This is a genomic window from Rothia sp. HMSC062H08 (genome assembly GCF_001810775.1).
Classification (GTDB): domain Bacteria; phylum Actinomycetota; class Actinomycetes; order Actinomycetales; family Micrococcaceae; genus Rothia.
On record NZ_KV802651.1, the window covers coordinates 126,536 to 184,206 of the forward strand.

The following is a 57,671-nucleotide window of genomic DNA, read 5'->3' on the forward strand; positions in this document are numbered from 1 at the left end:
TAACCGTGACGGTGGCCGTGACTTCGGCGGTGACCGCGACTTCAAGCGTCGTGACTTCGGTGGTCGCGACTTCGGTGGCCGTGATAATCGTCGCGATGGCGGCTACCGCGGTAACCGTGACGGTGGCCGTGACTTCGGCGGCCGCGGCAAGCGCTACTAAGATTTCGGCTAAGCCTGAATCTGCGATATGAGGGGCTTGCTGAGGCTATCGGCTAGCAGCCTTGTCATCTGCATATGATTCAAAGACCGGCAGGGGAGTGATGAGCTCTCCTGCCGGTCTTTATGTATTTGTGTGTTGATGTGTTTGCATCAGCTGTTGTGGTGATACCTGGTCAATGCTGGGCTCTCATGCGGCAGTGTGGAGAGCGGATAAGCATAAATGTGGCGTATGCCATAGCTTCTCCGCTTGCGAGCATTCGTGAAGACCTGTATAGTTTTACCTGTTGCCCCGATAGCTCAGTGGTAGAGCGCCATCTTGGTAAGATGGAGGTCCCGGGATCGATTCCCGGTCGGGGCTCTCTCATTAATTCATGCGAGAGCACGTATTAATGATGTGGCGGTGTAGCTCAGCTGGTTAGAGCGCACGACTCATAATCGTGAGGTCGACGGATCGAGCCCGTCCACCGCTACGCCCCGATAGCTCAGTGGTAGAGCGCCATCTTGGTAAGATGGAGGTCCCGGGATCGATTCCCGGTCGGGGCTCAGATAAGCCTGTCTCTTCGGAGGCAGGCTTTTTTGTTTTACCTATTTTGTTTGCCTAAAGCCCGGTCTGCAGGCGCTTAGTGCACGGGCTCTATACCGGATATAGCAAAGCCCCCGAGAAAAATACTCGGGGGCTTCATCTTTATGCTCTGATCGAAGCGTTAGGAGGCGCGGCGCACCACCGGCAGCTGGGACAGCAGCTCGTAGGAGCGCAGACGGTCCTCGTGCTCCCACGCCTCGGTCATGACGATGAGCTCGTCAGCGCCCGTGCGCGCCACCAGGTCCTCAATACGAGCCTGTGCGGTGGCGGGGGAGCCTACGATTGCTTCGGCGGTCATGCGTTCAATGTGCATCTTCTCCGCGTCGGTCCAGACGGCGTCCATATCTTCCACGGGAGGTGCGAAAGACAGATTGCCGCGCACCACGCCCAGGAAATGCTGCTGCTGGGTCGTGTACAGGTAGCGTGCTCGCTCGTCGGTATCGGCGAGCATTGCGGTTGCACCCACCATGACGTAGGGCTGTTCCAGGTGCTCGGAGGGCTTGAAGTTTGCGCGGTAGGTGTCTACCGCCTCCTGCAGCATTGCGGGCGCAAAATGCGAAGCGAACGCGTAGGGCAGACCCAGCTGTGCGGCAAGCTGCGCACCGAACAGGGAAGAACCCAGAATGTACAGGGGCACCTTCGAGCCCTGGCCGGGAATGGCGTGCACGCGGTGCATGGGGGAGGGCTCGCCCAGGAAGCGCTGCAGCTGCTGCACCTCGGCGGGGAAGCTCATGGCGGCAGAATCGTCGCGGCGCAGAGCGGCGGCGGTCATCGGGTCGGTGCCGGGCGCACGGCCCACACCCAGGTCAATACGGCCGGGGTGGAATGCGTTGAGGGTACCGAACTGCTCCGCCACCACGTAGGGTGCGTGGTTGGGGAGCATAATGCCGCCCGAACCCACGCGAATACGCTCGGTTGCGGCAGCGATCTCCGCCATGACCACGACGGTCGCCGAGGACAGCAGGGAGCCGGCATTGTGGTGCTCGGCGACCCAGAAACGCTCGTAGCCGTAGGACTCAGCCGCGCGGGCGGCATCGATGGTGTTGAGCATGGTCTGGTGCTGGCTCTGGTCGGGGCGGTGCGGCATCAGGTCAAGCACCGAAATTTTTACGTTGGAAGACATAACTTTTCCTTCTGAAATAGATTGCGGGTACCCGTCCAGCCTACGCCTGCTTGGGCTGGATGGGTAGGGGCCTTCGCTAGCAGGTAAAAATGCGACGAAATACTGCACGCCTGCACGCCGGTTACCTGTACAGTGGTCTGTCCACTCTGTGCGTTTGAGCTGAACACTGTGCACAAGAACGGTAGACTGAAATCATGAGCATTAACCCTGAGATTGTGGGCAGGGTCTACCCGTCCGAGAACACCTACGTTGTCGGTCGCGAAAAGATCCGCGAATTTGCCCGAGCAGTTCACGCAGAAAACCCCCTCCACCACGACGTTGAGGCAGCCCGCGCGGCAGGGTACGCAGATGTGATTGCCCCGCCGACCTTCGCCATTATCCTGGCGCAGGCAGCTGACGCGGCACTCATCAACGACGATTCCGCCGGTATTGATTTCTCCCGCGTGGTGCACGCCGACCAGCGCTTCACCCATCACCGCCCCATTGTTGCCGGTGATGAGCTGCGCACCGAAGTTCACGTGGACTCCGTGCGCGTGATGGGTGCCGGCGCAATGCTGACCACCCGCGAAGAAATCGTTGACGCGCAGGGCGAGCCGGTCACCACCTGCATCTCTTCCCTGCTGGTTCGTGCTGAGGAGGAAAACTAATGGTGCGTTTTGAAGACCTTGAAAAGGGCCAGGACATCGGTTCGCGTACCGTGGAGCTCTCCCGCGCCTCGCTGGTGCGTTACGCTGGCGCATCCGGTGACTTCAACCCGATTCACTGGAACGAGCGCTTCGCTCAGTCGGTGGGCCTGTCCGGCGTAATCGCTCACGGCATGCTGACCATGGGTACCGCAGTGCAGCTTGTGAGCGACTGGGTAGGCGACCCCGGTGCGATTGTGGACTACCAGACTCGATTCACCAAGCCCGTTCCCGTGGCGGATGCACCCGGCGGCGAAAACCCCGACACCCCCACGAACGCCCTGACCATCAGCGGTAAGGTGGGCGCCCTGAATGAGGAAGAGCGCACCGCCCGCATTGACCTGACCGTCACCGCTCGTGATGAGGAAGGCAAGGAACAGAAGGTTCTGATGAAGAGCCAGGCTGTGGTTCGTCTCTCGGCATAGATTTTTCTGTGCGGGTAGATAACCGCGTGAAAGTAGCTATGTGAAAGCCCTGGTGCTACCGCGATGCGGTGGTGCCGGGGCTTTTGCATGCTCGGCTGTGTGTTCGGCTGCGCGCTCGCCGGCGGGTGGTGGCGCTTCTTTTGTGTGGGAGGCGCGCCGGAAAATGAAGGCAAAATCACCATAAGGTTTTTGTGACTTTAACGCGTGGCGGGTGTTGACCCCGCACAACGACCGGTATTCTTAACCTATGACTGAAAAGCTGTTGAGCGAACTGACCACCGCCCAGGTAGGCGGCCCCGCTAAGACCTACGTCCGCGCCACCTCCGAAGCAGAAATTATCGAAGCAGTCTCCGCTGCAGACGCCGCAGGCGAACCCGTCCTCATCGTGGGCGGCGGCTCCAACCTGCTGGTTTCCGACGAAGGCTTCAACGGAACCGTCGTACACATCGCCTCCGAAGGCGTAGAGGTCCTGCCCATCCCCGCATGCGGCGGCGCGAACGTGCGCGTGCAGGCGGGCACCATCTGGGACGACTTCGTGAAGCTCAGCATCGAGAACGAATGGGTTGGCCCCGCGGCTCTCTCCGGCATTCCCGGCACCGTGGGTGCAACCCCCGTGCAGAACGTCGGCGCATACGGCGTTGAGGTGGGCGAGTTCATCGCCTCCGTACGCACCTGGGACCGCGAAAAGAACACTCGGAAGACCTTCGCGAGCGCAGACCTGCGCTTCGGCTACCGCGACTCGGTGCTCAAGCGCGCAACCGTCAACGGCTCGCCCCGCTACGTGGTGCTGACCGTTGATTTCCAGTTCACCCTCGGTAGCCTGTCCTCCCCGATTCGTTACGCTGAGCTGGCGAGGAGCCTGGGCGTTGAGCCCGGTCAGCGCGCCGAATCCGCTCTGGTACGCCAGAAGGTGCTGGAGCTGCGTGGCTCCAAGGGCATGGTGCTCAACCCCGAGGACCGTGATACCTTCTCCACCGGTTCCTTCTTCACCAACCCGATCGTTCCGCGCTCGACCCTGGATTCCCTGCCGGAGGGCGCCCCGAACTTCCCAGTGGTCGTGAAGACTTCCCCGTTCACCGCGGGTGTCGAGGATTCCGATCATGTGAAGCTCTCGGCTGCCTGGCTGATTCAGCACGCAGGTTTCGAGAAGGGCTTCGGTCTGGAGGGTGAGTCCCGCGAGATTGCTCAGGGCCGTGCGAGCTTGTCGACCAAGCACACCCTGGCGATTACGAACCGCGGCGGCGCATCCGCTGAGGATATCTTCGCTATCGCCCGCGCTGTGCGTGACGGCGTGCGTGAACGTTTCGGCGTGACCCTGGTGCCTGAGCCTGTCGTGGTCAACGGCGAAATCTAAACGCTTAACTTCTCGCCTTTCGTAGCGCTAGGACGCATAGAATAAACGCTTCAGAATAAACGCTTCGGGCGGTCTCTGATAAAGAGGCCGCCCGAAGCGTTGTATTGACCCGCTGAGCTAGTGGCGAGGGGAGGAGATACGTGCCTGCCCCGGCAGGTAGGGCCTGCGCTTGGGCGCTGTGCGCGTTGCAGCCAGCGGAGCGGCAGGCAGGTGCTCCATCAGCACCTGAATCGCCAGGGGAAGCTTCTGAGGCGGGCAGGGGGCGTGGAAAATCGGCTTGTGGCGCGTGGGACGGTACGGGTAGTATTCCGCGTCCTCGCTGTGGGACCAGACGAGATTTCCAAACTCGCCGGGAACGGGGGAGAGCACGTTGGCGTAGTAGGCGCGCGTCTGCAGGTCGGCACGCTCGGAGGTGCCGGTAGATACGCCGCTGGGTACGCGGTCTTGCTCGATGATGAGGGCGCGGACCATGCCGCCTACGGTGCTGATCGCGTTTACGTGTAGGGCGAGCAAATCCCCGTCCTTGTGGTCGACCTGTACCTGCCCGTCCGCGAGGATTCGGGTGCCCATCGTGATGCTGCTGGCGACTCCTTCGCAGAGGGCGCGGATGAGCGCCATGCGTGCCGGGTAGGGGTCTGCGATATCCCAGCCGATGAGGGCGGGCGCGGCGGAAATGCCGGCGTATTCCTCGCAGGATTCGTAGGAGGCGACGTCCACGTAGCCGCGGGCGATGGGCTCACGGTCGTAGGGGCGGCCGTCGCGCTGCTCCCAGAAGCTGAGGGCGGTTGCGGTGAAGACAGCTTGGCCGTCGCGTACGGCGACGGTGAACATAAAGTCCTGCGGGTAGCCGTTCTTAGTGCGCGGGCGCAGGGTGATTGCGCGGGTATATTCGTTGAATTCCTCGGGCCAGTCCAAGTAGTAGCTCATTTTTGCCCCGTCGCCACGGTGCACGGTGAGTTCGCCCGGTAGCAGCATGGCTTCGGGCACGCCGCCGGCGCGTTCTGTGGCGTAGTGTTCGCTCACGGGCCAGGGGCTGAACTCTGTGCGGTAGGGGTTGGAGAGGAAGGAATCGAGCATAGAACGTATCCTCTCATAGTTTGAGGTTGTGGCGCACGGTTAGAGGGCTTAAATGACAAATGGGCTGTCCCTTCTGATTGCTCGGAAAGAGCGTTCAGGAGGGACAGCTCATATTGTATGGCGTGCCGCTCGTTTAGAGGGATTCGCCGCGGCGTTCAGGGAGGAAGAACACGGTGGTTGCCGCTACCAGGAACGCGGTGGAGAAGAGCGCAAAGAGTAGCGGGGTTCCACCGAATGCGACCAGCGGCGGCACAATGAGCGGTGCCGCGATGGAGGCGATACGACCGATACCGGCGGCGGCACCGGTGCCGGTTCCGCGCAGGTGGGTCGGGAAGATTTCCGGGCTCAGGGCGTAGAGGGCACCCCACGCACCCAGGTTGAAGAAGGAGAGCATGCATCCGGCGAGGATGATGAATACCTCGGCGTGCGCCATGCCGTAGCCAGCCGCCGCCAGCGCGGAGCCGAGAAGGAAGGTCGCCAGGGTTGCGCGTCGGCCCCACTTTTCGATGAGGTAGGCGGCGACCGCGTAGCCGGGCAGCTGGGCAAGGGTCATGATGAGCGTGAACGCGAAGGACTTCACGAGGCTGAATCCCTGGGCGTTCAATAGTGCCGGAATCCAGATGAACGCGCCGTAGTAGGAGAGGTTGATGCAGAACCAGATGACGCACAGGGCGATGGTCTTACGGCGCTGACCTGCAGCCCAGATAGAGTGAATCTTCGCGGATTCTGCGTTGTCGGCGCTTTCAGCCGCGCCGTGTACGGAAGTGTCTTCGGTCTGCTTCTTATTGGTTCGGGAGAAGAGCGCAGGGGACGCCTCGAAACGTTCAACAATCTGGCGTGCCTGATCGTGCTTGCCGACTGACTCCAGGAAGCGCACCGACTCGGGGGTGCCCATACGGATCACGAGCGAGTAGATGGCGGGAATCAGACCGATGGCAAGTGCCCAGCGCCAGCCGTTCGCCTGCGGAACGATGAAGGTGCCGATGAGAGCGGCGAGGATCCAGCCCAGAGCCCAGAAAGCCTCCAAAGCGACCACGACGCGGCCGCGAATAGCGCGCGGCGAGAACTCAGAAATCAGGGTGGATGCCACGGGAAGTTCCGCTCCCAGACCCAGACCGACCAAGAAACGGAAGACGAGTAGTACACCCAGGGAGGTTGCCAGGGCGGAGGCGCCGGTCGCCAGACCGTACACCAGCAGGGTGAGGGCGAAGATGTAGCGGCGGCCGAGCTTATCGGCGAGTAGACCGCCGAAGGTTGCGCCGAGCGCCATGCCGACGAATCCGATGGATCCGAGCCAGGAGGCTTCGGTGGGGCTGAGCTGCCATTCCTTGATGAGTGCCGCCATGACGAAGGAGATGAGGCCGACGTCCATGGCGTCCAGCGCCCAGCCGAGACCCGAGATACCCAGGAGCTTGCCGTGGGCGCGGGTGAAGGGCAGGTTTTCGAGGCGTTCGTTGAGAGTCGGGGCGGCGTTGCGTTCAGTAGCGGGCACAGAGGTACCAGCGGGTGCAGCAGGGTTGGTGCGGGGTGAGTCCGTTGATGCGGGACGTGAGGAGGACACGGTAGTGGGTCGCTTCCTTAGTGTTTAGGCGTAGTGCCGGGCGAATTGTTCCTTTACAGTGTATAAAGGTACTTTCGACTTGAACACTATTGAAACGAAAAAATTTTGAAGATGACGGAAAAATCTCAACATGAAGAAATCTTTCACAGCCGTCGCCCAGCGGTAGGTGCTATTCTCTAACCACCGCCGCCCGGTGAAACTCACCTACGGCACGTTTGGAAGGACCAACCCTGAAAACCCTCGAAGATGAAGTCAAGGAAAGCGAAACCAGTCGTTTCCACCGCTGGCTCGAAGCCCGCAAGGAGCGCATGCACGCGCATCCGGTCATGCGTCATCTCTACAAGCCCCTCGTCATCGGCGTGGGCGCCTTCTGCTTTATCGCCGGACTGATTATGCTCGTCACCCCCGGCCCCGGCTGGCTGTTCATCTTCATCGGCCTGGGAATTTGGGGTACTGAATTCACCTGGGCACGCCGCGCCAATATTTTCATGAAGCACGTGGTGCTCACCGCTTGGTACCGCTACCGCGCCTGGCGACAGCAACGTAAGGAACGCAAAGCCGCACGCAAGGCAGAACGTAAGGCGGCTACCGCAAACCAGCGCTAACCCAGCCCGCGCTAATCCGGTCCGCGCAAGCTATACGCAGACATAAAAAGCCCCCGCACCCATCCGATAAGAATGGGAGCGAGGGCTTTTGTCTAGCTCGTCAGTAAGCTTTAGAGCTTGCCAATAGCAATCTGCAGCATGCGGCGAATCGGCTCAGCAGCACCCCACAGCAGCTGGTCACCCACGGTGAACGCGCTAATGTACTCGGGGCCCATCGCGAGCTTACGCACGCGACCAACCGGAATTTCCAGAGAACCGGAAGCAGCCACGGGGGTCAGCTGCTCCATGGAAGCCTCACGCTCGTTCGGCACGAAGCGAACCCAGGGGTTGTCCTCAGCGATGATGCGCTCAATCTCTTCGAGCGGCAGATCCTTCTTGAGCTTGATGGTCAGCGCCTGAGAGTGCGAGCGCATCGCAGCGATACGGACGCACAGACCGTCCATAGTGATCTTGTTATCGTCGGAACGGCCCAGAATCTTGTTGGTCTCAACCTCAGCCTTCCACTCTTCACGAGACTGGCCGTTACCCAGATCCGAGTCGATCCAAGGAATCAGGGAGCCTGCGAGCGGCACACCGAACTGGGAGGAATCCAGCTCACCGGAGCGCTGCTTAGCAAGGATCTTGCGGTCGATGTCCAGAATTGCGGATGCGGGGTCGTTCAGCTCCTCAGAGACCTCGTTGCCCAGGTCGCGGAACTGTGCGAGCACCTCGCGCATGTGGCGGGCGCCGCCGCCGGACGCTGCCTGGTAGGTCATGGAGGTTGCCCACTCGACCAGGTCGTTCTTGAAGAGGCCACCCAGACCCATCAGCAGGCAGGAGACGGTGCAGTTACCGCCGACAAAGTCCTTCACGCCGGATGCCAGGCCGCGGTCGATGACGTCGCGGTTGATGGGGTCCAGCACGATGATGGAGTCATCGTTCATGCGCAGGGTGGAAGCGGCGTCAATCCACAGGCCGTCCCAGCCGGCTGCACGCAGCTTCGGGTGCACAGCCTCGGTGTAGCTACCGCCCTGAGCGGTCACAATAATCGAGTGCTTACGCAGCTCATCAATGTCGTATGCGTCCTTCAGCTCGGACGGCTCAATTACGCCGTCGAAGGTGGGCGCAGCGCCACCAACATTAGAGGTAGTGAAGAAGATGGGGGTAATGCCCTCGAAGTCGCCTTCCTCAACCATGCGCTTCATGAGGACGGAGCCCACCATGCCGCGCCAGCCAACAAAACCTACAGAGTCACCGGGATTAAAGTTCATGGTTCCCAGTGTACTCTCAGGCTGGCGGGTGCGGACTAACACCGTACAAAAAATTTGATATTCGGAACGGAATACCGTGTGAAGAGGCGGGGTTTATTACCGGGGCACCGGGAGGCGCATTAAACACTCAAGCCCGCGATACTCCGGGTGGAGCAGCCGCAGGCTTGAAATGCATGTCTATATCAGCGAGTGAATGAGGGAAGCTTGAACTAGATACGTTCGAGCCGCTGGAACGAGAAGTACATGGGGTTCTTCGTGCCCGACTCATCGAGCAGGTAACCCTTCTCGCTATTCTCCCATGCACTCTCGGAGGTGACCCGCCAGCACCCGTTTGGTGAGCTGCCCTCGCAACTGCCCGCAGAATTTGCAAGCTGCAGTTCGGGCGCTCGCGTATCGCCGGTAATCTCGTTACCTTCCTGGCAGTAGAAGTGGGTCCGCTCCACCGTCTTCACCCGACCGAAGGCGGGCAGATCGGTGCGGGAGAGCGCCTCCGCGTAGACGGAGCCGCCACCAATAATCCAAGCATCAACCGCAGCGGTATCTGCGGGGCTAGCTTCGACCGGCGCGCCCGCAGCGTCACGAGCCGCGTACAGCGCCGCATCCAGCGAAGGAACCCACAGGGCACCATCGCGTTCTTCCGCCTCGGTAACCGAACGGCTAATCACAATATTCGTACGGCCCGGCAGGGGGCGAAAACGCGGCGGGAACGACTCCCAGGTGCGGCGACCCATAATCACCGGAGCGCCCAGCGTCACCTTCTTGAAGTGCACCAAATCCTCCGGCGCGTACCAGGGCATATCCCCGTCACGACCAATGATGCCGGCATCAGTTTGAGCCCAAATAGCGCCCAGACGAAACATCATGCCTCCTCGTTACCTGCAATTAGACCGCAATCGGGGCGGCAATACCGGGGTGGTGCTTGTAATCCACCAGCTCAAAGTCTTCATACTCGTAATCGAAAATAGAAGGCTTCTTCGTCTTAATGACCAGCTTCGGGTACGGGTACGGCTCACGCGGCGGGTAGGGGTTACCCTCCGGGTCGGTGCCGTAACCCAGCTGCTTCTTCACCTGCTCCAGGTGGTTCGAGTAGATGTGGCAGTCGCCGCCGGTCCACACGAACTCGCCCGGCTCCATGCCTACCTCCTGCGCAATCAGGTAGGTCAGCAGCGCGTACGAGGCGATGTTGAAGGGCACGCCCAGGAACATGTCCGCGCTACGCTGGTACAGCTGGCAGGACAGCTCCTTCACACCGTCCGCGCGTTCGTGCACGTAGAACTGGAAGAGTGCGTGGCAGGGCGGAAGCGCCATATTGTCCACCTCGGCAGGGTTCCACGCCGACACAATATGACGGCGCGAGCCCGGGTTATTCTTCAACGAATCAATAACCTTCGCAATCTGGTCAATCGTGCCACCATCGGGGGTCGGCCACGAACGCCACTGCACGCCGTACACCGGACCCAAATCGCCGTTCTCATCAGCCCACTCATCCCAAATGGTCACGCCGCGCTCCTGCAACCAACGCACATTCGAGGAACCGCGCAAGAACCACAGCAGCTCAATGGCAACAGACTTGAAGTGCACGCGCTTGGTGGTAATCAGCGGGAACGACTCACGCAGGTCAAAACGCATCTGACGGCCAAACACGCCGAAAGTGCCGGTGCCGGTACGGTCGGAACGCTGCGCATCCGCCGCGATGGCGTCCTTGTTCTCCTCGAGGATTTCGCGCAGAAGATCTTCGTAAGGGGTGGGGATTGCGTGAGTCATAAGAAAAACCTTGAATCCTGTTAGTAGACGTGAGAGACGGCCACAAATCAACCGCCCCTCTATTGTAAAACCCTCGAACGGGCGCAGGTAGAGCAAACGCGCTGAGCATAAAGCCCAGCGCGCTCACCGTTAGAAGATCAAAGTATATGGATGTTAGTCCAGAGCCGCGCGTACTCGCTCCACCGAGACAATACGCGGGTTATCGCCCTCGGTCACCTGCAGAACCAGGGCATCGCCAGGCTCCAGGTACGGGTCCTCAGCCGGAAGAACCTCCGCGGAGCCCTCCAACAGGTACTCGCGCAGAACATCCATCACCTGGGGCAGCACCGGGCGGTGAGTGCACAGCAGGGACGAAGAATCCTTATCGAACAGTGACGCCACGGTGCGGGCAGTACGTGCCGGGTGACGCTGAGCGCCCGCCTCCGATAGGGACTTCTTCTCCTTCACCGACACACCATAATCCACCGAGTACGGGGTCACGGTCTGAACGCAACGCAGCCACGGGGAAGAAATAATACGGCTCGGAGCCCACGCCGCAAAGAGACGGCTAGAGGCCAACGCCTGACGCTTGCCGGTCGCCGCGAGCGGACGGTCATCCTCAGCAGCAGCCCAGTTCGAACGAGGCTTAGCCTTCGCATGGCGGGCAATGAGAATCGGGCGGGTGCGCAGCGCATCCGCCTCAGCCAGAGCCTCCAGGGATTCCAGGGGTGCCAGGTCATCCTGGTTAGTCAGCAGCGCGCGAGCCACATCGGTGGTCACCCAGCGCAGCTCATCCACTTCACCCTCATCCGCCAGGGCGCGGGAGCCTTCCGGAAGCTCAGCAGACCAGTAAAAAACATCCTTGGGACGACCGCCCACCGGGTAGGAAGTCACCGCCAGGGGCACACCCAGAACAACCTGCAGACCGACCTCTTCGCGAATCTCACGAATAGCGGTCTCAGCCAGGGACTCGCCCGGATCCTGCTTGCCCTTAGGCCAGGACCAGTCATCATAGCGGGGGCGGTGAATAATCAGAACCTCAAGCGCACCATCGCGCATGCGCCAAATCAGTGCGCCAGAAGCAACAATATCCGCAGTGTTCGCGGGGGCGCGGTCAATGCTGTTGACCGCGTCAAAACGTCGTGCCGAGTAGTAGATGGAGGGGGAATCCAGCGGTGCCATATCTCTCTCTGATCCTCTTCGCTAGGCTGCGCACAATGCCAGAGGGCACCATGCTCCGCGTCTAATTGTAGGGGAGAGAAGCGTCAAGTTGTAATCTCAATGTAACCTGTTGTTCACTTTTGCGCTAAGTGCACTAGTCCACCCCAAGATTTTGCACGACACGCGGCAAACCCCGCCTGCCCCACGCCATAAAGCGCGAGAACAGACGGGGTTCACAACCAGAAATCACCGGTAGGTCAGCGGTACTTCCTTAGACCTTATCCACCACGTTCTTACGGGAACGCGAGCTCAGGTAGTACGACTGCACATCCTGCAGCGGGTTGCCCTGATCGTCGGTGTCGTGGCGGGTCCAGTTACCCTCAGAATCCAGGTGCCAAGTACGCGAAGAATCACTCATGTAGATGGTGAACATATCACGCAGATACTTCACGTGGCGCGGATCCTTCACCGGTACCAGAGCCTCAATACGGCGGTCAAGGTTACGGTGCATCATGTCGGCAGAGCCAATGTAGACAATCGGATCGCCACCATTCTCAAAAGCAAACACGCGCGAGTGCTCCAAGAAACGACCCAGCACAGAACGGACGCGAATATTCTCGCTCAGACCCTTAACGCCCGGGCGTAGAGCGCAAATACCGCGAACCACCACATCCACCGGCACACCAGCCTGCGATGCGCGGTACAGCGAATCGATGACGGCCTCATCGACCATGGAGTTGCACTTAATCTGAATCTTCGCCGGACGGCCAGCCTTGTGGTTCTCAATCTCCTGATCGATGCACTCAATCAGGCCGCTACGCAGAGTACGCGGCGCCACCAGTAGCGACTGGTAGTTAGTCTTCGGTGCGTAACCAGACAGCTGGTTGAACAGGCGGGAGACATCCTCACAAATCTGCTCGTCACAGGTAATCAGACCCAAATCCTCGTAGAAACGAGCCGTCGACGGGTGGTAGTTACCGGTACCAATGTGCGCGTAACGGCGCAGATGGTTACCCTCGCGGCGCACCACCAACGACAGCTTGCAGTGAGTCTTCAAACCCACGATGCCGTACACCACGTGCACGCCAGCGCGCTCCAGCTTACGAGCCCACGAGATGTTGGCTTCCTCATCAAAGCGAGCCTTAATCTCGACCAGCGCCACAACCTGCTTGCCCGCCTCAGCCGCCTCAATCAGCGCATCCACGATGGGGGAGTCGCCACTGGTGCGGTACAGGGTCTGCTTAATCGCCTGAACGCGCGGGTCGGCGGCAGCCTGAGCCAGGAACGCCTGCACACTGGTTGCGAAGGAGTCGTACGGGTGGTGCAGCAGCACGTCGTGGTCGCGGGCGGCAGCGAACACATCCGCAGCCTTCGCGGTCTCGGTGGCGTTGAGCCAACGGGAAGTGTGCGCAATGTGCTTGGGGTAGTGCAGCGCCGGACGGTTCGCACGAACAATCGCACTCATACCGCGCAGATCCAGCGGAGCCGGCAGGCGGTACACCTCAGACTCATCAATGTTCAGCTCAGAAATCAGCAGATCCAGGATGGTCGGGTTGATGGTGTCCTCAACCTCCAGACGGACCGGAGGACCGAAACGACGGCGCAGAAGCTCCTTCTCCAGAGCCTTTAGCAGGTTCTCTGCATCGTCCTCTTCCACCTCAAGATCCTCATTACGGGTCACGCGGAAGACGTGGTGCTCCACAACCTCCATGCCAGGGAAGAGAGTGTCCAGGTGCTCAGCAATGATGTCTTCCAGAGCAATGTAGCGGCTCTCGCGGCCCGCAGTGTTGGCGGCGCGGGAACCATCCACAGAGACCATACGGTCCAGCTGATCGGGCACCTTCACGCGCGCGAACAGCTCCTTGCCGGTCTGAGGGTTACGCACCAGCACCGCAAGGTTCAGCGATAGACCCGAAATGTAGGGGAAGGGGTGCGCCGGGTCAACCGCCAGCGGAGTCAGAATCGGGAAAATATCGCGCATGAAATCCTGACGCAGACGCTGCTTAGCGTCCGCATCCAGGTCGTTCCAACCCACGATACGGATGTTCTGCTCCTCCAGAGCCGGTAGCACCTGGTTGTGGAACACATCAGCGTGACGAGCCTGCAGCTGGTGGGCGCGTTCAGCAATCTCTTCCATCTGTTCCTCGGGGCTCAGGCCGGCAGCCGAAGGAACCGCCAGACCGGTCGCAATGCGACGCTTCAGACCCGCCACACGCACCATGAAGAACTCGTCCAGGTTAGACGCCACAATCGACAGGAAGTTCAGACGCTCCAGCAGGAACAGGTTCGGGTCCTCCGCCAGCTCCAGCACGCGGGTGTTGAAATCCAACCAGCTGCTCTCACGGTCGAAGAAACGCTCCGGGCCGAACTCCTCTTCCAGACTGAAGTAGGAGCGCTTCTCACCCTTCTCAATGCGGTCACCGCGAGAATCGGCGCGCTCAATCTTCGAAATATCGTGGCCAATGTGAATGACACCGGTCATGGGCGCAGGCTCAGACGGCTTGGGCTTAGGCGCCTTATTCAGGCCATTGGGGGCGGGTACCATACTGTACTTGCCTTTCTGATCGGGGATAAGTCGTGAAGAAGCACGCCAACTGTGGCGCACCAAAAACTAGGCGGCGGGCGCGTCCTGCTGGGCGGGGGCGTACATGCGGTCAACCGTCGCCACGCCGAAACCCAACGAAGTGTATAGGGAATATGCGGTGGTGTTATCGGCGTCCACGTACAGGTCGATGGCGCGCAGCGGCTCGCCGTTCTCGTCCTCAGCGCATGCGAGGTACGCCAGCGCACGCAGGGTGAGGGTTCGGCCCAGGCCGCCTCCCTGAGCCTGTGGGTTCACACCCACCACGTAAATCTCGCCGGAGGGTGACAGCTCGCTCTGCTCCTGACCGGTCGGGATCTTCGTCCAGGTGAACGCCGCAATGGCGGAGTCATCCTCAACCTCGGAGGCGATGAAGAAACCCTCGGGACGGAACCAGGGGGAGCCGGTGCGCTCGCGCAAATCGGCAAGGGTGAGCTTGCCCTGCTCCGGGTGGTGCGCAAAAGCGGCGGCGTTCACGCGAAGCCAGGGGAATTCGTCTGCGCCGGTGAAGGTGCGCATGCGCAGGTTCTCCGGCAGAGTGCGCGCATCGGAGCGTTCCACAAGCTCTTCGCGGGTCTGCGCGTCCAGGGGCAGAACCATCTTGTACAGCACACGCACCGGCTCGAAACCGTGCAGGGTTGCAAACGCGTGGGCGGGGCTTTCAATACCGGTGTCGGTGGCGCTACCGTGAACCCAGAGGCGGTAGCGGGTCGCGTCATCGCCCAGCTGGCGGACGGCGTGGTCGAAGAATGCGCTACCTACGCCTTGTCCGCGGTATTCGGGGGCGACGGCTGCCTCAATCACGCCGGTGTCTTCGTCGTTGGCGGGGGTGAGCGCCACAAAGACGGCAGCGAGGGTGCCGTTATCCTCGGCGACAAAGAAACGCGGAGGGGTCAGGGTGCTTTCGCGGAGTGCCTTACTCAGCTCAATGCGGGTCTGCTCAGAGAACGCCGAGACGCCGTCATGGCGGGCAACCTTCTGCGCGAAGGAATCGAAGCGTTCCAGCAGCTCTTCGGTGAGCTGCGGTTCTGCGTAGACCGGGGTGCTTGCAGTGGACAGGGTGGAGGAATCGGGTGTCTGGTTGTGTACCATCATCGCCTTCTTTCGTAGCCTTCTGATTCAACTCTACCGGGGATAGTTGCTCTTTGGAGAGTTTGTTCTCCGTCCTGGGCGAATATGACAAGAACCGGAACATTTACGCATTCTGGTACTCGGTGCAGTACCGGGGCAACTGGCAGAGTGGGTACACCAATTGAGTGGTTGGCGCCGCGAAATTTAGCGGGTGCTATTGAAGGAATACCCCACATTACGCACGGTCGAAATCATCTGCTCGTACTCGGTGCCGAGCTTGGAACGCAGACGACGCACGTGCACATCCACGGTACGGGTGCCGCCGTAGTAGGAGTCGTAACCCCACACTTCGGAGAGCAACTGGGCGCGGGAGAAGACCCGTCCGGGGTGCTGCGCCATGAATTTGAGCAGTTCAAACTCTTTGAAGGTCAGGTTCAGTGCGGTACCGGAAAGATGCGCGGAGTACGCCTGGGCGTCAATCACGAGGTTGCCTGCGCGTATCACTCGTTCCTGCTGGTTTTCTTCTTCGGTGGTTGCTTCCCTTTTGATGGCAAGACGCAGACGCGCATCCATTTCGGAAGGGGAGGCCTGGTCAGAGACAATATCGTCCACCTGCCAGGAGGCGGCAACAGCAGCCATGCCACCTTCGTTCAGGAGTGCGATGAGCGGCAGTTGCACACCTGCGGCGCGCAGTAGCTGGGCGCAGTGGCGTGCTTTGACGAGGGCGGTGCGGGCATCGACCATGAGCAGGTCGAATGTCTCGGTTTCGAGAGCCGTATGGGCGGTGTCGAGGGGGAAAACGTGTACCTTGTGGCTGAGTAGACTCAGCGAGGGGATCATATCCTGCGCGGCGGTATCGCTCAGAAGCGCAATACGGTACACACCCTCTCCTTTCCCATGTATTTCCCTTGTAAAACTTTTGGCTCTTTCTAGTGTACTCGCCAGGCTGTGACGCGGCTGTGGGCGCCGGTGTAGACCGGGCCGAATATCGTATTCCGGACTGTTCGTACAGGCTTCTCAGCTGGCTATGATGGGGCACCTACCCGGATTCTGCGGGGCTAATATCTTGCTGGCGCCGGGTGGGGCGTATGCCTGTTGAGAATCGTGCTGTTCACTATGTTTCTGCCGCTGATTCTCGCCCTTTCGGGGCGGGTCTATGGTAGGTTTAAGGCATGGAAAACAATCTTATGGCTCTTGAAGCTCTCTTCATGTCGCTGATGGCTATCATCTCCGTGTGCATCGGTATCGGTGCATTCGCAGTGTTGCGTGGCCTCTTCAGCGGACAGAAGTAGTCTTCCCGCACAGAGCAGAAGCATCGCCCACACAGGGCTTTAGGCGGTCGTACGGTTCGTACCGCCTCGCCAATGGCGGCGTGAACCCCCACCCGGTCCCCTCCGGTTGGGGGTTTTCTTTATGCTGCCCGCCGTACCGTTTACTCTGCAGACGGCGGTGCTACCCCGTGCCGTGAGCGAACGAACAGGCTACTGTTGTACGCAGGATACTAAAATGGAAGGTATGGCTATTGAAATCCCTACCAACCTAACCCCTGAACTTGTTCCCTTCGCATGGTTGCTCGGCACCTGGGAAGGCACCGGAACCATGTGGTACGAAGGCCAGGAAAACACCCCCTTCGGCCAGATTATTACTTTTGAGCAGGATGGTCTGCCCTTCATTGAATACCGCGCTGAGTCTTTCCTGCTCGATGACGAGGGTCAGAAGCTGCGCCCCATCACCGTTGAAACCGGTTTCTGGCAGATTGACCGCCCCCTCACCGACGCTGACGGCGGCTTCGGTATCGTCCCCAAGGACGTTGTTCCCGCCTTCGCTGACGCGGCAAGCGTAGAGACTCTCCGCAACGCCGACGACGGCTTCTCCCTGCTGGCAACCATTGCGCACCCCGGCGGTATTAGCGAAAACTACGTGGGCATGGTTAAGGGTCCGGTCATCCGCATGCAGACCGGCAACCTACTGCGCGACGACATTTCCCACGAATACGCAGGCTCCGTGCGACTGTGGGGCCTGGTCAACGGCAACCTCATGTGGGACTGGGAGGTCGCAGACGCCGAGGGCAAGCTGCACAAGCACGCCTCCGCTGAACTGCGTAAGACCTCTTCGATGACCGGCGACTCCCTGGGCACTTCGATGTTCGGTTCCCTGGACGGCGAAGAGCCCACCGGCGAGCCCGGCTCTGAGCCCACCGCCTAATAACTAAGCCTAATAACTAACTTGTGTCTGCCCCGCTGGTCGGCGGGGCAGACTCTTTGCGTGAAAGGTGCACCTTCCGTGACTGAATCTTCGATTGAAGCGCCTCAGGCTGAGGCACCCCAGCCCGATGCCTCCCGCCCGGTGAGCCCCCTGCTGAGCCTGCACGGCGCTTTTGCCGCCTCCGGGCTGGATGCCGGCGTCGCCGCACACTACGGCAACCCCATGCTGGAGCAGCGCGCCCTCAGCTTCGACCGCTCCGCCGAGGCAAGCGAACCGCTGGTGCTAGTGGATCGCTCCTGCCTGGGCGTAGTGCGCATTGAGGGTGCGGACCGCCAGACCTGGCTGACTTCTATCGCCTCGCAGATTCTGACCGGTATGACCGCCGGGGAGAGCCGCGAGTTCCTGCTGCTTTCCCCTCAGGGCCGCGTGGAGTACGCACCCGCCGCAATTGAAGACGGCGAGGCGCTCTGGCTGATCGTTGAGGGCTACCAGGCTCAGCCGCTGACCGATTACCTAAACCGCATGAAGTTCATGATGCGCGTTGAGGTGCAGAACCTCAGCGACGAGTATGCGGTGCTGGAGAGCGCCCGCAACCCGATCCTGCAGGACGGTTCGGTGCATCCGGCGCTCGCTGAGTGCAAGCCGCTGGTGTGGGAGGACCCTTGGCACACTCCGGCACCGGGTAGCTACCGCTACGATGAGGCGGGCGATGCTCACCCGGGTGCGGACTACGTGCGTTTCTTGAGCATCGTGCCGCGCTCTGTTCTGCCCGCCCTGGCTGAATCTTCGGACGCGCGTTTTGCGGGTCTGTGGGCTGCGGAGGCTCTGCGTATTGAGGCGTGGCGCCCCCGCTATGGCACCGAGGCTGACGATAAGACCATCCCGCAGGAGCTGGATTACACCCGTACGGCGGTGCATTTTGATAAGGGCTGCTACAAGGGGCAGGAGACGGTGGCTCGTGTGCATAACCTGGGCCGCCCGCCGCGCCGCCTGGTGTTCTTGGATATTGACGGTTCGGAGCACACCCTGCCGGCGGCAGGTAGTGAGCTGTTCGTGGAGGGCAAGTCCCGCCCGGTCGGTCGTATTACCTCAGTGGCGTTGCATCACGAGGCGGGCCCGATTGCTCTGGCTGTGATTAAACGCGGCGTTGACCCGCAGGCGCCTTTGCGTGCGGTTGATGGCGGCGATTTCCTGCCCGATGGTTCGCCGGCGCCGGCGACCGAGTACGCGGTGGCTCAGACGACGGTGGTTTCGCCGGAGTCCGGTGAGGTGGCGCGTCGTTCTTTGGCGGGTCAGGACTTCCTGAAGCGCTAGGCGCTCCCCGACCCAAAACCGCCTGAACTAGAACCCATCCCAACTAGAACCGCGGAGGCGGACACTCGTTGCGAGTGCCCGCCTCCGCGGTTTTAGTATGAGTGCTCAGCGAGCTTGCTGAGCTTGCTGAGCTTGCGGGGTTTAGCGGCCGAAGAGGACGGCTGCTTCTTCCCAACGTTCCTGAGGTACGGACTTCAGACCGTCCAGTGCCTCTTCAAGGGGTACGTACTTGATCTCGGTGCCCTGAACGGAGACCATCTTGCCCCACTGCTTCTGAGCGACCATGTCGACTGCGCCCATGCCCAGGCGGGTTGCGAGCACGCGGTCGTAGCCGGTGGGTGCGCCACCGCGCTGGATGTGGCCCAGGATGGTGTTACGGGTTTCGACGCCGGTCATCTTCTCGATTTCGTGGGTGATGTACTCACCGATACCACCGAGGCGGGGACGACCGTCCTTCTCGGTACCCTTGTTTGCCATGACGTCGTCGAAGCCTTCGGGGATGAAGCCTTCAGCCACAACAACCAGGGGAGAGCGGCCGCGGTCGTGTACTTCCTTGACCCACTCTGCAACCTGCTCCATGGAGACCTTGACCTCGGGGATCAGGATTGCGTGTGCACCTGCAGCCATACCGGAGTGCAGGGCGATCCAACCGACGTGGCGGCCCATGACCTCTGCGACCATGCAGCGGTGGTGCGATTCACCGGTGGTGCGGATGCGGTCCATTGCCTCGGTTGCGATGGACACTGCGGTGTCGAAGCCGAAGGTGTAGTCGGTTGCGCGCAAATCGTTGTCGATGGTCTTGGGAACACCGATGACGGGCAGGCCTGCGTCTGCCAGACGCTTTGCGCCTGCGAGGGTGCCTTCACCACCGATAGCGACGATTGCGTCGATGCCGTGGCGTTCCATCATGATTTCGATGTTCTCGGGGCCACCGTTGGGGCCGTCGAAGGGGTTGGTGCGGGAGGTACCGATGATGGTGCCGCCCTGGGATGCCAGGCCGCGGACCTTCTGGCGGGGCAGGTCCATGTAGTCGCCTTCAACGACGCCTCGCCAGCCATCGCGGAAGCCGACGAATTCGTAGCCGTACTTCTTGACACCGTTGAGCACGGCGCCGCGGATGACAGCGTTCAGGCCGGGGCAGTCGCCGCCGGAAGTAAGCAGACCGATCTTCATATTGGCTCCTTGTTGATGTCTGCGCATTGGGGTGTTGTGCGCGCGTATATAACTATGACCTCCGCGATTTTGGCACGGGAATGTGTGCCGGTCGGGAGGTCGTTCTCTTGGTCTCTATTTTAGCGGTGTTTGGGTTGTGTTGGTAGTGGTGGAAAGGCGTGGGAATGCCCAAATCGCGGCATAAAAGTTCAGGTTTTTGAAACCTGTATGTTTGGGTTTGAAACACAAATAGCCGCCGCTTCCCACCTATGGCACCGAAGAGGCAAACGAGGCCTCCGCGCATCCGAAAAGATGCGGGAGGCCTCGAACGTTTTAAAAATATTTTTAAATCTTTGTGGGATTCCCGGTTTTTAGAGCAAGAAACGGTCAATAACCCTGTGATTGATCGTTTTGTGCCGGTTCATCCCACGTCTGAACCGCCCTCCCTACCGAACTGCAGTCCCCACTGATCTGCCGTCCCCACAGAGGTGAGTTGCACGGTTCAGCGGGCGCGGTCAGGGGGGGGGACGGAACTAGTCGCGTGCCTGACCGAGGAACTTCTGCAAGCGGTCCAGGCCCTCCGCCAGGTCCTCGTCGCTCAGGGCGTAGGAGAGGCGCAGGTAGCCGCTGGGACCGAATGCCTCGCCGGGAACTACGGCGACCTCAGCCTTTTCGAGGATGAGCTCGGTCAGCTCTGCGGTGGTCTGCGGGCGTACGCCTTCAATTTCCTTGCCGAGCAGTTCGCGTACGTCCGGGTAGGCGTAGAACGCGCCGGTGGGTACGGGACAGTGCACGCCTTCAATAGCGTTCAGACCATCTACGATGGTGCGGCGGCGGCGGTCGAAAGCTGCGTGCATGATTTCCACGTCGTCCTGCGGACCGGTCAGTGCGGCAAGGGCTGCGCGCTGGGCGATGTTGTTGACGTTGGAGGTCATGTGGGACTGCAGGTTGGAGGCTGCGGCGATGACGTCGCGCGGGCCAATCATCCAACCCACACGCCAACCGGTCATGGCGTAGGTCTTTGCCACGCCGTTGAGAATGACGCACAGGTCAGCGAGCTCGGGTACAGCCTTCAGGATGGAGACTGCCTGAACACCGTCATAGGTGAGGTGCTCGTAGATTTCATCGGTCAGCACGAAAATGCCCTTGGACAGAGCCCATTCGCCGATGGCGCGGGTTTCCTCTTCGGTGTAGACGGCACCGGTCGGGTTGGAGGGGGAAACGAAGATGAGCGCCTTGGTTGCGGGGGTGTAGGCGGCTTCGAGCTGCTCGACGGTGACCTTGTAGTGCTGGTCGCTACCGGCGAATACCTCGATGGGGTTGCCGCCTGCCAGGCGGATGCACTCGGGGTAGGTGGTCCAGTAGGGTGCGGGCAACAGAACGTCGTCGCCTTCGTCGATGACGGTTGCGAATGCCTGGTAGACCGCCTGCTTGCCGCCGTTGGTGATGACAACCTGGGAGGGGTCAATCTCTACGCCGGAGTCGCGCAGGGTCTTTTCCGCGATTGCCTTCTTCAGTTCGGGAAGACCGGAGGCGGGGGAGTATCGGAAGTTCTTGGGGTCGTTGAGCGCTTCGCGTGCGGCGTCCACAATGTGCGCGGGGGTGGGGAAGTCCGGTTCGCCTGCGCCGAAACCGATGACGGGGCGTCCCTGAGCCTTGAGTGCTTTTGCCTTTGCGTCGACGGCAAGGGTTGCGGAGGGTGCGATGGCACCGATGCGGCTTGAAATACGCGCCATGGGGCTCTCTTCTCTTTCTTCTTGTGCGCTGCCGGCGTGAAGTCGACAAGGAAATAGGTGATGGGAATGCACGTGTGGGACCAATCTGCGCCTGATGGGCGCGGGTGTGTGCGGCATTCCTCTTATTAGGATACGGTCCACTAGTAGTGATGCGGAACCCTTCGTCAAGGTATCTCAAGAGGTTTTTCGAAAAATATTACATTCTGAAGTTGCATCGGCCCCGAAAGATGGTTTACAGTTAGTTCTGCACCCGCAAGGGTGTAATTGTTTGCCCCTCTAAAGCCCACGGCTTAGGAGGCAATGGAGGAGTAGACAAGTGAGAAGCAACTCTCACACCTGAAGTTAACGCTTCAAAGGGTGGTGGCTCAATTGGTAGAGCAGCGGTCTCCAAAACCGCAGGTTGCAGGTTCGAGTCCTGTCCGCCCTGCTTTTATTGCCTCAATAACATCTTCGTACGCCCGTTCCCCGGGCGTACTTTTTTAGACTCAGAAAGGGGCAGAAGAAATGGCATCGTCTGCTACCGCCGAGAAGGCTGTTAAGCCCGGCGCATCGTCGAAGAGCGATAAGAAGCTCGGTTTCTTCGGCCGTATTTTTGCATTCCTCCGTGAAGTTATTGCGGAGTTGAAGAAGGTTACTACTCCCACCGGACGCGAACTGGTTGGTTACTTCTTCGGAGTTCTGTTCTTTGTCGTGGTGATGCTCCTGCTTATTTCTGGTCTGGATTATCTTTTCGGCCAGGGAGCATTCTGGATTTTCGGTAACGGAACGATTCAGCGTAACTAGTACAGGCTGCATCCTTATCTGGGGTGCCCCATCAGTGATTTCCCTCAGCACATTGGTGAGTGGGAGTCCCCTCTAGATGATTAACGATAGAAAGTAGGAGCGACGTGTCCGAGCAGGAACTGGTATCCGAGATTGAAGAGGTCGAGGTAGCCGCTGCTGAGGCTACTGAGGAGTCTGCGGCTATTGAGCAGCAGGCTGAGGAAGCTACCGAGGCTGTCGAGGTGGCTGAAGCAGCTGCTGAGGCGGCTGAGGAAGTCGACGCTCTGGAAGAATTCAAGTCCAAGCTGCGCCGTCAGGCGGGCGACTGGTACGTGGTGCACACCTACTCCGGTTACGAGAACAAGGTGAAGACCGGTATCGAGACCCGTATCCAGAACCTGGAAGCTGAAGATGAGATCTTCGAGGTTCAGGTTCCCATGGAGACCGTGGTTGAGTTCAAGAACACCGTGAAGAAGACCATCCGCCGCGTGCGCGTTCCCGGTTACGTTCTGGTGCGTATGGAACTGACCGACCACTCGTGGGGCGTTGTCCGCCACACCCCCGGTGTGACTGGCTTCGTGGGTCAGGATGCGTACAACCCGGTCCCGCTGCGCATGGACGAGGTTTTCGACATGCTCCTGCCGGTCTTCGAAGAGCAGCAGCAGAGCCAGGGCCTGCCCGTTTCCAAGCCCGTTATCGAGTCCGACTACACCGTGGGCGAGAACGTCCGCGTGAAGTCCGGTGCTTTCGAGGGCATGGACGCTACCGTTTCGGAGATCAAGGGCGAGTCCCAGCAGATTGTCGTGATGATTTCCGTCTTCGGTCGCGACACCCCGGTGACCTTGAGCTTCACCGAGATCGAAAAGATTTAACGCTTCTAGCGTGTGAATATGAGCCTCGCACTGTTGGTGCGGGGCTCATATTTTGTGTCGGCTTTGTAAGCGGCATTAGTTGTGCAGACGAGGTTTAATCTTTCTGCTAGCTGGCGCTGGATTAAGTCGCTGATTAACGCTAGAATATTGGTTTGTGTATGCGCATGTCACGCTTTCATGTGGATGCACGGGTGACCGCGCCACGGTCACCGTCTTGCCGGCGTACGCTCCTGTGCGTCGGTTCCCAGCTAAGAAAAGGACCCTACATTGGCTCCCAAGAAGAAGGTCACTGGCCTCATCAAGCTGCAGATCCAGGCAGGCGCCGCTAACCCGGCTCCCCCCGTCGGCCCCGCACTGGGCTCGCACGGTGTGAACATCATGGAGTTCTGCAAGGCATACAACGCTGCAACTGAGTCGCAGCGCGGTAACATCATCCCCGTTGAGATTACCGTCTACGAGGATCGCTCCTTCACCTTCATCACCAAGACTCCTCCGGCTTCCCAGCTGATCAAGAAGGCTGCTGGCGTTGCTAAGGGCTCCGCTGTTCCTCACACCACCAAGGTTGGTTCGCTGACCGAGGCTCAGGTGCGCGAGATCGCTGAGACCAAGATGCCCGACCTGAACGCAAACGACCTGGATGCTGCATCCAAGATCATCGCAGGTACCGCTCGTTCCATGGGTATCACCGTCGAGTAATTTCGGTTCGCCGAATAGCCGAGTAATCGGCACCGTAGATTTTCTACACAGAACTTGTAAATGCCCGTCGTATGGACGGGATGTGGCAGAGCCGAGCGCGGCTCACGAGACCACAACTGCATAAGGAGAAAAGCAGATGGCAAAGCGCAGCAAGGCGTACAAGGCAGCTGTAGCCAAGATTGAAGAGGGTAAGCTCTACACCCCCGCTGAGGCAGTTGCCCTGGCGAAGGAAACCTCTTCCACCAAGACCGACGCAACCGTTGAGGTTGCAATGCGTCTGTCCGTTGACCCCCGTAAGGCAGACCAGATGGTTCGCGGTACCGTGAACCTGCCCCACGGCACCGGTAAGACCGCTCGCGTGGTCGTTATCGCAGCAGGCCCCAAGGCTGCTGAGGCTGAGGCAGCTGGCGCTGACTACGTTGGTTCCGACGAGCTGATCGCAAAGATCGCTGGCGGCTGGACTGACTTCGACGCAGCGGTTGCAACCCCCGACATGATGGGCAAGGTCGGCCGCCTGGGTAAGATCCTGGGTCCCCGTAACCTGATGCCGAACCCCAAGACCGGTACCGTGACCATGGATGTTGCAAAGGCTGTTGCAGACATCAAGGGCGGTAAGATCGACTTCCGCGTTGACCGTAACTCCAACCTGCACTTCATCATCGGTAAGGCTTCCTTCACCGCTGAGCAGCTTGAGGAGAACTTCCAGGCAGCTCTGGAAGAGGTTAACCGTCTGAAGCCCTCTTCGGCTAAGGGTCGTTACATCTCCAAGGCAACCGTTGCTACCACCTTCGGCCCCGGTATCCCCGTTGATCCGGCTGCCGTTGCTGCCTAAGGTATGCACCTGTAGCTTCTAGCATTCGCTAGTGATCGCCCCCGACGTTTAGGCGTCGGGGGCGATTTTTTATAGGATTGAAACGATAGAGCGATTTTTAGCCCCCGGGTTCTGGCTCTGAGTTCTGGCCCCGAGTTCTGACTCTAGCTGGCTTTGACGTTATCTCTGCCCGGAGCTCTCGAGACAATATTGGGGCTGCGTGTCCCCAACCTGCCCTACAACCATGAGAGGTAAAACCTAATGCCTTCTTCCCTTCAGAGCGAGCAGAGCGCCCGTCGCGGTCTCAGCGTGCCGGTCAATTATTTTGCGGTAGCGCTGGGCACCGGTGCTTTGGGCGCTGCCTGGCGTACCGGTGCGTCGAAGGGAATGGCACCTGATTGGGTAGGGGAGAGTATCCTGGCTTTTAACGCTGTGGTGTGGCTGCTCCTTGTGGGGTTTTTGATTCATTCGGTGGTGAAGTACCGTGCGTGGGTGCGTAGTTTTTGGGAGCATCCGGCGCGTACCTGCTTCTTTTCGCTGATTCCGGCGACGACGGCGCAGGTGGGTGCGGCTCTCTACCCGTATGCGGAGGTTCCGGCGCTGACTCTGGTGGTGCTGGGAGCTGTGGGGCAGCTGTACTTTGCCTCTCACCGCATTGCCGGTACGTGGCGTGGTGGGTATGTGCCTGAGGCTGCCTCGCCGGTGCTGTATCTGCCGACTGTGGCGACAAATTTTGCGACCGCTACGGCGATGGGTTTTGTGGGGTGGCACGATATGGCGATGCTCTTCTTCGGTGCGGGTCTGATTTCGTGGTTCAGTGTCGAGGCCGCGATTCTGAGCCGCCTGCGCACCCTGGCCCCGCTACCTCAGGGGGAGCGCGGCATTATTGGTATTCAGATGGCGCCGCCTTTTGTGGGTGGTAACGCGTACCTGGCGGCTAATGGCGGTATGGTGGACTGGTTCTTTTTGGTGCTGACCGGTTATGGCATTCTGCAGTTGTTCTTCTTGATGCGTTTGCTCCCGTGGACTCTTGAGGGTGGTTTCTCGATGAGCATGTGGGGTTTCTCGTTCGGTATGGCTTCCATGGCGGCGAGCGGTATTCGCTTGACGGCTGCTGGCTCGCTGGGGTTGGTGGGTCCTGCGCTAACGGTGGCGGGTACGGCTTTCCTCATTTTCCTGTGGGTGGGTACGCTGCATTTGGCGTTGAAGGGGCGTTTGCTGGTACGACCGAGCTAGGGCGCTCACATGAGACTCTGGTGCGAGGTTCGCGCGCTGTTTTATGACGGTGCTTATCTTCTGCACGCGTGCCGGGCACAAGTTTCGGCGATAATGGGGGAATGACTTCTGCATCCTACTCTTCTGCCGCGGCGGAGCCTTTTGAAGGCCTGCGTATTCGAGGTGTCGCTAAGACCTTTGGCACTGATACGACGGTTCTAAACGAGATTGACCTGGATGTTCACCCCGGCGAGCTGATTTCTCTGGTTGGTTCTTCGGGTACGGGCAAGTCCACTCTGCTGCGCATTATTGCCGGTTTGGAGGAACCGAGCGCGGGTCGGGTGACCTATGCCGGTCAGCCTCTAGAGCGCGGTTCGGTGGGTGTGGTTTTTCAGCGCCCTATTCTGTACCCGCACCTGAGCGTGAAGGACAATATTCTCTTCCCAATCCGGCTGGGCGCGTTCTCGGGTGGGGTTGATATGGACTACTACCGCGAGCTGCTGGAGGCGTTGAAGCTTGAGGGTTTGGAGTCCCGTAAGCCTTCGCAGCTGTCGGGTGGTCAGGCTCAGCGTGTGGGTATTGCGCGTGCTTTGATTCGTCGTGCCCCGGTGGTTCTTTTTGATGAGCCGCTGGCGAGTGTGGATGAGCAGATGAGCGCGAGTATCCGTGCGGACATTGTGCGTCTGCACGAGCGCTACGGTTTTACGGGCCTGTACGTGACCCATGATCAGAATGAGGCGCTCATGCTGGGTCAGCGGGTGGCGGTGATGGATGCCGGTTATCTGGTGCAGGTGGATACTCCGGAGCGTCTGCTGGCGCATCCGCATACTCTGCAGGTGGCGAAGCTTATGGCGGCGCCCGCGCTGAACCTATTGGCTCTTGAGGATTCTGAGGCTCTTCCTGCTGGGTGCGAGCTGGCGATTCGTGCGACCGCTTTGTGCCCCGTGGCGGCAGATGCTGCTCATGCTCTGCCGGTGCAGGTGCTCGGTAGCCGCCATCTGGTGGGTGGCATGCTGTACCGCGCGCGTCTGTTGGATGCGGTGTCTCTGCCTCTGGAATCTCGGCGGGCTTCGGCGGATTCTGAGCTGAGTACCCGAATGTGTGCCCAAGTGCGTGCTGGTCAGGAGCTTGAGTTCTTTATCTCGGATGCGCAGGGCGCCACCTTGAACGGCACCTCCCCGAACAGTACTTTCCTGAGTGTGGGGGAGCGGGTGCACCTGGGTGTGGCGGCGGAGCGTTGCTTCTTGTTCTCGGGCGGAAAGCGTTTTTACCTCTAGAACACGGTTTCTGGGCTTTTCAACCGGACCTTTTAGGTTGGAGAAAGAGCGGTTAATTGGCTTAAAAGGGGTCTTTAAGTGATTAATCCCGCTTAATCACGTTTTTAACTTGCGACTCGGGCTTTAACCTGAGATGATGAATGAACCAAAGACCGCCGGTCTAGAACTATGTCCTTTATCGCCACCTCGGTGGAGACGAAGAACAGAGTTCTGATAAGAGCAGATTTCACTAGAAATCGCCGCCCGCGTAGGTAATTCGAAGTGAATAGTCGTTGCCCTGATTTAGGGTGCCGTCTATCGTGCCTCGTACGCCTACGCGTCGGGGCATTTTTTATTGCTTGCAATAAATGCTTCGAGGCTCTACCGGCGACCTTACAAGAATCGGAAGAAGGAACTACCATGGCGACTCAGGAAAAGATCGCTGCAGTATCCGAGCTGAAGGAACTCTTCGAAGCTTCGAACGCAGTCATCCTGACCGAATACCGCGGTCTCACTGTTGCACAGCTCAAGGAGCTGCGCCGCGCACTCGGTGCAGAGACCGAATACGCCGTGGTGAAGAACACGCTGGCTGCTATCGCAGCTAAGGAAGCTGGCATCGACGCATTCGAAGGCCACCTCCAGGGTCCCTCCGCACTGGCATTCATCAAGGGCGACCTGATCGATGCTGCTAAGGGCCTGCGTGACTTTGCCAAGGCTAACCCCCAGCTGATCGTGAAGAACGGTTACTACGAAGGTGCCGCTCTGACCGAGGACGACGTCAAGCGCTACGCTGACCTGGAATCCCGCGAGGTTCTGCTGTCCAAGGTTGCAGGTGGTGCAAAGGCTACCATCGCACGCATCGCACAGGTTGTGGACGCACTGCGCGTCAAGCTGGAGGAGCAGGAAGGCGCAGCTCCCGCTGCTGCCGAGGAGGCTTCGGAAGAGGCATAAGCCCCTTTCGTGCTACTGCACCAGCGCTGAGATACTCAGCAGCGTGAACGCGAATAGCGTGTAACGCACCCTAAATTTGACCGACCCTCTCGGGTAGGTACTGAAGATTTACACCGCGGGCGTCAGCCCGCACCAGATAGTGAAGGAGCCAAACAATGGCTAAGCTGTCCATCGAAGAACTCATTGCAGCATTCAAGGAACTGTCCCTCGTTGAGGTTTCCGAGTTCGTCAAGGCATTCGAGGAAGAGTTCGACGTCACCGCAGCTGCTCCCGTTGCAGTTGTAGCAGGCGGCGCAGCAGGCGAGGCTGCTGAAGAGAAGTCCGAGTTCGACGTTATCCTGGAGTCCGCTGGCGACAAGAAGATCGCAGTGATCAAGGAAGTTCGTGCCCTGACCTCCCTCGGCCTGAAGGAAGCAAAGGACCTGGTTGACAGCGCTCCCAAGGCTCTGCTCGAGGGCGTTTCCAAGGAAGACGCTGAGAAGGCTAAGGAGCAGCTCGAGGCTGCTGGCGCAACCATCACCCTCAAGTAATCGACTTCTTCTCGATTCTTACGCGGGCGGTGCATCCATTGGATGTGCCGCCTCGCGGCATTTAACGGCCCCGCACCTACCCCGGCATGAAGACTGGGGGAGGTGCGGGGCTTTGCCGTAGCCGCTCTTTTCTCCTGTAGCAAACGGGGTATACGCTACATATTCGGCAGGTGGCGGTATAAGCCGCTGTGACCATCCTGTGCCCCGGATGAGAGAGGCTGAGAGCACTGTGGTGCCTCTCTCCTAGAGCCCGGTAACGGGGGAGCGGTGCCGTATGATGGGATGAGACAACCCAGACATTCCTTTGCACGAAAGCGGATAGACATGAGCGAGCAGAAGAAAAAGAAGAAGAGCGCAACCGAGCGACCCGCCCGCGACTTGGCGGCTGAAGCACAGCAGGTCCTGGACGCTTTCGGTGCCGGTGTTCGTGAAGACCGCGATTACCCGGCTCTACACCTGGCGCCTCCCGTGGGTCGTCTGAACGACCCGAACGGTCTGGTCTTCGATGGTAAGCGTTATCACGCCTTCTACCAGTACTCGCCCCTGCACCCGGAGCGTATGGTCTACTGGCGTCATGCGGTGAGCGAGGACCTGACCCACTGGACCGATGAGGGTACCGCGCTGGTTCCCGATAGCCGCTACGACTCGCACGGCTGCTACTCCGGCTCCGGTATTAAGGTTCCCGGCGGTTTTGAGTTCTTCTACACCGGTAACGTGAAGGACGAAAAGGGCAACCGCGAAACCTACCAGATTCTCGCAACCGCTGGTGAGGACGCGAAGCCGACCCGTCAGTTGCCCCCGCTGATTTCCGGCCCCGCAAAGGGCTACACCGCGCACTACCGTGACCCGCACGTCTTTGAACGTAACGGCGAATGGTGGATGGTTATTGGCGCTCAGCGTGAGGATCTGACCGGCGCTGTGGTCGTGTACACCTCCGCTGATCGCCGCGAGTGGACCTTCCGCGGTGAGCTGGGTATCAAGGATAAGACCCTCAAGGGCACCTACATGTACGAGTGTCCTTCGCTGCTGAGCATGCGCGATGAGCTGACCGGCGAGATCCGTGACGTGCTGATTTTCAGCCCGCAGGGCATGCAGCCCTTCGGCGAGAAGTATAACAACATTTTCCAGAGCGGCTACATTGTCGGTTCGCTGGATAACGAGACCCTCAAGTTCACCGTGGAGGCCCCTTTCACCGAGCTGGATGCCGGTTTCGAGTTCTACGCACCGCAGACTATCTCCGGTACCGGTCTGACCGCCGACCCGAAGGCACCGCACACCGTGAGCGGCGATGCCCCGGTGATGATTGCGTGGCTGGGTAACGCAGCCCAGGACGACCTGCCCTCGTGGAGTCACCGCTGGGTGCACATGTTCACCTACCCGCGTGAGCTGCACCTGCGTAACGGCAAGATTTTCCAGCGCCCGGTTCCGCAGCTGAACGACGCGATGAAGATGACCCCGCTGTACCGCGAGGAGGAGAAGGGTAAGCTCGTCGAGCTGAAGAATGCCCTGACCTTCCGTCTGCGCGGCCGCGTGAACGTCTCTGACGAGTGCGTGAAGCTGAAGATCAAGGACACTCACGGCGTGGCACTGAGCATCGTTCTGGATAAGGACTTTGTGCAGATGGACCGTGGCGGTACCCGCTACACCGAGGGTGGCAGCCTGCGCCGTCGAACCCTGAAGCGTTCGAAGATTCGCGAGTTTGACCTGCTTGTGGACGGTTCGGCTACCGAACTGTACGTGGGTGGCAAGCTGGTTGCCTCCATGGGCGCTGAGGTTATGACCGCTCGCACCTTCTTCAAGGGCGATAAGCGCCGCGTCCGCCTGACCGGTGGCGAGGTGCTGTCCCTGGAGTATGGCCGCCTCTAAGCCATTTTCTAGGCGTTGGGAGCCGCCTATGCGGGTAGTTTCCGGTAATTTCTGAATATGTTTGAGAGCTCACTCTCCGTGTGGAGAGTGGGCCCTCGCTTTTAAGAACTTTCCCGTGATACCATGTTTTACATCTGATATGTCAAACGTATGACATATACATGACATGCACACACAGACATGTCACCCCACCCCATTTACAAAGCATCATACGGTGGTGCTCCAAACAAAGGAGAGCGAGCGTGGACCACAAGTCAGTGGCACAGCGCGTGCTGAAGGACGTCGGTGGCGCCGGCAACATCGTTGCAGCCGCACACTGCGCAACCCGCCTTCGCCTCGTCCTGAAGAACCAGGACAAGGTCGACCAGGCAGCAATCGACAACGACGAGGATCTTAAGGGCAGCTTCCTCAATGCTGGCCAGTTCCAGATTATCGTCGGCCCCGGCGACGTTAACGAGGTACACAAGCACCTTATCGCCGCTGGCGCACCCGAAGCATCTAAGGATGATCTCAAGGAAATCGCCTCCAAGCAGGGCAACATCGTTTCCCGCTTCATTAAGACCATTGCTGATATCTTCGTCCCGCTGATTCCGGTTCTGGTCGGTGGCGGTATGCTGATGGCAATCAACAGCGTGCTGACCTCCAAGGGTATCTTTGGTCCCGAGAGCTTCATCGCAATGCACCCCGAGTGGGCTGACTTTGCAGACATCATCAACCTGCTCTCCGCAGCTCCCTTCGCCTTCCTGCCCGTGCTGGTTGGCTTCTCCGCAACCAAGGTCTTCGGCGGTAATCCTTACCTGGGCATGACCATGGGTGCCGCGATGGTTTCCCCGGCCCTAATGAACGGCTACAGTGTCGCAGCATCCCTGGCGGGTGCTGAAGGCACCGACCCGATGAAGTACTGGAACCTCTTCGGTCTGCAGGTTCAGCAAGCGGGTTACCAGGGTACCGTGCTGCCCATTATGCTGGTCGCCTTCATCCTGGCGAATATCGAGAAGTTCTTCCACAAGGTCCTCAAGGGCACCATCGACTTCATCTTCACCCCCACTCTGACCATCCTCATCACCGGCTTCCTGACCTTTATTCTGGTCGGTCCCCCGATGTTCCAGCTGGGTACCTGGTTGGGCGAGGGCGTGAACTGGCTCTACACCGTTGCCGGCCCGCTCGGCGGTCTGGTCTTCGGTACCTTCTACGCATTCATCGTGATGACCGGTATGCACCAGGCATTCCCGCCCATCGAGATGAGCCTGTGGGCTACCGGTGGTTCCTTCATCTTTGTTGTCGCGTCGATGTCTAACGTGGCGCAGGGTGCTGCTGCAGCCGGTGTTGCGCTGACCACCAAGAACAAGAAGATTAAGGGTATTGCTTCGGCATCTGCACCCTCGGCATTCCTGGGTATTACTGAGCCCGCAATGTTCGGTGTGAACCTGGCTCTGCGCTGGCCCTTCTACATTGCTATTGTTTCCGCAGGTATCGGTGCAATGGTCGCTTCCATCCTGAATGTGAAGGCAATTGCTCTGGGCGCCGCTGGTTACATCGGCTTCCCCTCCATTAGCCCCACTACCGGCGCGGGCTGGGCTGGCTTCTTCGGCTGCCTCATCCTGACCACCGTTATCGCTTTCGTTGCCTCCTTTATCTGGGGTAAGAAGGTTGAGGCTGGCAACACTGAGGCACCCGCTGCACCCGCTGCTGCCGCTCCCGTTGCCACCGTAGCTGCTGCCGCAGCTCCCGCCGCCGCTGTAGCATCTGAGGCTGGCGAGAGCGTCGAAATCGGTTCCCACATGGTCGGTTCCGTGGTTCTGCTGGCTGACGTCAAGGATCCCACCTTCTCCTCCGGCGCACTGGGTGCAGGCACCGCAGTGGAGCCCACCGAAGGTAAGCTCTACGCACCGGCTGACGGCAAGATCACCGTTGCATTCCCTACCGGCCACGCATACGGTCTGCGCACCGAGGACGGCCTGGATCTGCTGATGCACATCGGCATGGACACCGTTGAACTCGACGGCAAGCACTTCGAGCCCAAGGTTGCTAAGGGTGACACCGTCAAGCGCGGCGACGTCATCGCTGAGTTCGATATCCCCGCCATCAAGGCTGCTGGCTACCCGCTGGCAACCCCCATGGTGATTACCAACGCCAAGAAGGCGGCTGCTTCGGTTGAAGATGTTCAGGCTTCGGGCGCATCGGTGACCAGCGCAGATTCGCTGCTGAAGGTTGCACTGAAGGCAAAGGCTAACGCATAGTCTGCACTCTTAATGAGTAGATAACCTCAACGTGATGTACACCCCGTACCCCTCTTCCTAGAGTTGGTGCGGGGTGTACATTTTTTCCTGCAAAAGTGTGAAAAATGGTTATGAATAAATATGCGCAAAAATTATGCATAATGGTGCAATATTAGTCGATGCACATTTAGTGCATAACTGTGAAAAATGTATTGATAAGGCATGATTTATTGGCCAGGAGTGAATAATCCAGCTAATATTTATGTATACTTTCAAGCTTTTGTAAAGGGTGAATATGACCTTAGCTTCCTATACTGTCCGCACCGCCGAGCCTCATGAATATGCTGACGCGCTCGAAGTGCTGATTGCCGCATTCGACGGTGACCCTGCCATGATGGCAATCATCGCGGGCGGTAGCCGCCGACAGGAGCTCGCCAAACTCCGCGCCATTATGACCCTGCAGGTCTACGGCAACTTCCAGGATCGCGGACGTATCGACATCGCCATCGACGAATCCACTGGAAAGATTGTGGGTGTTTGCCTCTGGAGCACCCCCGAATCCCAGGAAGGATCCTTCCTCAACGAACTCAAGCAGATAGGCGCCTACTACAAGGCTCTCGGCTGTAAAACCCTGATGCGAGCCATCACGATGGAGCTGCATCTGCTCAAGTACCGCCCCGCCTACAAGCACTGGTACCTCTTCAATATCGGTGTTCTCGAAGAGTACCGCGGTCGCGGCATCGGCTCGAAGCTACTTGACTACGGCACCGAACGCATCGGCGACTACCCCGCCTACCTTGAAGCCTCGACCTACGACAGCGCTCGCCTCTACGAGCGCCGCGGATTCTTCTCCCTCGGCCCGCTCCACGGTATCTTCTCCAAGGCGCACGCCGTTGGCATGGTTTACCCCGGTACCGGCCCCACCGAAATTGTGCAGCGCAACTCCTAAAACTTCCGGGCGCTAATACAAACCGATAAATGTATATACAAAAGCCGCCCCACCGTGAGCACTCGCACGGTGGGGCGGTTTTTATGTTTCTATAATTCTTGAATAATCTTATTGCAGCTCGTCCGGGGCAGAGGTATCAGGCTGAATTTGGTCCAACGCTGGAATAGTGCGCACCGTAGTCCCCAAATGAAGCTCAACGGGGAGTACATCAGCTGCCTGCGTAATCGGAGGAACCTGATCGGCGGGGGAATCCTGCTGCTGTAGCTCAATGAGCTCCAGCAGACGCTGCGCGGTACGCTCTGCCATGCCCTCAATCGGCTGAACCACGGTCGCCAACTCCGGCATGAGCAGCTGAACGCTCTGCGTGCCATCGTAACCAATCACCTGGAAATCCTCCGGAACACGAATAGCGCGTGCGCGCGCCCAGCCCAGCGCCAACGCGGCGTAATTATCGTTGGAGGCAAAGACCGCGTCCACCGGCTCCGGACTATCGGCGCGTTCATCAAGGTAGCGGTAGAGCACCTCACGTTTAATACCCAGTGAAGGACGGAAGCCCAGCTCCAGGAACTCCGGCATGAGTCCGGCTTCGAGCATTGCCTCACGGTATCCGCGCTGACGCTCATTGTGCTCACCCAGGGTTGATGTCACGTGCACAATATTCTGCGCACCCGTGGCGATGAGGTGCTCCGTGGCGGCGCGAGCGCCTCCGTAGTTATCGGAGCGAATATTCGGGTAGAAACCGCTTTCGAGACGGTCTACGGTCACCAGGGGAGCCTGTGCATGCGGAATGTTAACCAGCGCGTCTGAGTGGGCGCCACTGATGATGCCGTCCACCTGATTGGAGAAGAGCATCTCCAGGTAGCGCTTCTCTTGCTCGGGATGATCGTCGCTATTGCAGAGAATGACCCGGTAGCCCTCTTCGGCAAGGTAGCTTTCGAGGCGGTACACCATCTCCCCGTAGAAGGGGTTCGCAACCGTGGGGAAGATGAGGCCCACCATCTGCGAGCGCTGACCCTGCAGGCTGCGGGCGATGGCATTGGGTCGATAGCCGAGTTCCCGCATCGCGTCGTGGACCTTGGTGCGGGTATTTTCGCTCAGGTAGCCGCGGTTATTGAGTACGCGGGAGACTGTGGTCGGGGAGACGCCCGCTAGGGCTGCAACGTCGCTGAGTTTGGGCTTTGCCATGGGGGCTCCCTTCGTTATGCTAAACGATTGACATATCTCTCTACTATACCTTCTTCACGGGGGCTAACGTGGCCTCAAAAACCAGAAAAAACGCTTTTCCCCTGTGCTGTCAAACGCACCGATTTATCGTACCGGTCTACAGCACCGGAATAATCGGAACGCGAGCCCCCACCTCATGCGCAGAACCCCGCACCGAAGAATCATCCAACACCGCGCAGTGAGTAGCCGCCGCCAACGAGGACAGCATATGCGACGCCGACTTCGGCAGAGGATACGCCACACCATCACGCACCGACACCGGAAGCAGACGAGCCCCTGCCGGCTTACGCAAAGTATCCACCGGATCACCCAGAACTGCCGAATCCAGCTCAGGAAGAGGCATATCCCTCATACCAGCCAAAAGCGGCGGCAAATACGAATACAAAGCCGTGTACGCAGCCAAAGGATTACCCGGAAGACCCAACACAAAACGCTCACGACCCGAATTCGGGCCCGTCTCCGGAACCGGCAAACGCGCAGCCAACGCAGGATGACCCGGACGCACATCCACCGACTCAAACAGATAGGTTGCGCCCATATCGTTGAGCACTTTACGCACCAAATCAACACCCGAGGTGCTTGACCCGCCCGTAAACACCAGCACACGAGCCGTCGACGTAGACAAGAATGTGCGGAACTCGGACTCAACATCCGCCAGACGAATTGAAGGGCGCGCCTCGCAGCCCGCAGAAATAATCGCATGCTCCATAAAGCCGCCAAACGCATCACGCACCTGACCCGGCGCAGGCACACCAAACGTAATGACCTCATTACCCGTAAACGCGCAACGCACCGGAATCGGAGCATACACCGGCAACTCATCAAAACCATTCGTGCCCAAAAACGCAGCCATACGAGCAGACACACGGTCACCGTGGCGCGCCAACAGCTCGCCACGCTCCAGCTCAGCACCAGCATGGCGAATATCAGCACCCGGTGCCGGAGGCTCAAAACCTTCCGCCATATCCAAGTAATGAATGCTCGCCTGAGTCTCCAAATGAGCGCTCACGCCCGGATGCGAAGAACCCTCCGCACCTTCATACAGACGCGAATGCTCCTCACGCACAATCGCCTCCGCGCCCTCCGGGATCAAGCCACCCGTCAGAATTGGGGTCGCCTCACCCGGAGCAATCGGCACCGTTAGACGGTGAATATTCGCGCGAGAATCCTCCGGGTACGCAGGAGTCACCAGACGCCACGGAGGCACACCCGCCACAGCGTAACCGTCCATCGCGGAAGAGCTGTAGTGGGGCACCGGCATCACCGAATAAATATCGGCCGCCAAATAATGGCCAATCGTCGCCAACAGCGGCAAAGATTCCGTCTTAACATGGGGCGCAACCTGCTGGCCCTCCTCATGCAGAATCTGACGGGCCTGCTGCCACGAAACAGAAGGAATATGGTGAGACATCGTACCTCGTAAAAGTGTGTGCGGGACGCGCAACAGCGCGCGAGCTCAAAAACATCGCCGGGTCGGGCGTTAAGAACTGAGACCTACCACTAGGGTACTCGTAGCTTGGCAACTAGCGCTCCCGCGCGCCTCAGATGCTAATAACTCGACCAGAGCGAAGTCGTATAGCCAAGAGCCTGCGCCTGCTCCCACGTATCAACATCGGCGGTATCAGCGGCAGACATCTCCACCGCCGCGGGGTTCAAACGGCGCAAAAAAGAACGAACAGAAGCGTCAGTCGTGCCGGTCGAAAAGACCGAACGGATCGCCTCAAAATGGTAAATACCCACCAGGGGCTGATAGATGCCCTCAGCGACACCCCAGAAACCTGCAGATGATTCAGAATCGGTGGGGGAGAAGCCCGCCGCGCGCTCAGCATTTCGCGCCGCAGCAATCAGCTGCTGAACCGCCGGGGCAACACGCGGAGTATCCACACCCAAAATCAGGCACCATTCGGGCAGAGGCACCTGAGAGCGCTCGCAATCGGCCGCAATACACTCCAACCCGGCATGAATCGCCGCAGCAGGACCCGAAAACGGCGGATCCTCACGAGTGCGCAACACCCCCGACGGCAAGGGTAGGCTCTCCGGACCCACCACCACGCGCGGGGATGCGGTGGCCACCGCCTCCAGGGCACAACCCAGCAGGGTATTCGTGCCATCAGACAGAGACGCCTTCGGCACGTGGTTCAGGCGGCGAGAAGCGCCTCCGGCAACTACGACCGCGGCGCACGAAAAATCGCCCTCGGCGGGGAGCCGGGAACCGGGCATCTTATCCGCCCGCATTATCCACCCGCAAAGGGAGGCAGAAAGTCCACACGATCGGCATCCTGCAGCGGAGCCTGCGCATCAGAACGGGCACCATTGACCAGGAACGAGCACTGCTCCATGACCTGCGCAAGAGTCAGACCCGAAGGGGTTGTGCCCTCCAAGCTCTGGCCCAGATGCTCAATCAGCGCGCCAAGAGTTGCAGACGGCAGCTCAGCCAGGGGCACCGACAGCTGCGCGGTACCCGCCGCAGAACGCGCGGCAGCGAAAAAATGAACCTGCATAATGCTCCTCAATCCTTGAATAAACTCTGAGTAGGGTAGCCGAAAGCCAGGGGGTAAGGTGGCAGTAAAAGACCTTGTCCCACGCATATTTGGGTGTATATCCGGCTAATAAATAGGGTAGTTTCCTTAGCCGCCAATAGCGCTCATCGAGCGGCTCGCCTTGGCGAACTCCTCAATATCGAAGTCAGCGTCTTCCTTGCCGTGAGCGCGCGGCTTGAACCACATGCCTTCACGCCAACGCAGAGCCAGCTGCTGATCGTCAGCACCGGAACGTAGAAGCTGCATCAGGTCAGTCTCAGTGTCAGAGAACAAACACGAGCGAATCTTGCCGTCCGCCGTCAGGCGGGTGCGGGTGCACGCATTGCAGAACGACTCCGTCACCGAGGCGATGATGCCCACACGACCCAGAGACTCGGTACCGTCGACGGGGAAGCCCGCATCATCCAGGGCAGTACCGAGCGGGTACACCTCCCACAGCTGAGCGGGGGAGTCACCACGCGCCTCAGCCACCGAACCCAGGACGTACTCAGCCGACAGCTTCTCACGAATCTCAGCGGCGGTAATCGTGCCCTCACGGGTCCAACGGTTATCTGCATCCAGCGGCATCTGCTCAATAAAACGCAGCTGATAGCCACCCGCCAACGCCCAGCGCAGAAGCTCCGGAGCCTGATCATCATTCAGACCCGGCATCAGCACAGCATTAATCTTGATGGGCCACAGACCAGCCTCGGCAGCACCGTCAATACCCTTGAGCACGGCATCGAGCTTATCGCGGCGGGTCAACTCGGCAAAGGTTTCACGGCAAATCGTATCCAGAGAAACATTGATGCGGGTCAGACCAGCCTCCGCCAGGGCGGCGGCACGCTTCTCCAAACCAATACCGTTCGTTGTAATAGCAAGCGGAACATCCGGATGCGCCTGATGGATACGGGAAATAATGTCCACCAAATCGGCGCGCACCAGCGGCTCGCCACCGGTAAAGCGGATCTCCTCAACGCCCAGCTCAGTAATCGCAATATCGGCAAGGCGCGCAATCTCCTCGGCGGAGAGCAGATTCTCCTTGGGAAGCCACTGCAAACCATCCGCCGGCATGCAATAAATGCAACGAAGATTACATTTATCGGTCAGAGAGATACGAAGATCAGTCGCCACGCGACCCCAACGGTCCAAGAGCGGACCGCTGTTCGTAATATTCGGGAGCTTACGCTCGACCTTTACGCCACTCTCAGATTTTTCGGGCGTAATAAAAGCAGCCCCGTTACCCTCCGCAGAAGATAAGGTGCTTAACGTTGGGCCCGCAATGAGCTCAGAAGAGGCCGAATTTGCCGTGTACGCCATGTAAAACCTATGTGGAAAATTTGCATATTTCAGGTGACAATATGATTATTCCATGTTCCGGCGCCCCGTACATAGTGTGTGCAGGGTAAGTTACAACTGCGCCACGGCAGACAACCACGACGAAGTAACGCCGCGTGTACAAGCTAGGGACGTACACGGAACGTCATACAGAGCCCGCACATGGACGCACCTCACCTTCAATAGCAGTACGAACTAACCAAGGAAATACCTCATGAAGACCCCCCTCGCGGCCCTCAGCGCGCTCGCCGCCGCAACCCTCGCCCTCACCGGATGCGGCGCCACCCAGAGCTCCTCTTCGTCCACTGCCTCCGCATCGAGTAGCCAGGCTGCCTCCGGCAAGGTCGAAGTCTTCGCCGCCGCCTCCCTGAACAACGCAGGTGCAGACCTCGAAAAGGCATACGAAGCCGCCAACCCCGGCGTAGACGTCACCTTCGTCTACGAAGGCTCCGCAAAGCTCGTCAACCAGATCGAACAGGGCGCAACCCCCGACCTGCTCATCACCGCAGACACCAAGAACATGGACAAAGCAAAGAAGCTCGACCAGTTCTCCGACTCCAAAACCAACGTTCTGGTCACCAACAAGCTCGTGCTCGTCACCGCCGAAGGCAACCCCGGCAAGATCAACAGCCTCGACGACCTCAAGACCACCGACGGCGTCGTCGCAGTCTGCAAAGAAGACGTTCCCTGCGGCACCATCGCCCACCAGGAACTGAAGAAGCACGACATCACCCTCAAGAACGCAACCACCGAAAGCAAGGTCACCGACGTAGCCACCAAGGTCACCACCGGTAACGCCGATGCGGGCTTCATCTACACCACCGACCTCGCCGCCGCTAAGAAGAAGGGTGTCAACCTCGGATCCGTCGAGCTGACCGATGTGGAACGCAACGAATACCCCGCAGCGCTCAGCAAGACCGGCTCCTCCTCCGAAACCGCGAAGAAGTTCAACGAATGGCTGAAGAACTCCGACGAGGCGAAGAAAATCCTCACCGAGTACGGCTTCAACACCGCACAGTAATTCAACACCGCCACAGTAGGGAACAACCCGCGTCTCACCACCCATGACAGACACTACCGCTACCCATCGCAACGCCGGAACCTCACGCACACCCGGAAGCAGACTCTTCGCCTCCGTGCCTGTGCTCTTCCTGGTTCCGGCGTCGCTGGGCATTTTCCTCATTGCCGGACCGCTCCTTGGGCTCTTCCTCAACATCCCCTGGGGACAGCTCGGCAGCATCTTCACCCCGCAGGTGCTCGGAGCGGCGAACCTCTCACTCAGCACCGCCGCCGCCTCCACCCTCATCTGCGGGCTTCTTGGCGCACCCCTGGCGCTCGTGCTCTCTAAAGTGCTCAACCGCTCGCGGCTACACCGATTCGGATCGGTCCTCTACGCCATCATCTACACCCCGGTGATTCTCTCCCCGGTCGTCTCCGGACTCGGTCTGCTCTTCTTCTGGGGACGCAAAGGCATGATCGGCACCTACCTCTACCAGGCAGGAATCTCTATCCCCTTCACCCCCAACGCGGTGATTATCGCCCAGGTCTTCGTCGCCCTACCCTTCTTCGTTGCCACCGCGGTCACCACCCTGCAGGCTATTCCCCGCGAATACGAAGAAATCGCCCTCGTCGAAGGCGCTAAACCCGCAGAAATCACCTTCAAAGTGCTCCTGCCCCTCGCCGCGCCCGGCCTCGCCACTGCCTTCCTGCTCTCCTTCGCCCGCGCCCTCGGCGAATACGGCGCAACCGTCACCTTCGCCGGCAACGTCCAAGGAAAAACCCAAACCATACCCCTCGCCATCGACCTAGCCATCAACAGCAGCGACATCCCCAGCGCCCTCGGAAGCGCCCTGATACTCATCAGCCTCTACCTAGGAATATTTGGGATCCTCGGCCTGATTCGCGCCCTCAAAAAACTACGCGAAAGCACCCGATAAGCCGCTTCGTCACTTGCCCCACATACCGGCCGGCACACACCGGTCCTTAGGCAAAACTGCATTTACCAGCCCACAAACACACATCTACACTAGTCATAACCGCCGCCGCACGATTGGAACCGCCATGATTGCCCCCGAATTCAACGGAACCCCCAGCACCGAGGAATACCGCGCCTACCTGGCGCTACTGCTGCGCGAAGTCTTCATCGGCACCGCAGAAACGGTTCCCCTCTACCACGCGGCAGGACGCATCCTCGCCCAAGACGTCACCGCACGCATGGACGTACCCAGCTTCGACAACTCCCAAATGGACGGCTACGCCCTCACCGCCGAAGCCGCAGAACGCGAAGACCGCATCTTCACCGTCGGACGCGAAATCCCCGCTGGCCGCCCCCTCCAACGTTCCCGCTCCTCTGACGACCTGACCTACCCCATCATGACCGGCGCGCCCATGCCTAAGGGCTACGACGCCGTCATCCCCGTCGAACAGTCTGAACGCATCGAATATCCCGACCTACCCGAGTCCTTCGGCCGCCCCAGCGAAAAGGTCAAACTCGCCCCCGGCAAGCCCGGACAATTCGTGCGCCGCCGCGGCGAAGACGTCGTCACCGGCCAGGTCCTCGCACGCGCCGGTGAACGCATCACCCCCGCCATGCTTGGTGCGCTCGCATCCCAGGGCTACGCACGCCTGACCGTTGCGGCTGGTCCTCGCGTGCTCGTGTGCACCGGCGGCGACGAGATCCTCTCCGGCGTTGAAGAAGATGGAAGCGCCACCACTCAGGAACTTGGCCAGGGCCAGATTTTTGACGCCAACGGACCCATGCTCACCGCCATGCTCCGCGAAGACGGAGCGGAGGTGCGCCGCATCGCTATCGGTGACGACCCGGTAGAGCTGGTGCACCGCCTCGTAGCAGAGTACGAGAGCTTCAAACCGGACATCATCATCACCTCGGGTGGTATTAGCCACGGCAAATACGAGGTGGTCCGTAACGCCATCGCCAAGGCACACGAAGCCGATATTCTGGTGCCCGTCTCCTGGTTTGGCCACGTCAGCCAGCAGCCCGGCGGCCCCCAGGGCGTGAACCTGCTCGACTTCAAGGGCCACCGCGTGCCCATGATCTCCTTCCCCGGAAACCCAGTGAGCACGCTCATCTCGTACGCGCTGATTCTGCGCCCCTACCTGCGTGCTGGCGGTCCCTACGGTGTGCCCTACGCGGTCGCCTCCGAACAAGCGACCTTGAATAACGCACCGCGAGGCGTGCTCGTCACCGAAACCCCGCTCACCGCACCGGCGGCCAAACGCCAGTTCCTGCGCGGCACCCTCGCCATGGTCGAGGTGGAACCCGGAACCTACCGGGTGGAGCTCTACCCGGACGTCCTCTCAGGCTCGCACCTGCTACACCGAGCCGCCCAGGCGGACGTGCTCATCGAGCTGGCGCCCGGAACCACCTACACCGGGGGAGAGGCAGTGCCCTACCACCGCATTCGCCTCACCGATAACTAAGCGAAACACACCCGCGTTGTTCCTTGCGTGAACGACAAGGAATAATTGAGACTCATACTAAGTAACGATTCGCGGCAGAAGAATACCGCGCTGAAGCCAGGAGAAACGATGACCTCTACCTCGCAGCCCAACCAGGAACTGACCCACGTGCGCGCCGACGGCTCAGCACACATGGTGGACGTTACGGAGAAGTCGGTCACCACCCGCACCGCCCTGGCGGAGGCAACCGTGCGCACCCGCGAAGACGTCATCGCCATGATTTTTGATGCAGACCTGCCCAAGGGCGACGCGCTTCCGGTTGCACGTGTTGCCGGCATTATGGGTGCTAAGCGCACCCCGGAAATCATTCCCCTCTGCCACCCGCTGCCCCTGGGCAAGATCACGGTGGACTTTGAGCGGGGCACCGACTTCGTGCGTATTGAGGCGTCCGTGAAGACCCGCGGCGTCACCGGCGTAGAGATGGAGGCGCTCACCGCCGTCTCCTCGGCAGCGCTGACCGTTTTCGACATGATTAAGGCAGTCGATAAGCACGCCGTCATCACCGATATCCGTGTTCTGGAGAAGAGCGGCGGCAAGTCCGGCGACTGGTCCGTCCGCGAGGGCTCCTAAGCTCCGGCGGCACACCGACCCCACCGACCCCACTGTCACCTGATAGATACAGAAAAGGAAAGCCAATGAGTAGCGAAGACTACACCATGCCGGAGAACCTGACCGGTCTGGTCATTGTCGCCTCCACCCGCGCAGCCCGCGGCGTGTACGAGGATAAGTCCGGCCCCATCGCCGTGGAATGGTTGCGCTCGCGCGGCTTCGACACCCCGGACGCTGTGGTCATTGAAGACCGCGATATCGTCGAGTACTTCAACACCCTGGTCACCGAGGGAAAGAAGAACGGCACCCTGCCGACCTTCATCCTGACCAGCGGTGGTACCGGTCTGAACTCTGACGACCAGACCGTGGAGGCTGTACGCCCCCACCTGGATAAGGAAGTTCCCGGCATCATGCATGCCTTCTGGAAGAACGGTCTGAAGAACGTTCCTGCGGCGGTGCTTTCACGCGGCGTGGCGGGCGTCATTGACCGTACCTTCGTGATGACCCTGCCCGGTTCGCGCGGTGGCGTGAAGGACGGCGTGGCGACCCTCGACCCGCTTGTTGAGCACATTTGCCGTCAGATGGAGGACTACCATGACCACTAAGCCGCAGAAGGAAGAATCCCTGGACCACTCGGGCGCGCACGGTGCTGAGCCGAGCGGCTCGACCGTGGTGTTCACTGATATTACGGAGGCTCCCCTGGAACCGCTGTACGCGGCGGCTAAGGCTGAGGTTATGACTGATGCCATGGGTGCCCTGGTAATTTTTGACGGCATTGTGCGCAACCATGATCATGGTAGCGCGGTGCGCGGGCTGTCTTACAGCGCGCATCCGCAGGCTCGTGAGTATATTGCCGAGGTTGCCGCTGAGGTTGCCGCCGAGCTGGATGGCGTGCGTCTGTGGGCTGTGCACCGCGTGGGTCCGATTGCTATTGGCGAGTCGGCTCTGACCGTGATGGCGGCGGCTGCTCACCGTGGCCGCGCGTTTGATGCCTGCGAGCTGGTGGCTGACCGGGTGAAGGCTCGCGTGCCGATTTGGAAGGAACAGGAACTGCTCGATGGAAGCATCGAGTGGGTTGGCGTGGATACTTCGCCCGCTTAGCCTTCTGAATATTCTGAATATAAGCCTGTCAGGGGGATTTCTCTCGGGCAGGCTTATTCTCCTTGAAGCTTGGATCCCTAAAGTTCAAGCCACCTCTACTATTTGATGCGAGGAACCCCTATGTCTTCTCACACCTCTCGTAGCACGAGCGAGCTCTCTGCCGCTGAGCGTGCGTTCTACTCTCGTCAGCTGATTCTGCCCGAAATGGGGTACGAAGCTCAGCTGGCACTCAAGCGTGCGCGAGTGGTGGTGCTTGGCGCTGGCGGTTTGGGTGCTCCCGCGCTGCTGTACCTGGCGGGTGCCGGGGTCGGTCAGATTGTGGTGGTTGATGATGACGTCGTGGATGCTTCGAATCTGCACCGCCAGGTGATTCATACGCACGCCAGGGTGGGTAATTCTAAGGCTGACTCTGCCGCTGAGTCTTTGCGCTCGCTGAATCCTTTTATTGAGGTTGTGCCGGTGCGTGAGCGTTTAACGGAGGCGAATGTTGATGATTTGCTGTCTGGCGCTGATTTGGTGCTGGATGGTAGCGATAATTTTGAGTCGCGTTATATGGTGTCGGCGGCGGCGGCGCGTGCTGGGATTGCGCATGTGTGGGCTGCGATTCTTGGCTTTGATGCGCAGTTGAGTGTGTTTTGGGCGGGACACGGTCCGGTGTATGAGGATTTGTACCCTCATGCTCCTGCTGCCGGTAGCGTGCCGTCGTGTAGTACTGCTGGCGTGGTGGGTGCTATGGCTGGCGTGGTGGGTGCTGCGATGGCTATGGAGGCAGTGAAGCTGCTGACCGGGGTGGGGGAGCCGCTCATGGGTGAGGTTGGCCTATATTCGGCGTTAAGCGGGAGGTGGGAATATATACCTCTTGTAGCTAGCGTGCAAGCTGTACCTAAGAAAAGCGCTGTTTTGCCCCAAGAAACGAGTCATAAGCCCAAAAATCATGTAACAATTCGTAATATTTCTCAGGATTTTACAAGCTCTTCTGCTGACTCGAAACCCCGCTCGATGAGCGCTCAGGACCTTAAAAAGATGTCATCGGGTGAAAATATTGCCCTTTTGGATGTCCGTGAGCAGGTGGAGTTCAATGCCTTTGCGATTGACGGTGCCATTAACCTGCCCCTCACTGAATTGCTTGAAGCGGCTCGAAATGACTCTCTCAAAGCCCTGATTGAGCGTAAAATCCCCGCAAATGCCCAGAAAATCGTTATTTACTGCACCGGATACACCCGAACGGTTGAGGCGGCTCGTGAAATAGCGCCCCTGGAGGAGCGTTCTGTGTACATGCTTGAGGGTGGAATTTCCGCCTGGCTTACGGTCTAAAGCACCCTTATTTCGTATGAATTAGGCAAGGTTTTTATCTCGTATTTTCCATGCCAAATTTCCGATATATTGGGCAGTATGGAACAAGCATCACAGATTAAGGGCCCGGACGGCCCCCTTACCGATCAGCTGATCAAGTTCGGTAAGTTCTTCTCCCGCTGGGATGAGACTGAAGACGGCCGCGCCGTCTTCCGTGAAGGCGGCCGCGAAGGTGACGCCTTCTACCGCGACCGTTGGAGCCACGATAAGGAAGTTCGCTCTACCCACGGCGTGAACTGCACCGGCTCCTGCTCCTGGAAGGTGTACGTCAAGGACGGCATTATCACCTGGGAAGCACAGGAAACCGATTACCCCTCGGTTGGTCCCGACCGCCCCGAGTACGAGCCCCGCGGTTGCCCCCGCGGTGCAGCATTCTCGTGGTACACCTACTCTCCCACTCGCGTTAAGTACCCCTACGTTCGCGGTCTCCTGCTGGAGATGTACCGCGAAGCGAAGGCAATCCACAACGATCCCGTGGACGCCTTCCACTCCATCGTGTCCGACCCCGCCAAGCGTGCACGCTACGTGAACGCACGCGGTAAGGGTGGTCTGGTGCGCTCGACCTGGGCTGAGGCTCTCGAGCTGATGGCTGCTGCTCACGTGCACACCATCAAGTACTACGGCCCCGACCGTAACACCGGCTTCACCCCGATTCCGGCAATGTCCATGGCGTCCTTCAGCGCGGGTGTTCGCTACATCCAGCTGGCCGGTGGCGTCATGACCAGCTTCTACGACTGGTACGCTGACCTCCCCGTGGCTTCCCCGCAGGTCTTCGGCGACCAGACCGACGTTCCCGAGTCCGGCGACTGGTGGGACGCTGCATACCTCATCATGTGGGGTGCAAACGTTCCGCTGACCCGTACCCCGGATGCTCACTGGGTCTCCGAGGTCCGCTACCGCGGTACCAAGGTTGTCACCGTGAGCCCCGACTACGCCGACAACACCAAGTTCGCTGACGAGTGGCTGCCCGCCCAGGCAGGTACCGACGCGGCACTGGCAATGGCGATGGGCCACGTCATCCTTAAGGAGAACTACGTCGACCAGCGTGTCGAGTTCTTCGAGGACTTCTCCCTGACCTACACCGACCTTCCCTTCCTGGTCACCCTGGAAACCCGTGAAGACGGCATTAAGGTTCCCTCCAAGTTCCTGACTGCAGCTAAGCTCGCTGGCGAGGCTGAGCAGCCGAACGCTGACTTCAAGCCCGTCCTGATGGACCGCGAGACTGGCGAGGTCTTCGTGCCCAACGGCACCATGGGTCACCGTTACGCTCAGGAAGACCAGGGCAAGTGGAACCTGGATTTGCAGGGTCGTAAGCCGATTCTGTCGATTCGCGACCTGCCTCAGGGCCAGTCCGCAGCGGTTGAGATTAAGATGCCGACCTTCGATAACCCGAAGGGTCACGGCGACGTCATTACCCGCGGCGTGCCCGTAACCTACGTTGATGGTCACGAAGTTACTACCGTCTTCGATATCATGCTGGCACAGTACGGTGTGGGCCGTGAGGGTCTGCCCGGTACCTGGGCTAAGGACTACGAGGACTGGAACGTTCAGAACACCCCGGCATGGCAGGAGCAGATTACTTCTGTCCCCGCCGAGGCTGTTATTCGCGTTGCCCGCGAGTTCGCCAAGAGCGCCCTGGATTCCGGCGGCCGCTCCATGGTCATCTTCGGTGCAGGTATCTGCCAGTGGTACCACGCTGACACCACCTACCGCGCTATCCTCGCTCTGCTGAACCTGACCGGTTGCCAGGGTCGCAACGGTGGCGGTTGGGCTCACTACGTGGGCCAGGAGAAGGCACGTCCTCTGACCGGTCTGACCAACATTGCGAACGCTCTGGACTGGAGCCGCCCGCCGCGTCACATGATCGGTACCGGCTTCTGGTACATGCACACTGACCAGTTCCGTCAGGACGCATACTCCACCGACTACCTGCAGTCCCCGCTGGCTAAGGGCGAGCTGCGCGACGTTCACACTGCTGACGTTGTGGCACGTTCTACCCGTATGGGCTGGATGCCGTTCTACCCGCAGTTCCCCGAGAACTCGCTGGATCTGGCAGACAAGGCAGAGCAGGCAGTGGCACGCGGCGAGGCTTCCTCGAACGCGGACTACATTGCACAGCGCCTGAACTCCGGTGACCTGGAGTTCTCCGTTGAGGACGTTGACAACCCCGTCAACTGGCCTCGTACCCTGACCCTGTGGCGTTCGAACCTGTTCGGTTCCTCCGCTAAGGGTGAGAGCTACTTCCTGAAGCACCTGGTCGGTAGCATGGACAACGTCCAGGGCTCCGACTCGGAGAAGCTGCCGAACGAAGTGAAGTGGGTTGAGGACGCGCCTCAGGGCAAGCTGGATCTGCTGGTCACCTCGGACTTCCGTATGACCTCCACGACCCTGCTGTCTGACATCGTTCTGCCGACTGCTACCTGGTACGAGAAGCACGATATCTCCTCGACCGATATGCACCCGTTCCTGCACGCGTTCTCCCCGGCAATTGACCCGCCGTGGGAGGCAAAGACCGACCACGAGACCTTCAAGGCACTGGCGTTTGAGTTCAGCCGCCTGGCTAAGAAGCACCTCGGCGTCCGTAAGGACATCGTTTCGGTCCCGCTGTTGCACGACACCCCCGGCCAGATTGCTCAGCCCGGCGGTCACGCACCCGACTGGAAGAACACCCCCGGTATGGTGGGCGTACCCGGCAAGAACATGCCGAACTTCGTCACCGTCGAGCGCGACTACGGCGCACTGTACGACATGTACACCACCGTTGGCCCGCTGTTCGATAAGCTCGGTGCAACCACCAAGTTCATCACTTACGACCTGAAGGACGAAGTCGCGAAGATGGCTAAGGAATTCGGCGTGATGGACTCCGGTAAGGGCGCAGGCCGTCCGGCACTGGATACCGACGTGAAGATTTCTGAAGCAATCCTCATGATTTCCGGTACCTCCAACGGTGAGGTCGCTGTCAAGGGCTTCAAGGAGCTTGAGAAGCAGACCGGTCTGCACCTGATGGACCTGGCAGAAGGTAACGAGGAACGTCGTATCACCTTCCCTATGACCCAGGCCGCACCGCAGCCCGTGATGACCTCCCCCGAGTGGTCCGGTTCGGAGACCGGTGGTCGCCGTTACGCTCCGTTCACCGTCAACATCGAGAAGAAGAAGCCGTTCCACACCCTGACCGGCCGTATGCACTTCTTCCTCGACCACGACTGGATGCACGAAATGGGCGAGGCTCTGCCGATTTACCGTCCGCCGCTGGATATGACCGGCCTGTACAACGAGCCTGAGCTCGGTACTACCGATGGTGTTTCGGTTGCTGTTCGCTACCTGACCCCGCACAACAAGTGGGCAATTCACTCGCAGTACTTCGATAACCACTACATGCTGAGCATGTTCCGTGGCGGTCCGACTGCATGGATGAGCCCGCAGGACGCTGAGAAGATTGGCGTCAAGGATGGCGAGTGGATTGAGTGTGTGAACACCAATGGTGTCTTCGTCGGCCGTGCGGTTGTTTCGCACCGTATGCCCGAGGGCGTTTGCTACGTCTACCACGCTCAGGAGCGTATGGTTAGCCCGAAGTCTGAAGTCACCGGTAAGCGCGGTGGTATTCACAACTCGGTGACCCGTATTCTTCTGAAGCCCACCCACATGATTGGTGGCTACGCTCACCAGGCGTTCGCCTTCAACTATCTTGGACCGACCGGTAACCAGCGAGACATCGTCTCGTACATCCGTCGCCGTAAGTCCCAGGAGGTAACTTTCTAATGCGCGTTATGGCACAAGTTGCTATGGTGATGGCGCTCGATAAGTGCATCGGCTGCCACACCTGCTCCGTGACCTGTAAGCAGGCATGGACGAACCGAGCCGGTACCGAGTACGTCTGGTTCAACAACGTTGAGACTCGTCCCGGCCAGGGTTACCCCCGCCGTTACGAGGATCAGGAGAAGTGGAAGGGCGGCTGGGTGCTGAACAAGCGCGGTCGTCTGGAGCTCAAGAGCGGTAACCGCTTCCAGAAGCTCTTCACGATCTTTGCTTCCCCGATTCAGCCCGAGCTGAACGACTACTACGAGCCCTGGACCTACGATTACCAGAACCTGACCAGTGCTCCTCTGGGTGATGACTTCCCGGCTGCTAAGCCGGTCTCCCTCATCACCGGTGAGGACACCAAGGTCGAGTGGGGTATGAACTGGGACGACAACCTGGCTGGTGCGACCGAGTACGGTCACCTGGACCCGCTGGTTGAGAAGGTTCGCAAGAAGGCTGAGGACAAGATTAAGTTCGAGTTCGAGCAGACCTTCATGTTCTACCTGCCTCGTATTTGTGAGCACTGCTTGAACCCCTCCTGCATGGCTTCTTGCCCCTCCGGCGCTATCTACAAGCGCGCTGAGGACGGTATCGTTCTGGTTGACCAGGACCGTTGCCGCGGTTGGCGTCAGTGCATCACCGGCTGCCCCTACAAGAAGGTGTACTTCAACCACAAGACGGGTAAGGCTGAGAAGTGTACCTTCTGCTACCCCCGTATTGAGGCTGGTATTCCGACCGTGTGTGCTGAGACCTGTGTTGGTCGTATGCGCTACATCGGTATCTTCCTCTACGATGCAGACCGCGTGACTGAGGCTGCTTCGGTTGAGGATGAGAAGGACCTCTACGAGGCTCAGCTGTCGCTGATGCTTGATCCTTCGGATCCGGCTGTGATTGAGCAGGCTCGTAAGAACGACATCCCCGATGCGTGGATTACTGCAGCTCAGAAGTCGCCCGTGTACAAGCTGGCGAAGGAGTGGAAGGTGGCCCTGCCCCTGCACCCCGAGTACCGCACCATGCCGATGGTTTGGTACGTGCCGCCGCTGTCTCCGATTGTTGACCTGCTCAAGGAGCAGGGCCACGATGCAGAGAACAGCAACAACCTGTTCGGCGCTATTGAGTCTCTCCGTATTCCGGTTGAGTACCTGGCTGAGCTGTTCACCGCTGGTGACACTGAGGTTGTTACTAACGTTCTGCGCCGCCTGGCTGCGATGCGTTCGTACATGCGTGACATCAACCTCGGTGGCGAAGGCAACGAGGAGATTGCTCAGGCAGTTGGCATGACTGGTCAGCAGGTGTACGAGATGTACCGCCTGATGGCTATCGCTAAGTACAACGAGCGTTACGTCATTCCGAAGGCTCACATGGAAGACGCCCACAACCTTGAGGAAATGGGCTGCTCCCTGAGCGTGGATGGCGGACCCGGCATGTACGGCGATGCGTTCAACGACATGGAGGGTCGCCCGACCCCCGTGTCCACCGGTGTCTACGAGGCTAACAACAAGGTCAGCTTGTTCAGCTGGGATGGTTCTTCCCGTCCTGACGGCCTCTTCCCGAATACCACCGGAAAGAAGTAATAAGTGGCTGGATTCTTTTCCAAGCTCATGGGCAAGGCCGGTTCCGAGGCTACTGTCTCGGAGCCGGCTCAGCCGGAGAACCCGTTTGATATCGATTACGGTCCCGGCGAGGATAAGGACTCGGTGATTTACCAGGTGAGCGGTATGCTCCTGGGCTACCCCGATGAGGAGACTCTGAAGGTTCTGCCTGAACTGGTGGAGATTACCGCTTCCACCCAGGATGAGGCTTTCATTGCTGCCGTTGATGCGGTTCAGCAGTGGCTGACTTCTAAGGACCTGGAGGATGTGCAGTCCGAGTACGTGCAGGAGTACGACCTTTCGCGTCGTCATTCTCTGCATCTGTCCTACTGGACCGATGGCGATACCCGCCGCCGTGGTGAGACTCTTCTGCGTTTTAAGCAGATGTACCGCGACTCCGGTATGTTGACCGTTTTGAATGGTGAGCTTCCGGACTACCTGCCGCTGGTGCTGGAGTTCTGTGCGTTGGTGGATCGCCGTAAGGGCCGTTCCGCTTTGCAGGCGTACCGTCCGTCCCTTGAGCTTCTTCGTCTGTCCATGAAGGACGGAAATCTGCCCCACTACGGGTTGTTGCAGAGCATCTGCGATACCCTTCCTGGCGTCTCTCCGCAGACTCAGGAGGAGGTCCAGAAGATGGCTGGCTACGGCCCTCCCGTCGAGACTGTTGGCCTGAATGGCTACGCTGATCATCAGCTGCTCCAGCAGGCTTCGGCTCGTTCTAACTAGTTTTATCCCTTGTGAGGAGACAACACGTGTACGTACTTGCTTCTGAGAACGCAGGACATGCTGCACAGGCTGTAGCCGATCCGGGTATTGTTGACATCCTGCTGTGGGGCGTTCTGCCCTATGTTGCACTGGTCATTCTGATTGGTGGCACCATTTGGCGTTACCGTACTGACCAGTTCGGATGGACTACCCGCTCGTCCCAGGTCTATGAATCGAAGCTGTTGCGCATCGCTTCGCCCCTGTTCCATTACGGTCTTGCGGCCGTTTTCCTTGGCCACGTTGGTGGTCTGGTGGTGCCTAAGGCATTCACCGACCTGGTCGTTTCGGATGACACTTACCACATTGTGGCGCTGGTCGGCGGTTCTGTTGCTGCGGTCGCAACCATTGTTGGTATGTTCGTTCTGATTGGTCGCCGTGTTTCGAACTCTCGTGTGCGTTCGGCTACCACTCGTAATGACGTTTTCATGTATGTCGTTTTGGTTCTGGTGATTCTCGCCGGTACTGCGGCTACTCTGATTTCGGCAGTGAACCCCTCGGGCGGTTTGCCTCCGGTGAATGGTCACGAGGTTCACTTCAACTACCGTGAGACCATTTCTGTGTGGTTCCGTTCGCTGTTCTACTTCCACCCTGAGGTAGCTTTGATGGTGAATATTCCCGTGGCTTTCAAGATTCACATCGTGGTGGCTATGGTTCTGTTCATAATTTGGCCCTTTACCCGCCTGGTGCACGCACTGACTGTGCCCCTGCACTACCTCTTCCGCCCCTACACCGTGTACCGCTCTCGTGGCGGCCAGCGTGTTGGTGCACGTCGAGGTTGGGATCCGGTAGGTACTCTCCCGCGTGAGCGCGCCGACCGCTAATACACATATCCATATTGCAAAAGAGGAAATATGAGCACCCCTGTTGCACCGAGCTACGACCTGAAGAATGGTCAGCTCCGTAACGTTCTGCTGGCAACGTTCATCTCGACCATTGGTTTCTGGGCATGGACCATCGTTGGCCCGCTGGCGAAGATGTACGCAAAGCAGATGCACCTGGACGCTGGTATGACCAGCCTTCTGGTTGCTATGCCGATTTTCATCGGCGCTATCGGCCGTATTCCCGTTGGTGGTCTGACTGACCGCTACGGTGGTCGTATTATGTTCACCGCTGTTCTGGCGATTAGCGCACCCCTGGTCTTCCTGGTTGGTGTTGCTGGTCAGATGAACTCGCTGCCCATGCTGCTTGTTGTGGCGTTCTTCCTGGGTATTGCGGGTACCGTGTTCGCTGTGGGTATTCCCTTCAGTTCCGCATGGTATGACGCTTCCAAGAAGGGTTTTGCGACCGGTGTGTTCGGTGCCGGCATGGTGGGTACTGCAATTTCTGCATTCGCTACCCCCCGCCTGGTGCAGGGTATTGGTTACTTCCAGACTCACGTTCTGATTGCTGTTATCTGTGCTGTAACCGCTGCTATCTCTTTCTTCTTCTTGAAGGATTCTCCGGCAACCATCGGCCGTGAGGTTACTCCGCTGATGCCGAAGATTGTTCAGGCATTCAAGGTGAAGACCACTTGGCAGCTGTGCTTCCTCTACGCTGTTGTGTTCGGTGCGTTCGTGGCATTCTCGAACTACCTGCCTACTTACCTGAGCAACATCTACAACTTCAACGCTAACGACGCTGGTATGCGTGCGGCTGGCTTTGCGGTTGCTGCTGTGATTGCTCGTCCCTTCGGTGGTGTGCTGGCTGATAAGTTCGGTCCGAAGATTATCACCCTCATCTCCCTGGGTGGTGTGGTGATCCTGGCAGTTATTACCGCGTTCCAGCCTGATGCTGAGCACGTGTATGGTGCTGTTTTCATCCTGATGGCTGCTCTTCTGGGTCTGGGCCACGGCTCGGTCTTCGGCTGGGTGGCTCGTGCGGCTGATCCGAAGAACGTTGGTGCGGTGTCCGGTGTGGTTGCTGCTGCTGGCGCTCTGGGTGGTTTCTTCCCGCCGCTGGTGATGGGTGCAACCTACAACCAGGCTGAGAACAACTACTTCATCGGTCTGATGCTGCTGGCTGTGACTGCGGCTCTGGCTTTCCTGTCGGCATTCCTGGTGCCGCACGGTGGCAAGCCCAACCACGCTAAGTAGGTTCTTCTAGTACATCCTTCTGCAGGATGTATGCGAAGTTTGCTTTGACTGAGTCCGGCTCGTTTTCTCTTCGGAGGGAACGAGCCGGACTTTGTGCTTTTTTGCTGTTTTGTCGTCTGACAGGGGTGGGCTTTGGCGGGGCAGAAGAGTTTGATGTTTGGGCATGTCGAATGTTGGTAAAGCTAGCGAAACTTTGTGGAGATGTGGGACACTTTAAAGTGTTCGACTCGTCGCAATAGCGCGACGTGACCCCTCTACGGTTTGCGCCGACCAATAGGAGAATCCTATGTCCTTTATTGATCGTCATCTCGGCCCCCGTTCCGCAGACGCAGAGCAGATGCTCGAAACCCTGGGATACTCTTCCCTGGATGCGCTGATGGACGCTGTCGTCCCCTCCCAGATTCGCCTTGACGGCGAATTGCAGTTGCCTGCTCCGCTGTCGGAGCATGAGGCTCAGGCAAAGATCGCCGGCTATGCTGCGAAGAATAAGGTTCTCGCCCAGATGATTGGTGCCGGATACTACGATGCAGTAACTCCCGCAGTTCTGCGCCGTAACATTCTGGAAAACCCCGGTTTCTACACTTCTTACACCCCGTACCAGGCTGAGATTTCTCAGGGCCGCCTGGAGGCTCTGCTGAACTTCCAGAACACCGTGATGGAGCTGACCGGCCTGGAGATTGCAAACTCCTCCCTGCTGGATGAGGCGTCCGCAGTGGCTGAAGCAGCTGTCATGATGCACCGTGCAAACCGCAAGGTGAAGAACGGCTTCTTCGCTATTGACTCCCGTTGCCTGCCTCAGGTTATTTCGGTGACTCGTGGACGTGCAGAGATGCTCGGCATTCCTTTCGTGATTACTGATTTCTCTGAGGGTCTGCCCGAGGGTGACCTGTACGGTGTCATCCTGGCGTACCCCGGCAATGAAGGCGATATCCGCGATATTGAGCCGTTGATTAAGGCTGCTAAGGAGCGTAACGCTCTGGTTACCGTTGCTGCTGACCTGCTGGCTCTGACCCTGCTGAAGTCCCCTGGTGAGCTGGGCGCTGATATCGCTGTGGGTAATACTCAGCGTTTCGGTCTGCCTTTCTTCTTCGGTGGCCCCCACGCTGCGTACATGGCTGTTCACAAGGGTATGGAGCGTACCATGCCTGGCCGTCTGGTGGGTGTTTCTAAGGACTCTGCCGGTAAGCCTGCTTACCGTCTGGCTCTGCAGACTCGTGAGCAGCACATCCGCCGTGAGAAGGCTACTTCCAATATTTGTACTGCTCAGGCTCTGCTGGCGATTGTTGCTGGCGCTTACGCGATGTACCACGGTCCTGAGGGCCTGCGCGCTATCGCGAACCGCCTGCACACCAACGCCGCTCGTGTTGCTACCGCGCTGAAGGCTGCGGGCTACGGTATCGCCCACGATACTTTCTTCGACACCGTTGTGGTGGAGGCTGCTGGCCGTGCTGACGAGCTGGTTGCGAAGGCTCTGGAAGCTGGCGTGAACATCCGCCGCTTCGACGAGAACCGTGTTGGTATTTCCGTGGGTGAGTCTCATGGTGAGGAGCTGCTCAAGGGCCTGGTTGAGGCTCTGGGCGGCACCCTGGGTGAGGCAGATGCACAGTACGATCTGCCCGCTGAGCTGCTGCGTACCGATGAGTACATGCAGCACCCGATTTTCCACAAGTACCGCTCCGAGACCGAGATGATGCGCTACCTGCGTCACCTCGCTGATAAGGACCTGGCACTTGACCGCACCATGATTCCGCTGGGTTCGTGCACCATGAAGCTGAACGCGGCCGCTGAGATGGAGCCCATCTCCTGGCCTGAGTTCGCGAACATCCACCCGCTGGTCCCGGAGGACCAGGCAGAGGGCTGGCACGAGCTGATTAAGGATTTGAGCGAGTGGCTGGTTGCTATTACCGGTTACGATGCTATCTCGCTGCAGCCGAACTCGGGTGCGACCGGTGAGTACGCTGGTCTGCGCGCTATCCGTTCCTTCCATGAGGCTAACGGTGACCACGAGCGCGATACCGTCCTGATTCCGCTGTCTGCTCACGGCACCAACGCGGCATCTGCTGCTCTGGCTGGTCTGAAGGTTGCCGGTGTGGCAACTGCGGCTGACGGTTCGATTGATGTTGACGACCTGAAGGCAAAGATTGAGAAGTACGGCCCCAAGGTTGCCGGCATCATGATTACCTACCCTTCCACTCACGGTGTGTTTGAGGAGCAGGTTGCTGAGGTTTGCCAGCTGGTTCACGAGGCTGGCGGCCAGGTGTACCTGGATGGCGCGAACCTGAACGCTCAGATGGGCTTCGCTCAGCCCGGTAAGTTCGGCGGCGACGTTTCGCACCTGAACCTGCACAAGACCTTCTCCATTCCTCACGGTGGTGGCGGCCCCGGTGTTGGCCCGCTGGCTGTTCGTGAGCACCTGGCGAAGTTCCTGCCCGGCGACGCATACCGCGCTGATGCTGAAGGTAAGCTCCCCAACGATGCTGCACTGCCGATTTCTCAGGCGTTCTTCGGTTCTGCCGGTGTTCTGCCGATTAGCTGGATGTACATTGCGATGACTGGTGCTCAGGGTCTGAAGGACTCTTCGCAGTACGCGGTGCTGAACGCTAACTACATTGCGAAGAAGCTCAACGACAAGTACCCGGTGCTGTACACCGGCCCCGGCGGTCTGGTCGCTCACGAGTGCATCCTGGACCTGCGTCAGCTGACCGATCAGTCTCACGTGACTGCTGAGGACGTCTGCAAGCGTCTGATGGACTTCGGCTTCCACGCTCCGACTCTGGCGTTCCCGGTTCCGGGCACCCTGATGGTTGAGCCGACTGAGTCTGAGTCGAAGGAAGAGCTGGACCGCTTCATTGAGGCAATGGAGACCATCTACGACGAGATTATCGAGGTGGCTGAGGGCAAGGTCGCTGTGGATGATTCGGTTCTGCGCAACGCACCGCACACCGTTGATGTGGTGAGCGCTGATGAGTGGGATCGCCCCTACAGCCGTACTCAGGCAGCTTTCCCTGTCCCGAGCCTGCGCGCTAACAAGTACTTCACCTCGGTGGGTCGTATTGATGGCGCTGGCGGTGACCGTAACTTCGTGTGCGAATGCCCCCCGATGGAGGCTTTCGACCTGGAAGCATAAGGAGCCTGTAACGCTCCTGGGTAGGCTGTAGCGGTCTACCTGCCTCACCCGTCCTCAGGTTTCTGGGGGCGGGTGGGGGTCGCCTCCGCAGCGTATCTCGTGTCTGTGGGGGTGAACTAAATCTACGACGATTGAACGATAACAGCACAAGGCTGTGCGTGAGGAGAACCTAATGTCCCCCAAGAAGACCTCCCTGTACCCGGTTCACGAGAAGCTGGGCGCTTCTTTCACCGACTTTGGTGGCTGGGATATGCCCCTGAAGTATGCTAACGACGTTGCTGAGCACGAGGCTGTCCGTACTCGTGCCGGTATTTTCGACCTGTCTCACATGGGTGAGTTCCGTGTGACCGGCCCGGATGCGGGTGCGTTCCTGGATTACGCTCTGGTGTCGAACATGTCCATCCTGAAGGTTGGTAAGGCGAAGTACTCGATCCTGGTCAACGATAAGGGCGGCGTGATTGACGACCTGATTACTTACCGTCTGGGCGATGAGGAATTCATGGTCGTTCCGAACGCTTCGAACATTGACACTGACTTCGCGGCGATGAGCGAGCGCCTGGGCGATTTTAACGTTGAGTTTGTGAATGAGTCGGATCAGACTTCTCTGGTGGCTGTTCAGGGTCCTCGTGCTGAGGAGATTCTGCTGGCTGCTGGTGTTTCTGATGAGGAGGCTGTCCGCGAGCTGAAGTACTACGCTTCGGTGCCGCTGACTGTTGCCGGTGTTGATGTTCTGCTGGCTCGTACCGGTTACACCGGTGAGGACGGCTTCGAGCTGTTCGTTCCGAATGAGAACGCTGTTGAGCTGTGGGATAAGCTGGCTGCTGCCGGTGAGCCTTTCGGTAT

48 protein-coding genes and 4 tRNA genes (1 of these 52 cut by a window edge) are annotated in these 57,671 nt (G+C 59.2%); 35 read left to right on the forward strand and 17 right to left on the reverse strand.

Translation table 11 applies throughout. From position 1 onward, the window contains the following. The first annotated feature begins 445 nt into the window (after positions 1-445). From HMPREF2765_RS00860 to HMPREF2765_RS00870, 3 genes are all read left to right on the forward strand, one after another. A tRNA-Thr gene (locus HMPREF2765_RS00860) sits at positions 446-517 on the forward strand. 38 nt (positions 518-555) lie between these two features. Then, positions 556-629 (forward strand) — tRNA-Met (locus HMPREF2765_RS00865). Position 630: 1 nt separating this feature from the next. Continuing rightward, positions 631-702 (forward strand) — tRNA-Thr (locus tag HMPREF2765_RS00870). A gap of 161 nt (positions 703-863) precedes the next feature. On the opposite strand, the gene HMPREF2765_RS00875 is transcribed toward HMPREF2765_RS00870, so the two are convergent. Beyond that, positions 864-1,865, reverse strand: a complete 1,002-nt coding sequence (locus HMPREF2765_RS00875; protein ID WP_005504823.1) for an LLM class flavin-dependent oxidoreductase — start codon at positions 1,863-1,865, stop codon at positions 864-866. Positions 1,866-2,059: 194 nt separating this feature from the next. Between HMPREF2765_RS00875 and HMPREF2765_RS00880 the strand changes: the two genes are divergently transcribed. The 3 genes from HMPREF2765_RS00880 (at position 2,060) to HMPREF2765_RS00890 (ending at position 4,327) form a co-directional block, all read left to right on the forward strand. Next, complete coding sequence (locus HMPREF2765_RS00880; protein ID WP_005504824.1) at positions 2,060-2,512, forward strand: MaoC family dehydratase N-terminal domain-containing protein; 453 nt, start codon at positions 2,060-2,062, stop codon at positions 2,510-2,512. Then, complete coding sequence (locus HMPREF2765_RS00885; protein ID WP_005508334.1) at positions 2,512-2,973, forward strand: MaoC family dehydratase; 462 nt, start codon at positions 2,512-2,514, stop codon at positions 2,971-2,973. Before HMPREF2765_RS00880 ends, HMPREF2765_RS00885 begins: the two co-directional genes overlap by 1 nt. 247 nt (positions 2,974-3,220) lie before the next feature. Beyond that, positions 3,221-4,327: a UDP-N-acetylmuramate dehydrogenase gene (locus HMPREF2765_RS00890; RefSeq protein ID WP_005504826.1), complete on the forward strand. Its 1,107-nt coding sequence runs from the start codon at positions 3,221-3,223 to the stop codon at positions 4,325-4,327. 117 nt (positions 4,328-4,444) lie between these two features. Here HMPREF2765_RS00890 and HMPREF2765_RS00895 read toward each other — a convergent pair whose 3' ends face one another. Both HMPREF2765_RS00895 and HMPREF2765_RS00900 read right to left on the reverse strand, forming a co-directional pair. After that, entirely contained in the window at positions 4,445-5,404 is a 960-nt protein-coding gene (locus HMPREF2765_RS00895; protein ID WP_049341075.1) for a hypothetical protein, read from the reverse strand. A gap of 133 nt (positions 5,405-5,537) precedes the next feature. Then, entirely contained in the window at positions 5,538-6,965 is a 1,428-nt protein-coding gene (locus HMPREF2765_RS00900; RefSeq protein ID WP_070604058.1) for an MFS transporter, read from the reverse strand. Positions 6,966-7,180: 215 nt separating this feature from the next. Between HMPREF2765_RS00900 and HMPREF2765_RS00905 the strand changes: the two genes are divergently transcribed. After that, complete coding sequence (locus HMPREF2765_RS00905) at positions 7,181-7,570, forward strand: PGPGW domain-containing protein (protein WP_070604059.1); 390 nt, start codon at positions 7,181-7,183, stop codon at positions 7,568-7,570. Positions 7,571-7,680: 110 nt separating this feature from the next. On the opposite strand, the gene asd is transcribed toward HMPREF2765_RS00905, so the two are convergent. From asd to HMPREF2765_RS00940, 7 genes are all read right to left on the reverse strand, one after another. Then, on the reverse strand, positions 7,681-8,820 hold the full coding sequence (gene asd, locus HMPREF2765_RS00910) for an aspartate-semialdehyde dehydrogenase (protein ID WP_070604060.1): 1,140 nt from the start codon (positions 8,818-8,820) through the stop codon (positions 7,681-7,683). Between the two features lie 209 nt (positions 8,821-9,029). Beyond that, the gene (locus tag HMPREF2765_RS00915; protein WP_070604061.1) at positions 9,030-9,680 is read right to left on the reverse strand and encodes a dihydrofolate reductase; all 651 of its coding nucleotides are present in this window, start codon (positions 9,678-9,680) and stop codon (positions 9,030-9,032) included. A 22-nt stretch (positions 9,681-9,702) separates the two neighbouring features. Beyond that, a complete protein-coding gene (locus HMPREF2765_RS00920) occupies positions 9,703-10,584 on the reverse strand; it encodes a thymidylate synthase (RefSeq protein WP_005508344.1) in 882 nt (293 codons plus the stop codon). A 153-nt stretch (positions 10,585-10,737) separates the two neighbouring features. Continuing rightward, complete coding sequence (locus tag HMPREF2765_RS00925) at positions 10,738-11,745, reverse strand: NUDIX hydrolase (protein ID WP_070604062.1); 1,008 nt, start codon at positions 11,743-11,745, stop codon at positions 10,738-10,740. Between the two features lie 250 nt (positions 11,746-11,995). Then, positions 11,996-14,269, reverse strand: a complete 2,274-nt coding sequence (locus HMPREF2765_RS00930; protein WP_080973383.1) for an RNA degradosome polyphosphate kinase — start codon at positions 14,267-14,269, stop codon at positions 11,996-11,998. A gap of 66 nt (positions 14,270-14,335) precedes the next feature. Next, the gene (mshD, locus tag HMPREF2765_RS00935) at positions 14,336-15,400 is read right to left on the reverse strand and encodes a mycothiol synthase (protein ID WP_049353363.1); all 1,065 of its coding nucleotides are present in this window, start codon (positions 15,398-15,400) and stop codon (positions 14,336-14,338) included. A gap of 180 nt (positions 15,401-15,580) precedes the next feature. Continuing rightward, positions 15,581-16,258, reverse strand: coding sequence for a winged helix-turn-helix transcriptional regulator (locus HMPREF2765_RS00940; RefSeq protein ID WP_080976712.1), 678 nt, complete (start codon positions 16,256-16,258; stop codon positions 15,581-15,583). Positions 16,259-16,891: 633 nt separating this feature from the next. Between HMPREF2765_RS00940 and HMPREF2765_RS00945 the strand changes: the two genes are divergently transcribed. Together HMPREF2765_RS00945 and HMPREF2765_RS00950 are read left to right on the forward strand one after the other, a co-directional pair. Then, positions 16,892-17,581 carry a nitrobindin family protein gene (locus HMPREF2765_RS00945; protein WP_049349557.1) on the forward strand — a complete coding sequence of 230 codons (690 nt, stop codon included), beginning with the start codon at positions 16,892-16,894 and terminating at the stop codon, positions 17,579-17,581. 78 nt (positions 17,582-17,659) lie between these two features. Next, positions 17,660-18,895, forward strand: a complete 1,236-nt coding sequence (locus HMPREF2765_RS00950; RefSeq protein ID WP_070604063.1) for a CAF17-like 4Fe-4S cluster assembly/insertion protein YgfZ — start codon at positions 17,660-17,662, stop codon at positions 18,893-18,895. Between the two features lie 141 nt (positions 18,896-19,036). Here HMPREF2765_RS00950 and HMPREF2765_RS00955 read toward each other — a convergent pair whose 3' ends face one another. After that, a complete protein-coding gene (locus HMPREF2765_RS00955; RefSeq protein ID WP_049347329.1) occupies positions 19,037-20,068 on the reverse strand; it encodes a 6-phosphofructokinase in 1,032 nt (343 codons plus the stop codon). A gap of 512 nt (positions 20,069-20,580) precedes the next feature. Next, positions 20,581-21,783 (reverse strand): pyridoxal phosphate-dependent aminotransferase, encoded by a 1,203-nt coding sequence (locus HMPREF2765_RS00960; protein WP_070604064.1) that lies wholly within the window; start codon positions 21,781-21,783, stop codon positions 20,581-20,583. A gap of 354 nt (positions 21,784-22,137) precedes the next feature. Between HMPREF2765_RS00960 and HMPREF2765_RS00965 the strand changes: the two genes are divergently transcribed. From HMPREF2765_RS00965 to HMPREF2765_RS01020, 12 genes are all read left to right on the forward strand, one after another. Beyond that, positions 22,138-22,210, forward strand: a tRNA-Trp gene (locus HMPREF2765_RS00965). Positions 22,211-22,287: 77 nt separating this feature from the next. After that, positions 22,288-22,566 (forward strand): preprotein translocase subunit SecE, encoded by a 279-nt coding sequence (gene secE / locus HMPREF2765_RS00970; RefSeq protein WP_049353360.1) that lies wholly within the window; start codon positions 22,288-22,290, stop codon positions 22,564-22,566. Positions 22,567-22,670: 104 nt separating this feature from the next. Beyond that, positions 22,671-23,417, forward strand: coding sequence for a transcription termination/antitermination protein NusG (nusG, locus tag HMPREF2765_RS00975; RefSeq protein WP_012903012.1), 747 nt, complete (start codon positions 22,671-22,673; stop codon positions 23,415-23,417). 267 nt (positions 23,418-23,684) lie between these two features. Continuing rightward, positions 23,685-24,113, forward strand: coding sequence for a 50S ribosomal protein L11 (gene rplK, locus HMPREF2765_RS00980; RefSeq protein ID WP_005504870.1), 429 nt, complete (start codon positions 23,685-23,687; stop codon positions 24,111-24,113). A gap of 136 nt (positions 24,114-24,249) precedes the next feature. Next, positions 24,250-24,945, forward strand: coding sequence for a 50S ribosomal protein L1 (rplA, locus tag HMPREF2765_RS00985; protein WP_005504876.1), 696 nt, complete (start codon positions 24,250-24,252; stop codon positions 24,943-24,945). Positions 24,946-25,185: 240 nt separating this feature from the next. Next, the gene (locus HMPREF2765_RS00990) at positions 25,186-26,160 is read left to right on the forward strand and encodes a TDT family transporter (protein ID WP_012903013.1); all 975 of its coding nucleotides are present in this window, start codon (positions 25,186-25,188) and stop codon (positions 26,158-26,160) included. Between the two features lie 101 nt (positions 26,161-26,261). Next, positions 26,262-27,416 (forward strand): ABC transporter ATP-binding protein, encoded by a 1,155-nt coding sequence (locus tag HMPREF2765_RS00995; protein WP_070604065.1) that lies wholly within the window; start codon positions 26,262-26,264, stop codon positions 27,414-27,416. A gap of 399 nt (positions 27,417-27,815) precedes the next feature. Further along, on the forward strand, positions 27,816-28,346 hold the full coding sequence (rplJ, locus tag HMPREF2765_RS01000; protein ID WP_005504882.1) for a 50S ribosomal protein L10: 531 nt from the start codon (positions 27,816-27,818) through the stop codon (positions 28,344-28,346). Between the two features lie 155 nt (positions 28,347-28,501). After that, on the forward strand, positions 28,502-28,876 hold the full coding sequence (gene rplL / locus HMPREF2765_RS01005; protein WP_005504884.1) for a 50S ribosomal protein L7/L12: 375 nt from the start codon (positions 28,502-28,504) through the stop codon (positions 28,874-28,876). 324 nt (positions 28,877-29,200) lie between these two features. Next, on the forward strand, positions 29,201-30,742 hold the full coding sequence (locus HMPREF2765_RS01010; protein WP_070604066.1) for a glycoside hydrolase family 32 protein: 1,542 nt from the start codon (positions 29,201-29,203) through the stop codon (positions 30,740-30,742). Between the two features lie 242 nt (positions 30,743-30,984). Then, positions 30,985-32,982 carry a PTS sucrose transporter subunit IIABC gene (locus HMPREF2765_RS01015; RefSeq protein ID WP_070604067.1) on the forward strand — a complete coding sequence of 666 codons (1,998 nt, stop codon included), beginning with the start codon at positions 30,985-30,987 and terminating at the stop codon, positions 32,980-32,982. A 274-nt stretch (positions 32,983-33,256) separates the two neighbouring features. Then, on the forward strand, positions 33,257-33,910 hold the full coding sequence (locus HMPREF2765_RS01020) for a GNAT family N-acetyltransferase (RefSeq protein ID WP_070604068.1): 654 nt from the start codon (positions 33,257-33,259) through the stop codon (positions 33,908-33,910). Between the two features lie 108 nt (positions 33,911-34,018). On the opposite strand, the gene HMPREF2765_RS01025 is transcribed toward HMPREF2765_RS01020, so the two are convergent. From HMPREF2765_RS01025 to moaA, 5 genes are all read right to left on the reverse strand, one after another. After that, positions 34,019-35,095 carry a LacI family DNA-binding transcriptional regulator gene (locus tag HMPREF2765_RS01025; RefSeq protein WP_070604069.1) on the reverse strand — a complete coding sequence of 359 codons (1,077 nt, stop codon included), beginning with the start codon at positions 35,093-35,095 and terminating at the stop codon, positions 34,019-34,021. Positions 35,096-35,231: 136 nt separating this feature from the next. Continuing rightward, positions 35,232-36,545: a molybdopterin molybdotransferase MoeA gene (locus HMPREF2765_RS01030; RefSeq protein ID WP_070604070.1), complete on the reverse strand. Its 1,314-nt coding sequence runs from the start codon at positions 36,543-36,545 to the stop codon at positions 35,232-35,234. Positions 36,546-36,682: 137 nt separating this feature from the next. Beyond that, complete coding sequence (locus tag HMPREF2765_RS01035; protein WP_371440729.1) at positions 36,683-37,354, reverse strand: molybdenum cofactor guanylyltransferase; 672 nt, start codon at positions 37,352-37,354, stop codon at positions 36,683-36,685. Between the two features lie 14 nt (positions 37,355-37,368). Next, on the reverse strand, positions 37,369-37,635 hold the full coding sequence (locus HMPREF2765_RS01040) for a MoaD/ThiS family protein (RefSeq protein WP_049347307.1): 267 nt from the start codon (positions 37,633-37,635) through the stop codon (positions 37,369-37,371). A 126-nt stretch (positions 37,636-37,761) separates the two neighbouring features. Next, entirely contained in the window at positions 37,762-38,973 is a 1,212-nt protein-coding gene (gene moaA / locus HMPREF2765_RS01045) for a GTP 3',8-cyclase MoaA (RefSeq protein WP_070604072.1), read from the reverse strand. A 232-nt stretch (positions 38,974-39,205) separates the two neighbouring features. Here moaA and modA point away from each other — a divergent pair, with 232 nt between their 5' ends. From modA to gcvT, 14 genes are all read left to right on the forward strand, one after another. Further along, on the forward strand, positions 39,206-40,012 hold the full coding sequence (modA, locus tag HMPREF2765_RS01050) for a molybdate ABC transporter substrate-binding protein (protein WP_049347303.1): 807 nt from the start codon (positions 39,206-39,208) through the stop codon (positions 40,010-40,012). A 115-nt stretch (positions 40,013-40,127) separates the two neighbouring features. Next, the gene (locus tag HMPREF2765_RS01055; RefSeq protein ID WP_239663376.1) at positions 40,128-40,928 is read left to right on the forward strand and encodes an ABC transporter permease; all 801 of its coding nucleotides are present in this window, start codon (positions 40,128-40,130) and stop codon (positions 40,926-40,928) included. A gap of 124 nt (positions 40,929-41,052) precedes the next feature. Next, positions 41,053-42,432 carry a molybdopterin molybdotransferase MoeA gene (locus HMPREF2765_RS01060; protein ID WP_044150194.1) on the forward strand — a complete coding sequence of 460 codons (1,380 nt, stop codon included), beginning with the start codon at positions 41,053-41,055 and terminating at the stop codon, positions 42,430-42,432. A gap of 108 nt (positions 42,433-42,540) precedes the next feature. Further along, positions 42,541-43,041 carry a cyclic pyranopterin monophosphate synthase MoaC gene (moaC, locus tag HMPREF2765_RS01065; RefSeq protein ID WP_049347299.1) on the forward strand — a complete coding sequence of 167 codons (501 nt, stop codon included), beginning with the start codon at positions 42,541-42,543 and terminating at the stop codon, positions 43,039-43,041. A gap of 65 nt (positions 43,042-43,106) precedes the next feature. Beyond that, positions 43,107-43,625 (forward strand): MogA/MoaB family molybdenum cofactor biosynthesis protein, encoded by a 519-nt coding sequence (locus tag HMPREF2765_RS01070; RefSeq protein ID WP_049347297.1) that lies wholly within the window; start codon positions 43,107-43,109, stop codon positions 43,623-43,625. Next, positions 43,615-44,121: a molybdenum cofactor biosynthesis protein MoaE gene (locus tag HMPREF2765_RS01075; RefSeq protein WP_044150198.1), complete on the forward strand. Its 507-nt coding sequence runs from the start codon at positions 43,615-43,617 to the stop codon at positions 44,119-44,121. Before HMPREF2765_RS01070 ends, HMPREF2765_RS01075 begins: the two co-directional genes overlap by 11 nt. Before the next feature lie 120 nt (positions 44,122-44,241). Further along, positions 44,242-45,435, forward strand: a complete 1,194-nt coding sequence (locus tag HMPREF2765_RS01080) for a ThiF family adenylyltransferase (protein WP_049356338.1) — start codon at positions 44,242-44,244, stop codon at positions 45,433-45,435. A 78-nt stretch (positions 45,436-45,513) separates the two neighbouring features. Beyond that, entirely contained in the window at positions 45,514-49,233 is a 3,720-nt protein-coding gene (locus HMPREF2765_RS01085) for a nitrate reductase subunit alpha (RefSeq protein WP_049341117.1), read from the forward strand. Beyond that, complete coding sequence (gene narH / locus HMPREF2765_RS01090) at positions 49,233-50,846, forward strand: nitrate reductase subunit beta (protein WP_005504921.1); 1,614 nt, start codon at positions 49,233-49,235, stop codon at positions 50,844-50,846. The genes HMPREF2765_RS01085 and narH overlap by 1 nt, the downstream gene beginning before the upstream one ends. A 3-nt stretch (positions 50,847-50,849) precedes the next feature. Then, positions 50,850-51,590, forward strand: a complete 741-nt coding sequence (gene narJ, locus HMPREF2765_RS01095; protein WP_005504922.1) for a nitrate reductase molybdenum cofactor assembly chaperone — start codon at positions 50,850-50,852, stop codon at positions 51,588-51,590. A 26-nt stretch (positions 51,591-51,616) separates the two neighbouring features. Then, positions 51,617-52,450 (forward strand): respiratory nitrate reductase subunit gamma, encoded by an 834-nt coding sequence (gene narI, locus HMPREF2765_RS01100; RefSeq protein ID WP_049347293.1) that lies wholly within the window; start codon positions 51,617-51,619, stop codon positions 52,448-52,450. 30 nt (positions 52,451-52,480) lie between these two features. Then, positions 52,481-53,701 carry an MFS transporter gene (locus HMPREF2765_RS01105; RefSeq protein ID WP_070604073.1) on the forward strand — a complete coding sequence of 407 codons (1,221 nt, stop codon included), beginning with the start codon at positions 52,481-52,483 and terminating at the stop codon, positions 53,699-53,701. 286 nt (positions 53,702-53,987) lie between these two features. Continuing rightward, a complete protein-coding gene (gene gcvP / locus HMPREF2765_RS01110; protein ID WP_049356342.1) occupies positions 53,988-56,828 on the forward strand; it encodes an aminomethyl-transferring glycine dehydrogenase in 2,841 nt (946 codons plus the stop codon). Positions 56,829-57,000: 172 nt separating this feature from the next. Further along, positions 57,001-57,671: the 5' portion of a glycine cleavage system aminomethyltransferase GcvT gene (gene gcvT / locus HMPREF2765_RS01115; RefSeq protein WP_070593732.1), read on the forward strand. The gene runs 448 nt beyond the window's last position; 671 of the gene's 1,119 nt are visible here — the first part of the coding sequence; the start codon lies at positions 57,001-57,003; its stop codon lies off the right edge, out of view.

Excerpts from the sequence above, each read along its gene's own strand:
- HMPREF2765_RS00880 (WP_005504824.1), top strand. The coding sequence starts at position 2,060 with ATGAGCATTAACCCTGAGATTGTGGGCAGGGTCTACCCGTCCGAGAAC.
- mshD (WP_049353363.1), bottom strand. The coding sequence starts at position 15,400 with ATGATGGTACACAACCAGACACCCGATTCCTCCACCCTGTCCACTGCA.
- gcvP (WP_049356342.1), top strand. The coding sequence starts at position 53,988 with ATGTCCTTTATTGATCGTCATCTCGGCCCCCGTTCCGCAGACGCAGAG.
- HMPREF2765_RS01085 (WP_049341117.1), top strand. The coding sequence starts at position 45,514 with ATGGAACAAGCATCACAGATTAAGGGCCCGGACGGCCCCCTTACCGAT.
- HMPREF2765_RS01075 (WP_044150198.1), top strand. The coding sequence starts at position 43,615 with ATGACCACTAAGCCGCAGAAGGAAGAATCCCTGGACCACTCGGGCGCG.
- HMPREF2765_RS01040 (WP_049347307.1), bottom strand. The coding sequence starts at position 37,635 with ATGCAGGTTCATTTTTTCGCTGCCGCGCGTTCTGCGGCGGGTACCGCG.
- HMPREF2765_RS01105 (WP_070604073.1), top strand. The coding sequence starts at position 52,481 with ATGAGCACCCCTGTTGCACCGAGCTACGACCTGAAGAATGGTCAGCTC.
- HMPREF2765_RS00955 (WP_049347329.1), bottom strand. The coding sequence starts at position 20,068 with ATGAAGATCGGTCTGCTTACTTCCGGCGGCGACTGCCCCGGCCTGAAC.
- HMPREF2765_RS01030 (WP_070604070.1), bottom strand. The coding sequence starts at position 36,545 with ATGTCTCACCATATTCCTTCTGTTTCGTGGCAGCAGGCCCGTCAGATT.
- HMPREF2765_RS01070 (WP_049347297.1), top strand. The coding sequence starts at position 43,107 with ATGAGTAGCGAAGACTACACCATGCCGGAGAACCTGACCGGTCTGGTC.
- rplJ (WP_005504882.1), top strand. The coding sequence starts at position 27,816 with ATGGCGACTCAGGAAAAGATCGCTGCAGTATCCGAGCTGAAGGAACTC.
- HMPREF2765_RS01020 (WP_070604068.1), top strand. The coding sequence starts at position 33,257 with ATGACCTTAGCTTCCTATACTGTCCGCACCGCCGAGCCTCATGAATAT.
- HMPREF2765_RS00945 (WP_049349557.1), top strand. The coding sequence starts at position 16,892 with ATGGCTATTGAAATCCCTACCAACCTAACCCCTGAACTTGTTCCCTTC.
- HMPREF2765_RS01025 (WP_070604069.1), bottom strand. The coding sequence starts at position 35,095 with ATGGCAAAGCCCAAACTCAGCGACGTTGCAGCCCTAGCGGGCGTCTCC.
- HMPREF2765_RS00930 (WP_080973383.1), bottom strand. The coding sequence starts at position 14,269 with ATGGTACCCGCCCCCAATGGCCTGAATAAGGCGCCTAAGCCCAAGCCG.
- HMPREF2765_RS01010 (WP_070604066.1), top strand. The coding sequence starts at position 29,201 with ATGAGCGAGCAGAAGAAAAAGAAGAAGAGCGCAACCGAGCGACCCGCC.
- HMPREF2765_RS00925 (WP_070604062.1), bottom strand. The coding sequence starts at position 11,745 with ATGGCACCGCTGGATTCCCCCTCCATCTACTACTCGGCACGACGTTTT.
- narH (WP_005504921.1), top strand. The coding sequence starts at position 49,233 with ATGCGCGTTATGGCACAAGTTGCTATGGTGATGGCGCTCGATAAGTGC.
- HMPREF2765_RS00895 (WP_049341075.1), bottom strand. The coding sequence starts at position 5,404 with ATGCTCGATTCCTTCCTCTCCAACCCCTACCGCACAGAGTTCAGCCCC.
- rplA (WP_005504876.1), top strand. The coding sequence starts at position 24,250 with ATGGCAAAGCGCAGCAAGGCGTACAAGGCAGCTGTAGCCAAGATTGAA.
- asd (WP_070604060.1), bottom strand. The coding sequence starts at position 8,820 with ATGAACTTTAATCCCGGTGACTCTGTAGGTTTTGTTGGCTGGCGCGGC.
- rplL (WP_005504884.1), top strand. The coding sequence starts at position 28,502 with ATGGCTAAGCTGTCCATCGAAGAACTCATTGCAGCATTCAAGGAACTG.
- HMPREF2765_RS00915 (WP_070604061.1), bottom strand. The coding sequence starts at position 9,680 with ATGTTTCGTCTGGGCGCTATTTGGGCTCAAACTGATGCCGGCATCATT.
- HMPREF2765_RS00920 (WP_005508344.1), bottom strand. The coding sequence starts at position 10,584 with ATGACTCACGCAATCCCCACCCCTTACGAAGATCTTCTGCGCGAAATC.
- HMPREF2765_RS00890 (WP_005504826.1), top strand. The coding sequence starts at position 3,221 with ATGACTGAAAAGCTGTTGAGCGAACTGACCACCGCCCAGGTAGGCGGC.
- moaC (WP_049347299.1), top strand. The coding sequence starts at position 42,541 with ATGACCTCTACCTCGCAGCCCAACCAGGAACTGACCCACGTGCGCGCC.
- HMPREF2765_RS00995 (WP_070604065.1), top strand. The coding sequence starts at position 26,262 with ATGACTTCTGCATCCTACTCTTCTGCCGCGGCGGAGCCTTTTGAAGGC.
- HMPREF2765_RS00885 (WP_005508334.1), top strand. The coding sequence starts at position 2,512 with ATGGTGCGTTTTGAAGACCTTGAAAAGGGCCAGGACATCGGTTCGCGT.
- secE (WP_049353360.1), top strand. The coding sequence starts at position 22,288 with ATGGCATCGTCTGCTACCGCCGAGAAGGCTGTTAAGCCCGGCGCATCG.
- HMPREF2765_RS01035 (WP_371440729.1), bottom strand. The coding sequence starts at position 37,354 with ATGCCCGGTTCCCGGCTCCCCGCCGAGGGCGATTTTTCGTGCGCCGCG.
- modA (WP_049347303.1), top strand. The coding sequence starts at position 39,206 with ATGAAGACCCCCCTCGCGGCCCTCAGCGCGCTCGCCGCCGCAACCCTC.
- moaA (WP_070604072.1), bottom strand. The coding sequence starts at position 38,973 with ATGGCGTACACGGCAAATTCGGCCTCTTCTGAGCTCATTGCGGGCCCA.
- HMPREF2765_RS00990 (WP_012903013.1), top strand. The coding sequence starts at position 25,186 with ATGCCTTCTTCCCTTCAGAGCGAGCAGAGCGCCCGTCGCGGTCTCAGC.
- HMPREF2765_RS01060 (WP_044150194.1), top strand. The coding sequence starts at position 41,053 with ATGATTGCCCCCGAATTCAACGGAACCCCCAGCACCGAGGAATACCGC.
- HMPREF2765_RS01080 (WP_049356338.1), top strand. The coding sequence starts at position 44,242 with ATGTCTTCTCACACCTCTCGTAGCACGAGCGAGCTCTCTGCCGCTGAG.
- HMPREF2765_RS00875 (WP_005504823.1), bottom strand. The coding sequence starts at position 1,865 with ATGTCTTCCAACGTAAAAATTTCGGTGCTTGACCTGATGCCGCACCGC.
- HMPREF2765_RS00960 (WP_070604064.1), bottom strand. The coding sequence starts at position 21,783 with ATGGCGCGTATTTCAAGCCGCATCGGTGCCATCGCACCCTCCGCAACC.